Source organism: Streptomyces sp. NPDC107521 (assembly GCF_055598485.1).
In genome coordinates this window covers 113,804-171,474 of sequence record NZ_JBVKAT010000015.1, presented here as the reverse complement: position 1 = coordinate 171,474, position 57,671 = coordinate 113,804, and the positions used below count along the sequence as shown (strand labels likewise).

Below are 57,671 nucleotides of genomic sequence, written 5' to 3'. Positions count from 1 at the left end.
CCCTCGACGTCCTTGTTGTAGCCCTCGACCGAGCGCGGCACGAACTGCGAGACCGTCTCCGAGCCCTCGGGCAGCAGCGTCTCGACGATCTGCTTCTTGTTGACCGCCCAGGCGATCGCCTGGCGGACCCGCAGGTCCTTCAGCGCGGGCACGGTCTTGGCGTTCAGCCCGAGGTACATCACGTTGAACGGCGGCCGGGCGACCACCTGGAAGCCGTTGTCCCGCAGGCTCTTCCAGTCGCGGGGGGCGGGCAGGTCGTAGGCGTGGATCGCCCCGGCCTCCAGCTCCTGGCGGCGCGCGGTCTCGTCGGGGATGGTGCGGAACTCGATCCCGCCGATCTTCGGCTTGTCGCCCCAGTAGCCGTCGTTGCGGGTGAGCTTGACGGTGCCCGTCGAGTCGTCGTAGGAGACGAACTTGAACGGCCCGGTCCCCGTCGGGTGCAGCCGGCCGTACGCGGGGAAGGTGAAGCCCTCGCCGCTGGCCTTGACGTCGTTGGCGTCGTACTTCTCCATCGCCGCCGGGCTGGACATCGCGTAGGTGCCGTGCGCCAGGATCATCGGGAACTTCGAGCTGGGGGCGTTCAGGCGCAGGACCACCGTCAGGTCGCCCCCCGTCTCGCACCCGGAGTACAGCGACGGCGTGGTGTCGCCCTCGAAGCCGCCGAAGTCGTTGACCCAGGTGTGGCTGACCGCCGAGGTGCGCGCGACCTCGGGCTGGCGGTACCAGCGCTCGAAGTTCGCGCAGACCGCCGCGGCGTCGAGCTTCGTGCCGTCGTGGAAGGAGACGCCCTCGCGCAGCGTGAACGTCCAGCGCTTGCCGTCCTTGCTCTGCTCCCACTTGACGGCCAGGCCCGGACCCGGGTCCGCCGTGCCGGGCACCAGGCTCAGCAGGCCCTCGTACATCTGGTTGTTCACCCGGGCGGTCTCGCCGTCCGAGGTGTAGAACGGGTCGAAGAGGGAGGGGGCGCCCGCGGCACCGAAGACGAGGGTCTTCGAGCCCTTCGCGCCGCCCGAGCCCGCGCCGTCGTCCTTGGCCCCGCCCGAGCCCCATGAGCACGATGCGAGCAGCATCATGCCGGCCAGAGCGGCGACCCCGGTCTGTCTGAACCTCATTGTTCCTCCTGAACGTGGGTCTGTGCGAGGGAAAGCCGGTCACCGTAGAACCAGAGCCGCGAGAATCCGCCGTCCGGCAGCGCGCGCACCCGCACGCGACGGGTGGTGAGGGGGGAGGCGAACCGGACCGGTGAGGTCGCCCCCGGGATGAGGTCGAAGACCCCCGTCTCCCGCCAGGCCGCCCCGTCGGGCACCTCGACGGCGATCCGGGCCGCGCAGTTGCCCCGGAACGGCGAGGCGACCACCTCCAGCGCGTGCAGCCGCACCGCGTCGGGCCACGACAGCTCCACGAAGTGCCGGTCGGCACGGGAGCGCCGGGGGGTCTCCCACCCGTCGTGGGTGCTCGTGGGCACCGCGTGCGAGATCACCGCCCAGGGGCTGCCGAAGGAGCCCTCCGAGGCCCGCACCCGGCACCCCAGCCGCACGTCCGACAGACGGATGCCCGCCGGCGGGACACTGCGCTCCACGTCGACGACCCCGTGCGCGCGCAGCCGCGCCACCCCGCCGTCGGGATACATGCGCAGCCGCACGAACGCGGCCGAGCCCCCGGGGTCGGCCACCGGATAGGTGTTCACGCAGTTCGGCTCGACCGCGGCGCCGGACAGGATCTCCCGCCAGGGCCCGGCCGGGGCGTCGGCGACGTCGACGCCGATGTGCTGCGGCGCGTTGAAACGGAACCCCGTGGTCTCCAGCACGATCTCGTCCACCCGGCCCGGGTGCGCGGCCCGCACGACCACCCAGTCGTGGTCCGCCGGATTGTGCCGGCGGCTCTCCCAGCCGTCGACGTCCGCGCCGCGCAGCCCGTAGGTGCCCGGCCGCTGCGGATCGGCGGCCAGCAGCAGCGCGTCGGCGGCCCCGAAGAACTCGTCCGAGCAGTCCACCACCGAGGCGCCCAGTTCCCGCGCGAGCAGGTTCAGGTTCATCGCTCGTCCCTCTCCTCGTCCAGGTGCGCGGCCACGTCCGCGCCGCGCGCCCACCACAGCCCGTCCATCCCGCGCAGCGTCCGCAGCACCTCGCGCAGATGCGCGAACCGGAACGGCTGGGCGATCAGCCACGGATGGAGCCCCAGCACCAGCGTCCGGTCCCGCGGGGCGTCCTCCGCCAGCAGCACCCGCGCCGACGACACGATGTTGTCGGCCCACTTCTCGATCGGGATGCCGCGCTTGAGATGGGAGAAGACGTCGTCGAGATGGATCGACACCGGGATGTTCAGCACGTCCCCCCGCGCGGTGGCCAGGACGTTGGGCACCTCGTCGTTGGGCCAGTCCGCCGTCCACCGGATCCCCAGCTCCGCCAGGTCCTCCAGGGCCGTCGTCGACTGCGCGTAGTCCAGCCCGCTCCAGCCCGTCGGGCGGACCCCGCAGAACTCCTCCACCGCGCCGACCGACTCGGCGAGATGGGCACGCTGCTCCTCGCGGTCCATCCCGTCGTGCAGGATGCTGATCCCGTCGACCCCGTGGGCGACGAACTCCGCACCCGACTCGCCGATCCGCTCCATCAGCCGCGGGCGGTGCCGGGCGCTGTGGGCGTCGACCGCCACGCTCACCGGTATCCGCAGCTCGTCCAGCAGGTCGAGGATCCGGAAGGCCCCCACCCGCAGCCCGTACTCGTGCTGCGACGTGGTGTGCACGTCCATGATCCGCGGGTACGGGCCCCGCAGCGCCACGCTCGACGGCGGGATGCCGGCGTCCGGGCCGGGAAGGGCGGGCACGTGGTCGAGGTGCATCAGCACCACCACGCCCAGCTTCGCGCCGCCGGGCCAGCCCCGGTTGGCGGCGGGCAGGGACCCGCCGTCGGTCTCGTGCAGCGGCCTGACAAGCTGCATGGTCAGCACCATCCGATCTCATCGACGTGGGCGGCGATCCGCTCCGGCGTGGTCCACCAGATGTCGTCCTGCGCGGCCAGGTGAGCGAACATCTGCGCCAGGTGGCCGATCCGGTGCGGGATGCCCATGTAGAGGGGGTGCAGCGCGACGGTCATCACGTACGCGGTGTCGTGCCGCTGCGCCTCCTCGGACAGCACCTCGTACTGCGACCGCACGATCGCCGCGAAGTAGTCGCTGTCCAGGCCGTACATCGGCGAGCCCGGGAACAGCAGGGCGTCGTTGACCTCACGGGAGTAGGGCACGCCGACCAGGCCGCCGCCGAGCGGGCCGTCCAGCCGGAACGGCTGGTCGTCGATGAACCAGTCGGTCGTGTAGGTCATGCCGGCCTCCGCCATCAGGCGGTAGGTGGCGGGGGTGGCGCTGAACGACGGGCCCAGCATGCCGCGCATGCGGTACCCGGTGAGCTCCCGCACGGTGGAGACCGTGTAGTCGTAGAACTCCCGCTCCGCGCTCTCCGACTCGCCGAACAGGAGCCGGCTGTTGTAGGTGCCGTGGCTCATGAAGCTCCAGCCACGCTCGGTCATCGCGTCGCAGATCTCCGGATACAGGCGCAGCACCTCGCAGTTGAGCGAGCAGGTGACCTGTACGGGGGAGTCGTCCAGGACCGGGAGCATGCGCCGGAAACCGGCGCGGTTGCCGAAGTCCCGGAAGGAGTAGCCGACGTTGTCCGGCTTCGCGGGCACCCGGTAGAAGTAGTCGCGGTGCGGGTTCTCCGGCGGCAGGTACTCGTAGTGCTCGATGTTCATCACCACGTTCACCGCCACCCGCTTGCCGCCGGGCAGCCGCAGCCGCTCCCTCTGGTCCAGGGCCCGGTAACTCAGGAACTCGTCCATCGCTGATCCTCTCGCACGGTTCTCAGGACGCGGCGGTGGCGGCGGGGACGAGGCCCTCCACGACCTCGTCCAGCGAACGGACCCGGCCGAGCTGCGGGAACATGACCCGCACCGCGTGCTCGTGCTGCTCGGCGGTGTAGGCCGACATCGCCTCCGGCACGAAGACCACGTTGTAGGCGTGGTCGAACGCCGCGCGGGCGGTGCCCTCGACCCCGAAGCCGGTGGAGATGCCCGCCATCACCACGGTGTCGATCCCGCGGCGGCGCAACTGCAGGTCGAGGTCGGAGCCGTGGAAGGCGTTCCAGCTCCGCTTGATGATCACCGGCTCCGTCGGCAGCGGCTCGATGCCGGGCAGGAAGTGGTCCCACCCCGGCCGCCGCACCGGGCGCGCGGGGCGCTCGATGTCGGTGAGCAGCCGCCCGCCGAGGGAGTCGGACTCGTCGGGCAGGAAACTCGTCCGCACGTGCACGACGGTGCTCCCGGCCCGCCGCGCCGCCTCGATCAGGCGGACGCAGCGCTCCAGGACGGTGTCCGTGGTGTGCGGATGCACCGGATGGTCGGCGTTGGAGCCCTGCAGGTCGATGAGGACGAGCGCGGTGCGCCCGGCTTCCGCGACGGTCATGGGATGACGTCCTTTCACGGGAACGGAAAACGGAAACAGAAACGGGAAACGGGGGAACAGGAACGGAAAAAGGAATGAAGGAAAGAAGGAAAGAGGGACGGGGCGGGAAGAGGGGGCGGGGCGGGTGCGTCAGGTCCCGAGGATCTGGCGGGTCATGCGCAGGAGGGTCTCCTCCGACCCCGTGCCGGTGGCCTTGCTCAGCAGGCGCAGCCCGTCGAACGCGCCCCCGGCGACCCGGGCCGCCGGGCAGAGCGGTTCCAGCTCCAGCCCGGCGCTCAGACTCGTGCCCCCCAGCTCCCGCACGAGCGCCGTCGTGGTCAGGCCGCCGCTGACGACGGCCCCCAGGCACCGGTTGTCCCCCCGGGAGGCGACGTCCAGCAGCCCCCGCACCGCCCGTGCGAGCTGCTCGGCGACGACCCAGCGGTCGGGATCGTCCCGGTCCGTCTCGTGCAGGGCGAGGACCCGGTGCGAGGCGAGCACCTGCCGCGCGGCGACCGGCCCCCACCGCAGCGCCTCCGCCGCGGTGGTCATCAGCGCCCGGGTCCCGTAGGCGGCGGCGAGCCGCCGCAACTGCGCCCGGTCGGTCTCGTGGTTGGCCGGGGTGACGACCACGACGAACCCGTCCCGGCCGAGGTCGGGATAGAACCGCAGCCACCCGCCGGTACTGGCCGTGGCCACCCGGTGCCCCTCCTCGTGCAGCCGCGAGGCGACCTGCGCCGCGGCCCCGAGATGCGTCTCGACCGTGCCGTCCAGCACGAACCGGCGCGTGCCGCGCGCCAGGGACGCGCGGACGTGGTCGGTGACCGCCTCCGCACCCCGGTTCAGCACCGACAGACCCACGACCTCGGCGTCCTCGATCCGCACCGCGGTGCGCACATCGACGTCGAGACCGTTGCCCGCCGGCATCGGGGCCAGCAGCCGCCCGTCCACGCACACCCGGCCGGCCGTCGGATAGGCGGGGACCACCAGCAGGATGCCGTTCCCGCCGTGACACCCCTCGATCCCGGCGACCAGGGCGTCGGGGGAGCCGCGCAGTTCCGCGTTGAGCTTGACCTCCAGCCGCGAACACCCCCGTGACTCCAGCCAGTTCGTCCACTCCTCGATCAGCGCCGTGGCCGCGTGGCCCGCGTGGTGGAGGTCGAGGTCGACGACGACGGCGTCGGCACCGTCCACCGCCGTCGAGGGATCGCGGACGATCACCGGTTCCAGCCCCCGCTGCCGCAGCCGGCACGCCACGGTCACCGAGCACTGCAGATCCTCGGCCAGGATTCCCATGGCCAGAGCGCGCGTCTCCTGTGACGAATGTGCTGCCATGGGAACGTCCCTCGTATTCCTCGCTGATGGGGAGTCGTCATGCTATTGAGCGACGTACGGGCAGTCATTCGACAAACGTCGCAACTCGTTCCGGCCCGCGGACTCCCCGCCGGGTGCGGCACGACGGGACCGGCGGACGGGGGCGTCCCGGACGGACACGGGCCCCGTCCACCGGCCGCAGCGGCCGGTGGACGGGGCCCGTGTCCGTCCGGAGGGGCCTGCCGGGGCGGGGGAACGGCAGCGGCCGCCGTTCTCCCGGTCCGCGCCGTGCGCGGCCGGCCCCGAGGGGTTCCCCCTCCGGACGGGTCCTTCCCCGCCGCGTGCGGGTTCGCGCGAGCGGAGCGTGCTACTCGCGCGCGGCCGGCTCCGTCTCCGTCTCCGGCGGCGGAGTGTCCCGTCTCCCGGCGGGACGGAGCAGCACCAGCAGGGCCGCCAGTGCCGCCGCACCGGCCAGGGCCAGCAGGACCAGCCGGTCCGACACCGCCGCGCCGATACCGGCCAGCCGTTGCTCAAGGGCGAACCCGGCATCGGCGTCCAGTACCGACGGCAGCGCGGACGTGCCGTCGAAGGCCAGGAACACCACCCCGAGCGCGATGAAGAACAGCCCGCCGGCAAGGGCGGTGCTGTGCAGGGCCACCGGCCCCACGAAGAAGACCCGGCCCCGCAGCCAGCGCCTGCGGCCCAGATCGAACCGGTCCCACAGCGACGCCAGCACGAACATCGGAGCGGCCATGCCCAGGGCGTAGACGGCCAGCAGCACACCCCCGCGCAACGGGTCGCCGCCCACCGCGGCCACGGTGAGAACACCGCCCAGGATCGGCCCCGCGCAGAACCCCGCCAGCCCGTACACCGAACCCAGGGCGAACACCGACAGGGCCGAACCCGAGCGGTGTCCGCCCGCGGCCCGTGACATCCGGCGGGGGGCGAAGCCCAGCCCGGCGGCCTGCGCCACCCCCAGGGCGATGACGGTCCATCCCGCCACGGTCACGAGAACGTCCCGGTGACCGTAGAAGAGACGGCCGGCGAACGAGCCGGCCACACCGAGCGGGACGAGCGTCGTGCACAGTCCGGCGTAGAACAGGCAGGTACGCGCCACCAGCCGGGTGCGGCCGGTGAACGAGTAGGCGAAGAAGGCCGGCAGCAGCAGTGCGCTGCACGGACTGAGCAGGGCCAGCAGCCCGCCGAGGAAGGCCACCGCCAGGCCGGTCCCGTTCACCGCCCGGCCTCCTCCGCCGCCGCCTCGACCGCTTCCCGGAACACGGCGGTGGGCTGGGCCCCCAGGATCGGCCTGCCGTTGACCAGGAAGGCGGGAGTGCTGCTCACACCGAGGCCGTAGCCCTCCTCCCGGTCCTGGCGCACGGCGTCGCGGGCCCCGGCGGACGCCATGTCGGCGCGGAACCGCTCGATGTCGGTGACTCCCGCCCCGCGGGCCATGGCGAGGAGGTTCCCGGTGCCGAACGCGCCCGTACCGCGTTCACGCGGCTCGCCGTAGGCGATGTCGTGGAACTCCCAGAACCTGCCCTGCTGCCCGGCTGCCCAGGCGGCCAGGGCCGCCTGCTCGGACTCCTTGCCGAAGAGGGGGAAGCTGCGCCATTCGATGCGCAGGACGCCCTTGTCCACGTACGAGCGCAGAAGCTCGGGCATGGTTCTGCGGGCGAACCGGCCGCAGAACGGGCACTGGAAGTCGGAGTACTCGATCATGACCACGGGGGCGTCCGCGCGTCCGGCCGCCAGCGGGTCGAGGGCATCCCGGCGGGCGAGGGCGAGCAGGCTCTCGTCGGCGGGTGCGGGGACGGCCTCCCCGGCCGCCGCGGGCCCGCCGGCCCTTCCGTCACGGTTTCCCGGACCGTCGAGTGTGAGGGCGAGGACGGCGGTCGCCGCCGCGGCGGCGAGAACCGCTGCCGCGGTGGCGGTCCGCCGGCGGCCGCGGCGGGACGGGGGAGGGGTGGATCCGGTCATGGGGGCACCTCAGATGTCGAGGAGGGCAGGGGAAGCACAACAGGGGCAGGCCGCAGCGGCCGGGCTCAGGCGGGGGCCGGGGCCGGGCACACGGTCTGGGCGGAGAGCCGGCGCAGCGCGGCTTCCGCCAGCAGCCCCGCCGAGAGGAGGGCCGCCAGCGGCTGCACAGGAGCCCAGTAGCTCAGGGCACCGGACGTTCCGAGGAACAGGAGGACGAGTTTGTTGCAGACCGGGCAGCCGACGGCGAAGAACGACAGGACCCCGCCGACGGCTCCCAGCCGGGTGCCGTCGGCGGCCGCCGGCCGGGGAGAGGGCGAGGCCCGGCGTACATAGGTGCTCAGGACGATGCCGGCGAGGAAGGAGGTGACGGCGAGGGCCGGATAGTTCCACCACTGCACGGGGACCGACCGGCCGAAGAGCGCGCTGGGCACCACCGCGGTGGGCACGCCGATCAGGGCGGCCGTGGTCAGGGCACCGAGACCGGCCACGGTCCACTGCCGGGACCGCCACCCACGCAGCGCCGCACCCGCCCGGCGCCATGAGCGCGGGGAAGAGGACATGCTGAACAGCTCCGTTTTCGGGGATTCAGGGACACGGCCAACGGGCCGGTCCAGGGTCCTTCGTTGGATCGGGCCAGGGCCCGCGAGCCCGGCATGATCCAAACGAGAGGCCCTAGATCCGCATGACGGAGTGGAGCGTCGTCGGGGGCGGCGGAGCCGGCCCGCCCGGCAGCACCCCGGGGCCCCTGGACGGACCGGGCGCGGCACCGTCGTGAGGCAGGGCGGGACCGGGCAGCGCGACCGGCGGCGAAGACCCCTGGGCCCGCTGCGCGCTGTGGTCGGCGACCGCCTTCCCGCCGCACGGCGCGTTCGCCCCGTCCGACGGCTCAAAGACGGCGGCACTGTGAACCCGGTCCGCGGCGGAGAGCGGCGCGGGAGGCACCCCGCGGTCCGCGCGTCCGAGGACGCACAGCAGGGCCACCGCGGCCACGACCAGGGCGAGCACACCGCAGAAACGGGTCCGTGCCCGTCCGCGCGCCGCCTGCCCCATCGTCACTCCCGAACCGCATCCGTGGACACGCCACCATAGGACACCGCCCCGGGCCCGCGGCCGCCCGGGCCGGTGCCCGGGTGCTCCGGCGGTGGCGGTCCGCACGGCTGCCGGGTGCGCGCTGCCGGTGCCGGTCACGTCCGGAAGCGACCACGAACCCCCGGTCCGTTCCTGCCCTTCGTAGGACCGGAGCGCCTCAGTATCCTCCGAACCGGAGCACGACCCGGAGCGGGGCGCTGCCTACAGTGACGGGAACAGCGCGGCCGGGTCTGCTGCCCCGCCCCTCGTGTGCCCCCGTTGTGGCGGGCGTCGCCAAGTCCGGCCCCGGTGAGGACCGGCAGAGAAAGGCGCAAAATGGATAAATCCCAGGTCGTGGTGAGTCTGCGCGGAGTCGGCAAGAGCTTCGGTGCCTCCCGGGTGCTGAAGGACGTCGACCTGGATGTCGCGGCCGGAGAGAACGTGTGCGTCATCGGGCCGAGCGGTTCCGGGAAGTCCACGCTGCTCCGCTGCTGCAATCTGCTGGAGATACCCGACGCCGGAGAAGTCCGTCTCGGCGGCACGCGCTACCACCCCGTCCCCCGGGGCGTCCGGCGCTCCACGGCGCTTCGCGAACTGCGCAGCCGCACCGCGATGGTCTTCCAGAGTTTCGAGCTGTTCCCGCACCTCAGCGCCGAGCAGAACGTGGCCCTGGCCCCGATCAAGGTGAGCGGCCTCGGAAAGGAAGAGGCCCTGCACCGGGCGCGGGCCCTGCTCGAACGCGTCGGCCTGGGCGCGTTCGCCCAGGCGCGGCCCGCCACGCTCTCGGGCGGGCAGCAGCAGCGGGTGAGCATCGCCCGGGCGATGGCGGTGGAGCCGGAAGTGCTGCTCTTCGACGAGCCGACCTCCGCCCTCGACCCGGAGATGGTCGGTGAGGTGCTGGGGATCATGCGGGAGCTCGCCGCCACCGGGGTCACCATGATCGTGGTGACCCATGAGATGCGGTTCGCGCGCGACGTGGCGTCCCGGGTCGTGGTGATGGACCGGGGGGAGATCGCCGAGGCCGGGCCCGTCGACCAGGTCTTCGAGGCGCCGCGGCATCCGCGGACCAAGCGGTTCCTCCAGTCCGTCGCCCAGTCGAGCCGGGCAGTGTGACGCCGTGCCGTCCCCGGAGCAGCACCGGCCCGGGCCCGGGGGGCCCCTGCCGGTACCGGGAGATCACGAGGTCGAGGCACTGCGCCGCATCGCCGCGACGGTCAACTCCAACCTGGAGCTGAGCGCGGTCCTGGACGCGATCGTTTCGGCGGTGTCGGCGTTCACCGAGTGGCAGCTGTGCTGGGTCACCGCGCTGGACGTGCCGGCCGGGGTCGCCGAAGTGATCGCCCGCGAGGACCGGCTCACCTACTCGGGCGACAGCCAGCAGCGGATCTGGCCGATCGAGGGGATCCCGGCACGCGATCTCATCGGCGGCACCGGCCCGATCGTCGTGGACGACGCACAGCAGTCGCCCTACCGCTTCTACGCCGACGACGCCCGCAGACGCGGATACCGGTGCGGCGTCCTCCTGCCGCTCCGCGAGCCGTACCTGGACGGGCGTCCCCTGGTGCTCGCGGTCCAGCGCCGCACCGCCGGACAGGTCAGCGACAGGGCGCTGGCGTTCCTGGAGGCCGTGGCCGACCTGTCGTCGGTCGCCCTGGCCAACGCGGGCAAAGTCGCCGACGAACAGCGCAACATAGCCGAACTGGTGCGCGCCACCGCCACGCTGCGCACAGGGCTGGCCGCCACTCTGGAGGGCCGGGACGGCGAGGAGATCCTCGCCGCCGTCGCGGACACGCTGGACGTCGCCATCGTCGTGGCACACCACAGTCTCGCGCCGATGTTCGTGGCCGTCGCGCCGAGTTGGCCGCCGCCCGGGAAGGGCGCCGCGGACTACGTGTCCCTGGCCCAGGACGAGATCCGGCGGCAGCGGGGCACACGGGGGCACGGCGCGTCCGCGGACGTCCCGCCACCGGTGCGGGTGAAGGTCACCGAACTGCTGCCCGAATCCGAGCGGCGCCTGTGGGCGTGCGTGCTGCGCCGCGGCGCGGTGACCAGGGTGGAGACCGCGCTGGACTCGCTGGTCAACGTCGCTGTCGGAATAGTGGTGGGGCGGTCGCTGCTGGCCACCGCCGCGCAGGACAAGGAGACCGACACGGCGCTGGCCGAACTGGTCCGGCGTTCTCCCTCCGACCCGCTGGCACTGCGGGTGCGACTGGCCGCTCTCGGGCTGCCGCCGCCCGTACGCTGCCGAGTGGTGCGGATCTCGGCCCGGTCGCCGGTCGACACGGACCTGCGCCGTGTGCTCAGCGACGTGCACAGCGTCCTGCGGTCCCGGCGGGTGAGCGGAGTCGTCGTGGGATGGGTGGACAGCAGCGTGGTGATGGTGCTGCCGGACACCGGTGACGACCACCACGGAGCGGTCGCCGCGATCCGCGGGATGCTGCACGGGGTCGGCGGGATCGGGACGGCGCTGACGGTGGCGATGAGCGCGCCGGGGGAGGTGCCGGCGGACGGGGCGCGCATGTGGGCCGAGTGCGAGACGCTCACCCTGGCCGGCGTTGCCGGCGGCGGGGACGTCATCGCCTACGAGGGGTTCGGCGCCCTGGCGTTCCTGCTCAGCGCCTGCCGGGACGGAGAGGCGAACCGGTTCGTCGAAGCCCGGCTCGGCGAACTGCGCCGCTACGACACCGAGCACTCCGGCTCGCTCGTCGGGACCCTGGAGGTCTTCCTCCAGTGCTCGGCGCGTTTCCAGGAGACCGCCCGGGCGCTGTGTGTGCACGTGTCGACCCTGCGGTACCGGCTGGACCGCATCACCGAAGTCCTGGGCGTGGATCTCAAGGACCCTGACGAACGTTTCTCCCTGGCCCTCGCATGCCGCCTCATGCGCATGGTCGAGGCATCCGGCACCTCCGGCAAAAAGCACCTGTAGCAACAGCAGCAGGCAAACCGAAAACATCGTCGGAAACAAAGGAAGGAATGCCGCGGGGGAGAGCGGTAGCGTCAGCCGTGTCAAACGCCGACGGATTTCCCCGGAACGAACCGGAGCCGCAGGGCATCCCGTTCGGGCATGCCGGTCCGGCTCCCCGGAAATTCCAGTCGCCCCTCCGCGCCATATCGTGACGCGGACCCAGAACCGCATTCATTGGACTCATATGGAACTCGGGCTCTTCCTTTCCTACCAAGTAAATTCCGACGAGCATCTCGACGGCCTCTTCGAGCGCATGGTCGACTACGCCGTCCGGGCCGACGAGAGCGGTTTCACCCGGGTCTGGACGCCGGAACACCACCTGGTGCAGTTCCTCCCCTCCCCCTCGGCCCTGCTCACCGCCGTGCACGTCGGGCAGCACGTCCGGTGCCGGGTGGGCACCGCGGTCGTCGTGCTCCCCTTCCACCAGCCCGTGCAGCTCGCGGGCGAGATCTCCGCGGCCGACCACGCCCTGGGCGGACGGCTCGACCTCGGCGTCGCACGAGGCGCGTACCGCTACGAGTTCGAGAAGTTCCGCCTGCCCTTCCAGGACAGCCGTGATCACTTCATCGAGAACCTGGAAGCCGTGGAACGGCTGCTGCGCACCGAGGACGAGGCGTCCAGCTACTCCGGGCGCTTCGCCTCCTTCGACGACGTGTACGTATGGCCCCGCCCCGTGCAGCGGCCGATGCCTCCGGTGTGGATGGGCGTGCAGCACCCGGCGGGCGTGGAGGACGCGGCCCGCCGCGGATACGACGTCCTCAACTCCTTGTTCTTCTGGGATGACGACCACATGCGCGCCGTCGCCGCGGCATTTCACCGCGGGAAGGCCGAATCCGGCCGGGACGACACCAGGCTGGGAGTCACCCGCTATGCCTTTCTCACCCAGGACGACAGGGAGACGGAACGGCGTATCGAGAACGTGCTGGAGGGCTGGCGCATCCACGCCCAGCTCCACGACTTCACACAGAACGCCGACCCCCTCGGCCGGGTGCTCCCGGCACCCCAGGAGAACGAGCCCACGGTGGATGAACTGCGTGACCGCCTCTTCATCGGCACACGCGCGGAAATAGAGCGGAAGCTGCGCCGCTACCGCGATGCCGGAGTCGACCTGATCAACCTCAATCTGGTGGCGAACGCGTCCCGCGAGTCCACCCTGGAGACGATCACCGCGTTCGGATCCGCTCTGCGCGCGGTCAACAGCGGGACGAACGGGAGCCCGGCGGACGGGACGGCGCGTAAGGAGGCTGACGGCCATGTCGGTCATGCCCCTGTCCGGTGACAGCAGGCACGCCTCCGCCCCGGCCGCCGAGCCGCGGGCAACCGCCCACGAGTTCAAGCAACTCGCCGGATCGTTCCTGACCGGCGTCGCGGTGACCACCGCGCACGACGACGGCGACGACTACGGGTGCACCGTCAGCTCGCTGGCCGGCGTGAGTCTCGACCCACCCCTGCTGATGGTGTGCCTGGACCGGAGGTCGACGACCCTGCGGGCGATCGAGCGCACCGGACGGTTCGCCGTGAGCCTGCTTGCCCGGGGGCCGCAGGCCGCCCGCACGGCACTGGCCTTCGCCCGGCCCGGCCAGAACGCCTTCGAACAGGTGGAGATGGTGCGGCGGCCGTCCGGCCTGGCGATCAGCCCCACCGCCGTGGCACAGGCGGAACTGGTCGTCCAGGAACGGTACGAGGGCGGTGACCACGTGATCGTACTCGGCATGCCGGTATGGGTCTCGGTGTCCGACGGGGACCCCCTGGCCTACTGGAGAGCGAGGTTCCTGCCATGACCGCGGACCGCCCCGCCACGCGGGAAGCCGGCTGGAACGACGACTGGAGCGCGCTCACCCGCGAGATCGTCTTCGACCGGATCTGGTCCCGGACCGGGCTGACCACCCGCGAACGACGCCTGGTGACCATCGCGCTGCTGACCGCCTCCGGTGCCGACTCGGCCGCGGCCTTCCACCTCCGCGAAGGCCTCCAGGACGGCATCCCCGCCGACGACCTCTACGAACTGGCCGTGCACACCGCCGTGTACGCGGGCTGGGCCACCGGAGGACGAGGCATCGCCCGGCTGCGCTGTGCCGTGGAGGAAACGGCGCGGGAGGAAGGCGCCGCGCGGGAACCCGGAACGAACCAGGAGCCGGCCCGGTGACCCCCGCCGAACACCTGGACCTGGACGCGATCCGCGCCGAGCTGGCACGGGAGTGCCGCCGACTGGTTCTCGCGGGCCGCCCGCACGAGCCCGCCGGGTCCGCGCCGTTCCTGGTCAGCGCCCCCGGCCGCCCCGCAACGCAGTGGACATGCGCGCAGGCCGGCCCGCAGGAGGCACGCCTCGCACTCGACGCCGCCTGGAAGTGCTTCCCCTCCTGGTCCGCTCAACCGGTCACGACGCGAGCGGCGCTGGTGCGGCGCCTTGCCGAAAGGATCACCGCCGGCGCGGACCGCTATGCGACCGCGATCGCCGTTGAAGCGGGCAAGTCGATGACGGACGCCCGCCGCGAGGTGACGTTCGCCGTCACCACTGTGGAAGCACTGGCCGACACCGCCGAACAGATGGCGCCGGCCGCGGACGAACGGCGCACGCGATCCGTCACGGTACGGCGCCGCCCGGTCGGCCCGGTGCTGGCGATCACCCCCTGGAACTTCCCCCTGTCGCTGGCCGCCCGCAAAGTCGCCTCCGCCCTGCTCGCCGGCTGCCCGGTGATCCTCAAACCCTCCGAGCGCACCCCGGTCTCCGCCCTGCTCATGGGACGCGACCTCGACGCGGCCGGAGCACCCGAGGGAACCGTGTCGGTACTGCCCACCACACGGTCTGCCGAACTGGTCGCCACGCTGACCGCCGACCCCCGGCTGCGGAAGATATCCTTCACCGGATCAACCGCGGTCGGCCGGAACGTACTGCACGCCACCGAGGGCGGGCTCCAGCGGATCTCCCTCGAACTCGGCGGCAACGCCCCCTTCGTCGTCTGCCCGCAGCACGACGCCGGGGCCACCGCGGACGGCTTGCTCGCCGCCAAGACGGCCAACAACGGCCAGGCGTGCACCGCACCGAACCGGCTGCTGCTCCCGCCCAGCGCCGGCCACCTGCCGGACCTGCTGGCCGAGCGGTTCGAGAACATCCGCACGGGCTGGAGCCTGGACGAGGCCTCGCCCCTCGTGGGACCGCTGATCAGCGCACAGGCCGCCGCGCGCGTCGACAGCCTCGTCGCCGACGCGAAGGCCCGCGGTGCCCGCGTGGTGCGGTCCCGGGCCGAGCCGCCGGACCAGGGGCACTTCGTACGCCCCGCCCTGGTGCTGGGGGCCGAGCCGCACTGGCCGATAGCGCGGGAGGAGATCTTCGGCCCGGTGATCCCCGTCCTCACCTACCGCGATCTGCCGGAAGCGATTCGTCTCGCGAACGACACCGAATACGGTCTGGCCGGATACGTCTACGGCACGGCGCCCGGCGAGACGGCCGCGGTCGCCGCCGGACTCGACACCGGCCTGATCGCGGTCAACCACCCCTCGGTCTCGCACCCGGCCGCCCCCTTCGGCGGGACCAAGCACTCCGGCTACGGCCGTGAGAACGCGGCCGAAGGGCTCAGCGAATACCTGTCCGTCACCAGCATCATCGGGGAGCCCGCATGACCTCCACACTCACGGTGAACGGCGCGTGGCCGACGGAGTTCGGCCTGCGGTCGTCCCGCATCTTCACCATGGACCACGCACACCGTGTCGTGGACGGCTGGCTGCACGTCCGCGACGGCCGCATCCTCGGCGTCACCGGCGGCGAACCGCCGCAGTCGATGACGGCCACCGTCTTCGACCTGGGAGACAAACCCGTACTGCCTGGATTCGTGGACCCCCACGTGCACCTGGAGATGAGCGCCGCCGCGCTCTGGGGCACGGTCGACTGCCACACCCCGCCGTGCGGGTCCATCGGCGAACTGGTCGCACAGCTTCACGACCACCGCCACCTTCGTGAACAGCGCGGAGGCTGGCTGATCGGCCAGGGAGGACTGTTCGCCGACCGGCGCTTCACCGACGGCCGGCTGCCCACCCGCGACGACCTCGACAAGGTGTCCACCCGCTTTCCGATAGCGGTGCGGTTCGGAGCGCACGTCACCGTGCTCAACTCCGTGGCCCTGGACCTCGCCCGGGAACACGGCCTGCCCACCACCGGCGACGCCCACATCCACGTCGACGGAACCGGCCGGTGGACCGGCATCCTGCACGAGCTGTACTACGCCCTGCCGATCCCCGCCATGACACCGGACGAACTGCGCCGGGCCATCGTGGCGACCGCGCACAGCCAGCTCACCCGGCACGGCGTCACCACCATCGGGGAGATCACCAACACGGTCCAGGGCATGGAACTGCTCGCGGACGCGGCGGGCGGGGAGGTACCGCAACAGGTGCGGGCCTTCGTCTGGTCGCCGGGCACGATGAGCGTGCGGGCGACCTGCGACCGGCAGCGCGCCGGAGGATTCCCCCGCACGGGCTCCTTCGAGGTCGCCGGAGTCAAGATCTTCGTGGACGGCGGCTTCTCCGCCGCCGGCGCGGCCGTCCTGACGCCCTACCGCTCCGACCCGTCGTCACGGGGCCGCATGGCCTACAGCCGGTCCGAGCTGGTGGACCTGATACGTGACACCGACGAGGCCGGCCTGCAGGTGGCCGCGCACGCCAACGGGGAACGCGCACAGTGGGAACTCTGCCGGGCGTCCGTCCTCGCCCGCGCCGGGGGCACCGCGCCCGGACCGGAACTCCGGCTGGAACACGGCGGGAACGTGCTCACCCACCCGAAGACCACAGAGCACTGGGCCGAGGCCGGCGCGGTGATCGTGCCGCAGGCCGGGTTCATCTGGACGATGGGCAGCTTCCTCCCCGAGTACCTGGGCGACTACGCGGCCGACAAGCTGTTCCCCTTCCGGTCCCTGCTCGACCAGGGCATGAGCGTCGCCTCCAGCTCCGACGGAGCCGGCTCGGAACTGCTCCAGTTCAACCCCATGTTCGGGGTGCAGTGCGCCGTCGGCCGGATGTCCTGCACCGGACAGCCGGTGGCACCGGCCGAGGCCGTCTCCGTCACCGAGGCGCTGGCCATGCACACCCGGTTCGCCGCCGAGGCCCTGGGGGTCGCGGAGACCCGCGGCTCACTGGAACCCGGCAAGCGGGCCGACCTGATCGTCCTGCCACGGGACCCCACCCGGACGGACACCGGCGAACTGGCAGACCTGCTGCCCGAACAGGTGCTGTTCGCAGGCGTCCCCGCCGATCCGGCCGGCCCCCCGGAGGAGCCGTCATGATCACCGAATACAGACGCTACCGCTGCGCGCCCGACGACGTCCACGACCTGGAGCACCGCTTCCGCCACCTGGCCGCCCCCCTGTTCGCCGCCCACGGATTCCGTGTCGCCGGGGCATGGACCCCGGCCCGTACCGGTACGGCCGGCGACTTCCTGTACGCCGTGCACTGGAGCGACGCACAGGCGATGGCCGAGGGATGGCAGCGCTTCCGGGACGACCCCGCATGGCGACGCGGCCGCCGCCACCCCCGGTACGAACGACTGCGCCCCGAGATCACCTCCACCGCCTGGAGACCGGCCGGCTTCACCGAACCGGCCGGCCGGGGATGAACCCGCCACCCCCGCGCGGCACACCGTCCCCGCCGCCCGGCGGGACGGCCCACCCCTTCTCCCTCCCGTCCCATCGACACCCGAAGGACCCACCATGAACCGAAGAAGCCCAGTGACCCGCTCCACGGCCCGCCGCCGGACGGCCGTTCCCGCTCTCGCCGGCCTGGTCGCCCTCGCCCTGACGGCCACAGCCTGCGCGGGAGCCGGGTCCTCCGGCGGGACGTCGGGTGGCGACACACCCTTCAGGACCGCCCAGAAGGGCTACCTCACGGTCACCTACTCCGAGAACTACCTGCCGAAGATCGCCACGGGGAAGGAGGGCGAACTCGTCGGCTACGAGGGGTACCTGATCACCAGGCTGGCGGAGAAGGAAGGGCTGAAGCTGAAACTGATGCCCACCGAATTCGCCTCCCAGGTGCTCTTCGTCTCCCAGGGCAAGGCGGACATCGGCACCGGGACGTACTACACGGACAAGCGGGCCGAGCAGGTCTTCTACACCCGGCCGAACATCAACGACCGGCTGGGCGCCCTGATGCTCAAGAGCGCCGAATGGTCCGGACCCGACTCGCTGAAGGGCAAGCCCGTCGCCTCGGTGACCGGCTACACCTACAACGACTATCTGATCAAGAAGTACGGCGAGTCGAACGTGAAGCTCTTCCCCTCGTACGCGGAAGCAGCCAAGGCCACCTTGAACAAGCAGGTCGCGGCCTTCATGGGCTCCACCGGCACAGCGCCCGGCATCGTCAGGGAACACCCCGAACTCACCCTGCACCCCCTGCAGAAGGGTGAGCTCGGCCTGCCGGACAACATCCTGGTCTCACCGACCCACCAGTACGTCCGCTGCGACAACAAGGAACTCGCGGACGCCGTGGACGCGGTACTGGACGACCTGATCAAGTCCGGCCGGTGGAAGAAGGAACTCGACCGTTGGGGTGTCGGCGGAGCCGAGTACCTGCCCTCGGCGGACCGCCCCGCCCAGCGGTGCGGATGACCCCCGGGCCGCCGCCGGCGGACGGCGCACAGCGAACAGGGAGACATCCGTGGAACTGAGATGGATCGGCTTTCTGGCCAACGGGCTGGCGACCACCCTTGTGCTCATCGCGCTGAGCTCGGCGGCGACCATCGTTCTCGCCGTGCCGATCGCCGTGGGACGGCTCAGCGAACGAAGGACCGTGCGGGGGCTGACCAGAGCCTACGTGGAGACGTTCCGCAGTATCCCCCTGCCCGTGCTCCTCGCCGGTCTCTACTTCGGGCTCGGCCCGCACTTCGAGAAGATCGGCGTGAGCGCCTTCGGGCTGGCGGTGCTCGGGCTGGTGCTCAACGAGTCGGCCTACCTCGCCGAGGTCTACCGGAGCCTGATCCACTCCGTGCGGATCGGCCAGTGGCGGGCCGCGGCGAGCCTCGGACTGACACGACGGCAGGCCCTGCGCCATGTGATCATCCCGCAGGTGCTGGGGCCCGCGGCACCGCAGACCGCCAACGGGATCATCTACATCATCAAGGGCAGTGCGCTCGCCTCGCTGATCACCGTCCCGGAACTGACCATGTACGCGACCCGGCTGGTCGTCGAGACCTTCCAGCCGCTCCAGGTCTACCTTCTCGTCGCCGCCTTCTACCTGGCCCTGACCGTACCGGTGGCCTACCTGACCCGCGCCGCCTCCCGGCACTGGGACGGCCGCTGGAACAGGCCCCGGCGGCGCCCCGCCGGAAGGACGGCCCCCGCACCTGACAGCCAGCCCGCCGCGCCATCCAGGGAGAAGGCATGGACATCTACCTCGACCTGATCGTCGACGCCCTTCCGGTCACCCTGTCGGTGAGCGCCTGTGCGTGGCTGGTCGGCGGCGCTCTCGGCATGGCGCTCGGGCTGGCCGGCGGGTCCAGGTTCCGCGCCGTGCGTGAGACGCAGTTCCTCGTCTGCACAGTGCTGCGGGGCACCCCCGAGGTCCTGGCGATCTACCTGCTGTTCTTCGGCCTTCCCGACTACGGGGTGGACATGCCGCCGTTCTACGCCACGGTCGTCGCCCTCGGCCTGACCCAGGCAGGCTTCGCCGCCGAGGCGGTGCGCGGCACCCTCGACCTGGTGTCCGTCCGGCAGCGCGAGGCGGGGCAGTCCCTCGGACTGTCCCACCCCCAGGTCTACCGCCACGTGGTGCTCCCGCAGATCCTGCAGCCGCTGCTCGCCCCGGGGCTCAACATGTACGTGGCCCTGATGAAGCTCACCGCGATCGCCTCCGCCGTAGGGCTGCCCGAACTCCTCCACACCGGCCGCTCGGAGATGGACCGCACGTACGAGGTGCTTCCGGTGATGACCGCTCTCGCGGTGATCTACGTCGTCGTCACGGTGCCGCTGACCCACCTCGTGGGGCTGGCCGAGAAGGGACGCCGGCGCCGGACCGCACCGGAGACCATGCCGGTGTTCTCCTGAAACGGGGGCGGTCCCGTCCGGCGCCGCGGCCACCGCTGTGCCGCCGGCCCGCCGCGTGCCGGCCGCGTATCGGCCCGCCACCGGGACACACACGGGCCGGCCGCGGCCGGGAAGGAAGGGAGGCGGAGGCGGACGGACCACCGTCCGCGGCCGGGCACGCTCCCCGCACGGCGGACCCGGACGCGCGGACACCCGGGACACCCGCCACGGACCCCCGCGCCCGTCCCGGAGCGGAAGAACCCGTCGGGCGCGGCCCGCTCCTCCGCGCCGGCCCGTCGCCCTGACCGGGGCCGGGCGACGGGCCGGTCGACGGGTCGGTCGAGGAGGCCGGGGGAGGGGGCCGTACGGGGGGCCGGGGTGCGCGCCGTCGGCGCCGGGCGGCCCGCCGGTCTCAGCGCCCCGCGGACCTCAGCAGCCGTACGGCCGCCGACAGGGCGTAGGACCGGTCGGAGAGGTCGTGGTTCCGCACGCCCCGGCCGCCGATGTTCAGGTACAGCCCGCTCTGCCGGACGTCCAGGGGGGAGTCCAGATGGCCGAACCGGTCGTTGACGAGGAACGGGTACCGGCCGAACAGGTCCGCGGCCAGCCGCTGGTGGGCCGCGGAGATCATGGCGCGGGGATCGAGCAGCGAGTCCGCCTCCACCTGGAAGTACCGCACCCCGGCCGCGGCCAGGCGGTCCAGGTGCGGTGCCGAGCGCACCAGGGACATCTCGTCCTCCAGCAGGAAGAACCCGTTGGCGATGCCCGGCAGGCCCACGCGGCGCACGAGCGCGAGCCGAGCCTCGAACGCCTCCGCCTTCTCCGGGTCGGGCGGGGTGAACTCGTAGTAGTCCGGCCCCAGTGAGCGCACCAGGCCCGGCAGGTCCGCGTCGGACACGCCCGCCGACGCGTCGACGGAGAGGGCGACGGGCACGGGCACCGCCCGCCGGATCTCCCGGAACCCCTCCGCGGTCACCGTGCGCCCGCCGCCGCCCCCGCCGCCCAGGCAGACCCCGAGGATGTCGGCGCCGCGCACCCACCGCGCCTCGCGGACGCCGCACACCTGATTGACCTTGATCACGTCGCGCCGGCCGTGCCGCGGTTGCTCCGTCATGCCTGCTTCCCGGTTCTGCGGATACGCCCCTTCCTACCGCACCTCCCGGCCCGCCCGGCACGCGGGCCCCGTCCGCCCCGCCCGGTGACCGGAAAGTACGGGTACGGGCGCCCGGCTTCCCTACGATGCCCGTGTGCGACCGAGGGTTGACGGACCGTCATGGGGCCGTCGGTGGGCTGGAGGGCATGTGAACGCTCAGGAGGCGCCGGCCGGCGCCGTGGCAGCGGGGACCGGACACGGTGCCGCGGCACGCCCGGCGGGCCGGTTCAGGGCGACCGGGATCGGTGCCGGGGCGGTGCTGCTGTGGGCGTCGCTGGCCCTGTTCACCACCCTGACCGGGCGGATCCCGCCGTTCCAGCTCACCGCGATGGCCTTCGCGGTGGGCGGCCTCCTCGGACTGCCCCGGGCGCTGCGCGGCGGCGCGGCGCTCGCGCGCGCGGTGCCCCCCGGGGCCTGGGCCCTCGGTGTCGGAGGCCTGTTCGGCTACCACTTCTTCTACTTCGTGGCCCTGCGCAACGCCCCCGCGGTCGACGCCGGTCTGATCGCCTACCTCTGGCCGCTGCTGATCGTGCTCCTCTCCGCCCTGCTGCCCGGCGAACGGCTGCGCTGGTGGCACACGGCGGGCGCGGTCCTCGGGCTCGGCGGCACCTTCCTGCTGGTCACCGGGGGCCACGGCGTCCAGCTGCGCGGACAGTACCTGCCCGGGTACGCGGCGGCCGCCGTCTGCGCGGTGCTCTGGTCGGCGTACTCGGTGGCCAACCGGCGCCACCCGAAGGTCCCGACGGACGCGGTGGCGTTCTTCTGCCTGGCCACCGCCGTCCTCGCCGCCCTGTGCCACCTGCTGTTCGAGGACACGGTCCGGCCCGGCCCCGGCCAGCTGCTCGCGGTGCTCGCGCTGGGCCTGGGGCCGGTCGGCGGCGCGTTCTACCTCTGGGACCACGGCACCAAGCACGGCGACATCCGGCTCCTGGGCACCCTGTCGTACTTCGCCCCGCTGCTGTCCACCGCCCTGCTGATCGCGACGGGACGGGCCGACGCGAGCTGGCCCGTCGCCGCCGCCTGCGTGCTGGTCACCGGCGGCGCCATGCTCGCCTCGGCGGACGCGCTGCGCACGGCGCTCCGCCGGGGCTGAACCGGGCACGGCGGAGCGCCGCGCGCGCCGCTCAGGCGTCCACGGGCCAGGTCCCGCGGCGGACCATCTCGGTCACCCGGTCGGCGCCGTTGGCCCGCACCAGCAGCTCCAGCCGCATGCGCTCGATGTCCTCCGCGGACCACTTCTCCGTCGCCATCGTCGCCTTCTCGTGCGACCAGCCGTTGTCGTAGTGGCGCACGACGTAGTCCTTCTGGAAGTCCCACATCCGGGTGCCCGGCAGCGGGGTGACGATGAACGGGTTGGCGTACGCCATGCCGTGGCCCATCAGCGTGACCGCGTAGTCGATGGTCCTCTCGATCTGCTCCGGCGACTCGATGTACGGCTCGCCCCCGGGCCGCGCCGGCGGGTTGACGAAGCCGAGCATGAAACCGCCGGTGACCTGGATGCCGTACTCCGTGAACATCTCCACGATCTCGCCGGTCGCCTGCTGGAACGCGTTCAGCCGGGGCTTGCCGGACTGTTCGAGGCTGTCCTCGTTGGCGCTCTCCACGGCGAGGTAGACGCTGTAGCAGCCGCCGTCGGCCATCGCCCTGATCAGGTCGCGGCAGGTCAGCCCGGAACGCATCGCGGCCAGGATGTTGCGGAAGTTGGGGTTGCGCCGCTCGGTCTCGTCCATCCCGGCGGCGAACGACTCGCCCAGGTGCAGCAGCACGAGGTTGAACAGGCTCAGGCCGCCCTCCTCCACCCACGGCAGGTCGTGCTTGCGCAGCAGCTCGAAGACGCGCATCGCGTACAGCGGATCGTGCAGCAGGTGGTCGTCCTCGATGAGCACCTCGGTCACCCCCTGCCGGGTCAGCTCGCCCAGGTGCAGGTCGAACCAGTCGGTGCCCAGCGCCCGCCAGGGCCCGTTCACCATCGGGATGTAGCAGAAGTCGCAGCCCACGTTGCACCCGATGGTGGAGAAGATCTGCGCCCAGGAGCCGTGGTCGCGCACCCGCTTGCCCGACGAGTGGTAGCCCTGCCGGTACTGGCTCATGTCCAGCATCCCGAAGTCCGGCAGCGGCATCATGCCGAGCCGCTGGTCCAGCCCCTGCCGCTTGGGCAGGATGCGCATGTACGGAGACCTGGCGGTGGTCCGCACCACGGCCAGGTCGGCCCGCCGGTAGGCGACGCCGGGCACCGCGTCGATGTCGCCGCCCTCCTCGGTCAGCGCCCGCAGCAGCGCCGTGAAGGTCTGGTCGGCCTCGTTGATGACGACGTGGTCGAAGGGGGAGTCCGGCACCGCGTACCGCCAGTCCCCGCTGGGGTGGGCGCCGCCGGTGACCGTCACGATCCCCGGGTCGATGTCCTTGACCAGGTCGGCCAGGGCCCGCGCGTTGCCCCACTGGACCGTGTAGATGCACTGGACGCCGACGACGTCCGGGTCGAACTCCTCGACGACCGCCCGCAGCTGCGCGTCGTCGAGACCGTAGCGGACCAGGCTGGAGCCGCCGCCCAGGCCGACCAGCCGCCGCTCCTGCTCCCAGCCGGCGAAGGGCGAGTCGACGATGCGGACCTCGAACCCGGCCAGGCGCGCGTTGGCCGCGATGCGCAGCAGCCCGATCGGGGTCCCGGCCCGCTTCATGACCTCGAAGGTGTCCAGGCCCAGCGCCCGGAAGCTGCTGCCCTCGGGGGAGGGCTCCACGACCCGCGTGTACGAGGGGACGACGAGCAGGACCCGGGGCGCCTCGCCGCGGGCGCGCCGCCGGGTGCCGGAGACCGAGGTGCGCAGGGAGGGCCTGCCCAGATGCCGCAGCGGCGCGCGCTGCGGGGCGCTGGAGAACGCGATGTCCGGGTTCTCGACGACCACGGGGGACGGGGGGACGGCGTGGGACATGAGGGGCTCCTTCTGACCGGTTGACCGACGGACCGATACGAACAGGAGTGCGCCCGTCATGGTGACGCGCCTCACATCACGGTGGGGGGCATTTCCCGGGAATGGCGCGAAACGCCCCCCTCGGCGCGAGCGGCCCCGGCCCCGGCCCGCCCCGGCCTTCGGTCCGGCCACGGCTCTCGGTCCGCTTCCCGGCCGGGACAGGGGCCCGGGAACCTCCGGAACTTCCGGAAGCCGTGGGCCCTCGTGCCCGGGGCGGGGCAGGGCGGGGCAGGGCGGCGGGGTGCGGGGCGACACGGGACCGCCCCGCCCCGGAGAAGCGGGTGCGGGGCGGTCCGTGCCGACGCGACGGCGTGCCCAGGGCCTCTCGTTTGGATCAGGCCGGGCTCGCGGGGTCGGGCGCCGCGCCTCGCCGCGTTGCCGTCGGCCGCCGGGGCTCCGCCCCGACTCCCTCCTCCGCCTCGCGACGCACGGCGCCGGACTCCGCTCCCCGATCCGGCCCGGTCCGGCCCGATCCAAACGAAAGACCCTAGTTCCGGGACGAGCCCGACAGGGCCGGGGCGTCGTCGGCCCCGGCGGGGGAGTCGGGGACCTCGGGCGCCCTGACGCCGATCAGGCGGAGCAGCGGGCCCGCCATCGCCGTGGTGAGCAGCGCCATGATCACCATGATGGAGAAGAGCTGGTCGTCGATGACCCCGAGGTCGTGGCCGATGCCCAGGACGACGAGTTCGGTCAGGCCCCGGGTGTTCATCAGGATGCCCAGCGCGCCCGCCTCCCGCCAGGGCACCCCGAAGGACCGGGCGGGGATCACCGAGCCGAGGAGCTTGCCCGCCACCGCGACCACCATGATCAGGCACAGCTCCCAGGCGCCCGCCCAGCCGATCGCCTTGAGGTCGACCGACAGGCCCGTGACGATGAAGTACACCGGCAGGAGCAGGGCGCTGACCCGGGCGAGCGGCACCTCCACGGCCTCGCGCGTGCGCGGACCGACGGTGCGCGGCATCACCAGGCCGGCGGCGAACGCGCCCAGGATCGGGTGGATGCCGATCCACGCCGTGGCACAGCCGCACAGCAGCGCGAAGGAACCGGCGAGCAGGAACGCCCGGCCGCCGCCCGGCCCCTCCTTGCCCGCCGCCTCGTCCCGCTCGGTCCGGGCCGCCCAGCGCGCCAGCAGCGGCCGCACCAGGCCGAAGAGCACCGCGCCCAGGACCGCGGCCATCAGCAGCGTCTGCCACACCTGGCCCGCCCCGTCCGCCGAGGCCACGGCGACGACCACGATCAGCAGGCACCAGGCGATGCCGTCACCGATCGCCGCGCAGGTCAGGGACAGGACACCGGCCTGGGTGCGGCCCAGGCCCGTGTCGTGCAGGATGCGGGCCAGCACGGGGAAGGCGGTGATCGCCATCGTGGTGCCGAAGTAGAGGACGAACGTGGAGGTCGGGGTCTGCCCCCGGTGGTCACCGGCGAGGACGAAGGCCAGGCCGGCACCCATCACGAACGGCACGGCCATCGCCGACAGCGCCGTGGTCGCCACCGCCGACCGGCCGCTGCGCAGCAGCCGGGGGTTCATCTCCCAGCCGGCCAGGAACATGAAGAACAGCAGGCCTAGCTCGGACATCGCGGTGAGCGTGGGGCGCTGGGCCATCGGGAAGAGGTAGGTGTCCAGGTCGCCGGGGAGCAGCCCCAGCAGACTGGGGCCCAGCATGATGCCGGTGGCGATCTCCCAGACCACGGCGGGCTGGCGCAGCCGGCGGGTGGCCCGGATGAGCGCCGCGCCCGCGAGGACGGCGATCGCCACGTCGGCCAGCGCCACGCAGTCGGGCGGTAGGTCTCGGAACCACACGGACATCGGGACTCCTGCCTGGAGGGGAGCGGGGGAGGGCGGCCGCGGCGGCGAGGGCCGCGCGGACCCGCCGCCCTCGTGGGGCGGCCGGGCGGCGCGGCGTGGCGGCACACCGCGGACTCAAACTCTGCTCACTCAGGTGCCCTGCTGGTAACAGCAGTTGGGATGAAAACTCCCGCGCGCCCGCCCCGCCCGGTAAGTCCGTCGGGACGAGAACCGCACCGAAAGAACGACCCCGGCGGCCCGCCGGGTGTTCCTCCTTTCGGAGGTTGCGCCGCCCCGGAACGCGACTCCCGGCAGGTCACCGCCCTCTCCCCGCCGCCGGGCGCCGGGAAGCGGACGTGCCGCCCGGCCGGACGGCACCACGCGGCCCGGTGGGGGAGGAGAGGAACGGCCCGGCCGGACGCGGAGAGCAGCGATGCGCGGCCCGGCCGGACGTGAGGGGGCGCCGTCCGGCCGGGCGTGGGGAGAACGGCGCGGCCGGACACGGAAGGGGAGACGCGCCGCCCGGCCGGAACGGAAGGGAACGGTCACCCGCCCGGACGTGAGCGGGCCGCGCACCCGGCCGGGGACGGGGGAAGGGTCGTCACCCGGCCGGGCGTCAGGGGGCCTGCCCGGCCGGGCGGGGCAGCGGCGCCGTACCGGCCGGTGGCGCCGCCGGTCAGCGCGGTGGGCCCTGCGGCCGCAGCGCCTGTTTCAGCACGCGCCGGTCCGTCTTGCCGTTGTCGGTGCGCGGCAGTTCGCCCACCAGGCTCAGGGAGTCCGGCGTCATGTAGGACGGGAGCCGCTGCGCGCTCCACCGCTTGAGGTCCAGGAGGTCCGGCCCGGCGTCCGGCTCCGGGACGACCACGGCGTGCAGCCGCGCCTCCACGCCCTCGCCGTCCACCAGCACCGCCACCTCGCGCACCCGCGGATGGAGCCCCAGCGCCGCCTCGATCTCGCCGAGTTCCACCCGGTTCCCGCGGATCTTCACCATCTGGTCGCGCCGGCCCAGGTACTCCAGCAGCCCCTCGCCGTCCGCCTCGACCAGATCACCGGTGGCGTACGGGCCGTGCTGCGGCGGCCCGCCCCAGTAGCCCAGCATGACGGTCGGCCCCGAGACCAGCAGCTCGCGCCCGCGCCGCCCCGGCTCCGGCTCGCCCAGGTGCAGGGTGTCGCCGGAACAGGCGGTGCCGATGGGCAGCGCCCGCCCGGTCGCCAGGTCCGCGTCGCGCACCTCGTGGGAGGTGCACACATTGGTCTCGGTGGGCCCGTACCAGTTGAACAGCCGCACGTGCGGCCAGGCGTCCCGCAGCCGGCGCAGCGGCGCGGGCGGGAACGGCTCACCGGCGAAGACGCACACCCGCAGGGACGGCGGCGCGGGCCGCTCCAGCAGCCCGCCGCGCGTCATCAGCAGCGTCAGCGCGGACGGCACCGAGTACCAGACGGTCAGCTCGTGGCCGGTGACGAAGCCCAGCAGCTGCGCCGGGGCGTAGGCCAGGTGCTCGGGCACCAGATGGACGCTCGCCCCGGCCAGGAACGCCGCGTACAGGTCGAACACCGACAGGTCGAAGTTGAACGGCGCGTGGTTGGAGAGCCGGTCGTGCGGCCCGATGCCCAGCTCCCCGACGGCCCACCGCACGAACGACAGCGCGTTGCGGTGGCTCAGGCACACCCCCTTCGGGTCCCCCGTGGAGCCGGAGGTGAACAGGATGTACGCCGCGTCGTCCGGCGACCCGGTCACCGGCTCGGGCACCGGCACCCCCTCCGCGCCGGCGAGCAGCTCCCCGAAGACGGTGCACGGCAGGGCCTGGTCCCCGGCGTCGGCCGCGGCCTCGGCGCCCTCCTCGTCGGTGACCACCAGCACCGCCGTGCAGGCCGCGGCGATCCGGGCCACGCGCGGGGGCGGGTTGGCCGAGGACACCGGCACGTACAGCACGCCCGCCCGCAGACAGCCCTGCATCAGGGCCACCCCGTGCAGGCTCTTGGCCGCCCACAGCACCACGCGGTCACCGGGACGCGCCCCGCGGGCGGTGAGCGCGGCGGCGTAGCGGCCGGCCAGCCGGTCCAGGGCGGCGTAGTCCAGTTGCCCGTCGGGCGCGTCCACGGCCAGGGCGTGCGGTGTCCTGCGCGCCGCCTCGACGACCGGTTCGTACAGCCTCACAGTCCCAGCTCCCTGGCCGCGATCTCCTTCTGCATCTCCGAGGTGCCCGAGAACAGCACGGCCGGCACCGAGTCGCGCAGCATGGCCTCGATGCCGTCGTCGGCGAGGTAGCCGCGCCCGCCGAAGACCCGTACCGCGTCCAGGGCGCCGGCCACCGCGGCCTCGGAGACGGCGAGTTTGGCCAGCGCCACGGGCAGCACCGCGCGCTCTCCCCGGTCCATCTCCGCGCACGCCCGGTACAGCAGCAGCCGGGCGCCCTCCAGCCGCAGCCGCATGTCCACGATGCGGTGCGAGACCGCCTGGAACGAGCCGATCGGGCGGCCGGACTGGCGGCGCTCGCGGGCGAACCGGACGCACCGTTCGACCAGCCGGTCCAGCAGGCCGACGTACCCGGCGAACAGGCAGGCCCGTTCCCAGCCCATCGACGCCTGGAAGACCGCCGCGCCCGCCCCCGGCTGCCCCAGCACCTGCTCGTCGGGCACGAAGCAGTCCTCGAAGTCCACCGAGCCGGCCCGGCAGGACCAGAGGCCCATCTTGTCGAAGGGCCCGCTGCGGCGGACGCCGGGCGCGGACGCGTCGACCAGGAAGGCGGTCTGCCCCAGATGCCCCAGGTCCGGGTCGCTGGTGGCGTAGGTGACCAGGAGGTCGCAGACGGGGCCGTTGCTGACGAAGCTCTTGGTGCCGTCCAGGACCCATCCGCCCGGCACCTGACGGGCCGTCACCCGCAGGCGGGAGACGTCCGAGCCGGACTCCGGCTCCGTCATGGCGTTGCCCGCGACGGCCGCCCCCGAGACCAGGTCCGGCAGCCGGCCCTTCCGGACCGCGTCCGTGCCGTACGCCGCGACGGGCACCGAGCAGGCGAACTGGTGCGCGCTCGCGGCGAAGACCAGGCCGGTGTCGGTGCACGCCCGCCCGAACGCCTCGATCACCAGGGCGGTGTCCAGCGCGCCCAGCCCGCCGCCGCCGTACTCGGCGGGCAGGCAGGTGCCGAGCAGGCCCAGTTCGCCCATCGTGCGCCAGTCCTCACGGGCGAAGCCCGGCGGGCGCCCGGCGGGGAACGCCTCGGCGACCTGCCGCAGGACGCGGTCGCGGCGGGCGGACTGCTCCGCGCTCAGTTGGAAGTCCACGATGTCTCCTGGGGGTTCGGGGATGAGGCGGGGGCGCCGCGCCCGGCGGCCGGCGCGGTGCGGGCCAGCAGGCCGTCCAGACAGCGGTGCAGTTCGGGGGAGTCGAGGATCATGTGGCCGCCGCGGACCCGCGCCACCCGGCACGGCCCCGTCGTCTCCCGCTGCCAGGCGGCCAGCCCCGCCCCGTCCACGAGCGGGTCCAGATCGCCGGCCACCACCTGCACCGGACACGCCAGCGGCGCGGGCCCCGGCCACCGGTGGGTCTCGGCCATCTCCAGGTCGGCGCGCAGCGGCGGCAGGAAGACCTCCAGCAGCTCCGGGTTCTGCTCCACGGCGGGCAGGGTGCCCTGGAGGGCCCGCAGACCGCGCAGCAGCTCACCGGCGGGCGCGTCGTGCAGCGGCGCCCGGGGGTGCGGGACGCACGGGCCGTCGCGGCCGGAGACCGCCAGCGCCAGGGGCGCGTGACCGGCCCGGCCGGGAAGCCCGCGGGCCAGCGCGGCGGCCACCAGGCTGCCGAAGCTGTGCCCGAACAGCACGTACGGGCCGTCGACCACCGCGGCCAGCTCGCCGGCCAGCAGGTCCACCAGGGCGCCGAAGTCCCGGACGGGGGGTTCGGCGCGCCGCCGCCCGTGCCCGGGCAGTTCCACCGGCACCACCCGGGCGGCGCCGGCGAACCGGGCACGCCACGGATGGAACATCACCGCGCTGCCGCCCGCGTGCGGCAGGCACAGCAGCTGGGGAAGGGGCTGGGCGCGCAGCACTGCTCTCGACCTCCAGGAATCACCGGAACCAACCACCGGGGCACCACCGGAACACCGGGCGGGGGAGCGGCCACCGGGAAGTGCCCGGTCCGGCACCGCCCCGCCCTCTCCCCTCCGGCACCGGCCGGCCGTGTCCCGCCCGTGCCGCACCGGCAGGGCGCGGCCGCCGCCCCCCGGCGGTGACCGCGGGCGGGCGGACGCCCGCGTCGATCCTGACCGCTCGGGGCGCCCCGCGGCGACGGCCGCGGGTACTCATCCTTTCTGCCCTCCCCCCGCCCGCCGGCCCGCCCGGATCTCCCCCTTAGGTACGGAGAAGGGCCCCTGTGGACCCCCGGCAATTCATCACGTTGAGCGAAGCCCGGGCCCTGGGTCGCTGAGTACGGTTGGCCCCAGCCGACCGCACCCGGACCCCCGGCCGACCGCAGGGAACCCGCGGCCGGCCCGCCCGGAACGGCCTGCAGGAAACCGTCGGGACTCGGAGCCGACGGGTCCCAGTCCCCGCGCCCGCGGCGGCCGACCCCGCCCCGGCGGGACGCCCGCGGCGCGCGATCCGAGCCGTCACGCCGTATCCCCGCCCGGACCCCGGAGGCCGCAGGCATGCCCGAAGAGACCGTTGCCCAGGACGAGATCCTCGCCGAACTGAAGGCGTTCATCGAGGAGCGCTTCCTGCCCGAGGGGACAGCGGGCCTGGAGACCGACGCACCGCTGCTCCAGCTCGGCATCCTCACCTCGCTGAACACCACCGAGCTGATCGCCCGCATCCAGGAGCGGTACCGGCTGTACATCCCGCCCGAGCACATCGTCGGCCGCAACTTCAAGACGCTGGAGACCATCAGCGCCCTGGTCTTCCGGCTCCAGGGCGACCCCGCCGCGATGGCCTGACCCACCCCACACCGATCGCAGAGGAGCAGTCTTGTCCGCAGTCGACTACGACATCGGCATCATCGGCGGGGGCCCCGCGGGCTCCACGGCGGCCAGCTACCTGGCCCGGGCCGGCCTGTCCGTGGCGGTCTTCGAAGGCGAAACCTTCCCCCGCCCGCACGTCGGAGAGTCCCTGGTACCCGCCACCACCCCGGTGCTGCGCGACATCGGCGCCCTGGAACTCGTCGAACAGGCCGGCTTCCCCCGCAAGTTCGGGGCCGCCTGGACCTCCGCCGCCCCCAAGGGCATCCCCACCCTCGGATTCTCCGGCCTCTCCCACGGACTGGGCGCCGCCGAGATCGAGTTCGACGAACGCGACCAGCCCGGCGTCGAACAGGCCCACACCTACCACGTCGACCGCGGCAAGTTCGACCAGCTCCTCCTCCAGCACGCCGCGTCCTGCGGCGCCAAGGTCCTGGAGGACACCCGCATCGGCAGCGTCGACTTCTCCGGCGACAACCCGGTGCTGCGCCCCGTGCGCGGCGGCGCCGCCCACACCGTGCGCATGGTCGTCGACGCCAGCGGACGCGGCACCATGCTGGGCCGCCAGATGAAGCTGAAGGTGCCCGACCCGGTCTTCAACCAGTACGCGGTGCACACCTGGTTCGAGGGCCTGGACCGCAGCGCACTGTCGCACGACAAGAAGAAGGCCGACTACATCTTCATCCACTTCCTGCCGATCACCGACACCTGGGTGTGGCAGATCCCGATCACCGACACCATCACCAGCATCGGGGTCGTCACGCAGAAGAAGTACTTCACCGCCTCCAAGGACGACCTGGAGGGCTTCTTCTGGGACTGCGTCGGCAGCCGGCCGGAGCTGCGCAGCGCCCTGGAGGACTCCGAGCGGGTCCGCCCCTTCAAGGCCGAGGGCGACTACAGCTACGGCATGAAGGAGATCACCGGCGACAACTGGGTGCTCATCGGCGACGCCGCCCGCTTCGTCGACCCGATCTTCTCCAGCGGCGTGAGCGTCGCCCTCAACAGCGCCCGCATCGCCACCAAGGACATCATCGCCGCCGCCGAGGCCGGCGACTTCACCAAGCCCCGGTTCGCCGAGTACGAGCGCACCCTGCGCCGCGGCGTCGGCAACTGGTACGAGTTCATCAGCATCTACTACCGCCTCAACATCCTGTTCACGGCCTTCGTGCAGGACCCGAGGTACCGGCTCGACGTCCTGAAGATGCTCCAGGGCGACGTCTACGACGACGACGAGCCACGGGCGCTGGAAGCCATGCGCAGGATCGTCGCCGCGGTCGAGAGCGACCCCGACCACCTCTGGCACCAGCACCTCGGCAGCCTGACCACCCCCTCCGGGGCGGCACTGCTGAAATGACCTCCACAGCAGCCGACGCGGTGGCGATCGTCGGGGCGGGCTGCCGCTTCCCCGGCGGGGTGACGGGCCCGGACACCTTCTGGAGCCTGCTGCGGGACGGGACGGACGTCATCACCGAAGTCCCCCCCTCCCGCTGGGACCTGGCCGGCATCTACGACCCCGACCCGGACGCGCCCGGCCGCACCTACGCGCGCTGGGGCGGGTTCCTGCCGGACCCCGACCGCTTCGACGCGGGCTTCTTCGGCATCGCGCCGCGCGAGGCCCGCCAGATCGACCCCCAGCAGAGGCTGCTGATCGAGGTCGCCTGGGAGGCGCTCGAGAACGCCGGCATCGTGCCCGGCACCCTGGCCGGGACCCGCACCTCGGTGTGGTCCGGCGGACTCGGCGCCGACTACTTCCTGCGCCACGCGCAGGAGGCCGGCCGCACGGGCATCGACCCCTGGTACGCGTCGGGGAAGGAGGCGAGCTTCGGGCCCGGCCGGCTGTCCTACCTCCTGGGCCTGAACGGGCCGAGCGTCGCGCTCAGCACGGCCTGCTCCTCCTCCCTCGTCGCCGCCCACCTCGCCCGGCAGAGCCTGCTCACCGGCGAGTCGGACACCGCGCTGGTCGCCGGGGTCAACCTGCTCCTCGCCCCGGAACTGACCATCTTCATGTCCAAGGTCGGCGCGATGGCCCGCGACGGCCGCTGCAAGGTCTTCGACGCCGCCGCCGACGGCATCGTCCGCGGCGACGGATGCGCGGTCCTGGTCCTCAAGCGCCTGAGCGACGCCCGCGCCGACGGCGACCGGGTCCTCGCCGTCATCCGCGGCTCCGCCGTCAACCACGACGGACACAGCGCCGGCCTGACCGTGCCCAGCGCCGCCGCCCAGCAGAACCTGCTGCGCGACGCGCTGGCCGCCGCCGGCGCCGCCCCCGCCGACATCGGCTTCGTCGAGGCCCACGGCACCGGCACCCCGCTCGGCGACCCGCTGGAGATGAGCGCCCTGGCCCGGGTCCTGGGCGAGGGACGCGACCCGCGCACCCCGCTGCTGGTCGGCTCCCTCAAGACCAACCTCGGCCACACCGACGGCGCCGCCGGCGTCGCCGGACTGCTCAAGGCCGCGCTCACCGTCCACCACGGCCTGATCCCCCCCAACCTCCACCTGAACCGCCCCAGCCCGGCGATCCGCTGGGACCGCTGGCCGGTGCGCGTGCCCGTCGAACCGGTCCACTGGCCGCAGGACACCCCCCGCCTCGCCGGAGTGAGCGCCTTCGGCCTCAGCGGCACCAACGCCCATGTCGTCGTCGAGGCCCCCGCCCCCCGCACGCCACCCGCCGGGCCCGCCGCGCCCGGCACCGCCGGGACCCGCGTGCTCGCCCTGTCCGCCCGCTCCGGCGAGGCACTGCGCGAACTGGCCCGCGCCCACCGCGACCGCCTGCTGGCCCGCCCCGGCGACCCCGCCCCCTGGACCGCGGGCGCCGCCCGGCTGCGCACCCACCACGCCGAGCACCGGCTCGCCGTCACCGGCACCACCGCCGCCCACCTCGCCGCCGACCTCGACACCTTCCTCGCCGCCCCCGCCCCCGCCCCGCCCGACGGCACCGGCACCCCCCTGCCCGACGAGGAACCCGAACGCCTCCCGGTCTGCTTCGTCTACTCCGGACAGGGCGGGCAGTGGGCCGGAATGGGCCGCGAACTCCTCGACGCCGAACCCGTCTTCGCCGCCGCCCTGGACGAGGTCGACGCCCTCGTGCGGCAGGCCGCCGGATGGTCACCCGCCGCCGAACTGCGCGCCGGCGCCGGCCGCTCCCGGCTCGCCGACACCGAGATCGCCCAGCCCGCCGTCCTCGCCCTGCAGATCGCCGCCACCGCGCTGTGGCGCTCCTGGGGCATCGAACCCGCCGCCGTCATCGGCCACAGCATGGGCGAGATCACCGCCGCCCACGTCGCCGGCGCGCTGAGCCTGCCCGACGCGGTCCGCATCGCCGTCCACCGCGGACGCCTCCTGCAGCGCTCCGCCGGACAGGGCCGCATGGCCGCCGTCGCCCTGCCCGAGGACGAACTGCTGCCGCTGCTGGAGCCGTTCGGCGACGACCTCTGCCTGGCCGCCGTCAACAGCCCCTCCGCCGCCGTGGTGTCCGGCACCGCCGCCGCCGTGTCCGCCCTCACCGCCCGGCTGTCCGCCCGCGGCGTCACCTGCCGCGACATGCCCGGCACCTACGCCTTCCACAGCCCCCAGATGGACCCCCACCGGGCCGAACTGACCGCACTGCTGGACGGCCTGGCCCCCGACGGACCCACCCTGCCCCTGCTGCGCACCAGCGGCACCGCCCCCGACGGACCCGAACCCGCCCTCGACGCCTCCTGGTGGGGCCGCAACGTGCGCGAACCGGTCCGGTTCGCCGACGCCGCCGCCCGCGCCCTGGCCGCCGGACACCGCGTCTTCCTGGAGATCGGGCCGCACCCGGTGCTCACCCAGCCCCTCCTCCAGACCATGGCCGCCGCCGGCACCGACGGCCGGGTGGTGGCGACCCTGCGCCGCGACACCGACGCCGTGCGCACCTCCCGGGCCGCGCTCGCCGAGCTGTACACGGCGGGCGCCGACATCCGCTGGCGGCACGTCGAACCCGACCCCGACCCGGCACGCGACCTGCCCCGCTACCCCTGGCAGGGCGAACCGCTGTGGTTCGAGGTGCCCGGCGGCACCCCGGAGGAGATCCGGACACCCCCCGCCGCCCCCGCGCTGCCCGCCGAACTCCGCGGCGAACTGAGCCTGTTCGACACCGAGGGACGGCTCGTCGCCCGCACCGACGGACTGCGGCTGCTCACCGGCCACCCCGGCGGCCACCCGGCGGACGGGAACACCGCCGGCACCACCCCGGCCGGCGGCCGCCCGGCGGACGGGGCGCCCCGGCCCGCCGCGCAACCGGCCCCCGCCCGCCCGGACCGGGCCGCCCTGGCCGACCTCGTCGCCTCCTGCGCCGCCCGGGTCCTGGGCCTCGCCTCCCCGGCGGCGGTCGCCCGCGCCCGCGGCTTCGCCGACCTGGGCATGGACAGCCTCGGCGCCGTCGAGCTGTGCAAGGCCCTGGAACGCTCACTGGGCGTGCGGCTGCCGAGGACCGCGGCCTTCGACCACCCCACCGTGCGGCGCCTGACCGCCCACCTCGCCGACCTGCTCGACCGCCGGACACCCCCCGCCCCGGCCACTCCCGCCGCCCCGGCCGCCCTCGCTCCCGCCGCCCCGGACACCGCCACCACCGCCGGCGTCCCCGCGGCCGCCGTCCGGACCGGCCCGCCACCGGCGCCCGAGCCGATCGCCGTGGTCGGCGTCGGCTGCCGCTTCCCCGGCGGCGCCGACGGACCCGACGCCTACTGGCGGCTGCTCACCGACGGCGTGGACGCCGTCCGCCGGGCCCCCGAGGGCCGCTTCGACGACGCCCGGACCTGGTGGGGCGGATTCCTCGACGACCCCGCGGGCTTCGACGCCCCCTTCTTCCGCATCCCCCCGCGCGAGGCCCGGGTCATGGACCCCCAGCAGCGGATGTTCCTGGAGGTCGCCTGGGAGGCCCTGGAACACGCCGGCATCGCGCCCGCCTCCCTCGACGGCACCCGCACCGGCGTGTTCCTCGGCATGAACTCCACCGACTACGCCCAGCGCGTGGCCGCCCGCAGCGTCGACGCCTTCTACGGCACCGGCACCTCCTTCAGCGCCGCCCCCGGCCGCCTGTCCTACCTGCTCGGCCTGCGCGGCCCGAGCCTCGCCGTCGACACCGCCTGCTCCTCCTCCCTCGTCGCCATCCACCTGGCCGCGGCCAGCCTGCGCGCCGGGGAGAGCGACCTGGCCGTCGCCGCCGGCGTCAACCTCATCCTCGACACCACCATCCACCGCGCCAGCGGAGCGGCCGGAGCCCTGGCGGCCGACGGCCGCTGCAAGACCTTCGACGCCGCCGCCGACGGCTACACCCGCGGCGAGGGCTGCGGCGCCGTCGTCCTCAAACCGCTGTCCGCCGCCCGCCGCGACGGCGACCGGGTCCTGGCCCTCGTGCTCGGCTCGGCCGTCAACCAGGACGGCGCCAGCAGCGGCTTCACCGCCCCCAACGGCCCGGCCCAGGAGGAGCTGCTGCGCACCGCCCTCGCCGACGCCCGGGTGGAACCCGCCGACCTGGACTACGTCGAGGCCCACGGCACCGGCACCCCGCTCGGCGACCCCATCGAACTGAACGCCCTCGGCGCCGCCCTGCACGGACGGCCCGCCGGCCTCGGCCCGTGCCTGGTCGGCTCGGTGAAGACCAACATCGGCCACCTGGAGGCCGCCTCCGGCATCGCCGGACTGATCAAGACGGTCCTCGCACTGCACCACGGGACCCTCCCCGCCCACCTCCACTTCCACCGGCCGAGCCCCGCCGTCCCCTGGGACGAACTGCCCCTGCGGGTGCCCACCGCCACCCGCCCCTGGCCGCGCGGCGGCCGCCGCCGCGTCGCGGGCGTCAGCGCCTTCGGGTTCAGCGGCACCAACGCCCACGTCGTCCTCGCCGAAGCCCCCGCCGGCCCGCCCGCCCCCGACACGGCCCCCGCCGCGGCGGACCCGCAGGCCCCCGGCACCGCCGCCCCCCAGCTCCTCACCCTGTCCGCCGCCTCCCCCCGCGCCCTGCGCGCCCGCGCCGCCGCCCACCGCGACCTGCTGACCGCACCGGACGCGCCCGGCGCCGCCGACCTCGCCGCCACCCTCGCCCTGCGCCGCTCCCACCTGGACCACCGCCTGGCCGTCGTCGGCCGCGACCGCGCCGAACTCGCCGACCGCCTCGACGCCTTCGCCGAGGGCCGCGACGCCCCCGGAACCGTCCTCGCCCGCGCCGCCGAGCGGGACCGCGGACCGGTCTTCGTCTTCTCCGGCCACGGCTCCTACTGGCCCGGCATGGCCCGCCCGCTCGCCCTGCGCAACCCGGCCTTCCGCGCCGCGCTCGACGGGGCCGACCGCGCCCTGTCCGCCTTCCTCGACTGGTCACCCGCCGCGACCATCGCCGCCGGCGCCGAACCCGCCGACGAACTCGACCGCCAGATCCTGCTGTTCGCCGTCCAGCACGCCCTCGTCGCAGCCTGGGACGACCTCGGCGTGCGGCCCGCCGCCGTCATCGGCCACAGCATGGGCGAGGTCTCCGCCGCCCTGTGCGCGGGCGCCCTGGACCTGCCCCGCGCCGCCGAGGTGATGGTCCGCCGCACCCGCCTGCTGCGCTCCCTGGTCGGCCTGGGCGGCATGGCCGTCGTCGGCCTCGACGCCGACGCCACCGCCCGCGAGATCGCCCGCCACGGCGACCGGCTGTGCGTCGCCATCGTCAACAGCCGCGCCTCCACCGTCGTCTCCGGCGAGAGCGCCGCCCTCGCCGAACTGGCCGCCACCCTCAAGGAACGCAACGTCTTCTGCCGCATGGTGGACGCCGGGGGCCCCGCACACAGCCCCTGGGTCGAACCCCTGCGCGCCGAACTCGTCGAGGCGCTCACCGGACGGCTCGACCCCGCGCCCCCGCGCGTGCCCCTGTACTCCTCGGTGGACGGCGCCGTCACCGGCCGCCCGATGGACGCCCGCTACTGGGGCGACAACCTGCGCATGCCCGTCCGGTTCGCCGACGCCGTGCGCGCCGCCGCCCGCGACGGCCACGACACCTTCGTCGAACTGTCCGCGCACCCGGTCCAGCTCACCCCGATCGAACAGGAACTGCGCGCCGACGGCACCGAGGGACTGCTCGTCCCCTCACTGGTGCGCGGCGAGGACGGCGAGAGCGCCCTGCTGACCGCCTTCGGCGCCCTGCACACGGGCGGCGCCGCCGTCGACTGGCACCGGCTCCACCCCCGCCCCCGGGGCCCCGTCACCACCCCCGGCTACCCCTGGGAGCACCGCCGCTACTGGGTGGAGGGACGGCCGGCCACGGCCGGCACCGGCCACCCGCTGACCGCCCGCACCGTGCGCACCGGCGGGACCACCGTGGTCGAGGCCGACCTGGACGCGGAACTCGTCACCGCGCTCGGCGCCGACCCCGCCGCCGACCCGCCCCTGGTGCCCCCCGCCGCCTGGCTGGAGCTGGCGGTCGCCGCCGCCCGCACGGCCCTCGGCGGCGACCGCACCGTCCGGCTCACCGGCGTCACCCTCGGCACCGCCCTGCCCGCACCCGCCGCCGACGGCACCCGCACCGCCGCCCTGACCCTGACCCGCTCCCCGGACGCCCCCGGCGCCCACCGCTTCGAGATCACCGCCCCGGACGGCGACCGCCCGCTCAGCCTGGCCGCCGGGACCGCCCTCCCGGCCGGCCCGCGCGGCCCCGCCCCCGCGGCCACCGGCACCGAGGCCGGCGCCGGACTGCGCGCCCGCGCCGCCGCGCTCGCCGGGACCGCGGCCGAGGTCCTCTCGGTGCGCACCGACGGCGACCGGATCCGGTGCGAACTGCGCCGCGCCCCGGCCGCCATGCGCTGGCACCTGGCCCCCGACCTCGCCGGGATCGCCCTCGGGGCCCCCGCGCTGCTCACCCCCGGCGACCCCGCACCCGGCACCGCCCCGGCCGCCCCGGCCGGCTCGGTGGACTCGGTCACCGTGCACGGCGTGCCCGGCGAGCACGTCGTCCTCCACATCACCCCCGCCGCCCCGGGGAAGGACACCGGACCCGCCCCGGCGGCCGACGTGCTGATCGCCGACCCGGACGGCCGCCCCCTGGCCGAACTGACCGGCATCCGCCCGGCCGCCCCCGCCGCGCACCGCCCGGACCCGGACACCGACCGCCGCCACGCCGCGCACGTGCACGTCCCCGGCTGGCAGGAACTGCCCGCCACCGGACCCGGACCCGCCACAGCCGGGGCGGAGCCCGCGGCCGGCCCGCCCGGCGGCGCGCCGGTACCGGCGCCGCCCGCCCCCGGCACGGTCCTGCTCCTCGCGGACGCCTCCGGCGTCGCCGACGCGCTCGCCACCGCACTGACCCGGCGCGGAACACCGGTGCGCCTGCTGCCCCCCGGCCCGGCCGGCGGACTGCGCGAACGGCTCGGCACCGCCCTGCGGGACCTGGCCGCCGGACCCGGCTGCGCCGCCGTGGTGCACCTGTCCGGACTCGACCTGCCCCAGGACCCGGTGCCCGACGCGGCCGCCGTCGCCGGGGCGTGCGCGGCGGCCCCGGACGCCACCGCCGCCGTGGCGGCGGCCGGCGCCGGCGCCCGGCTGTGGTGGGTGACCCGCGGCGCCGTGGCCGTCGACGACCTGGAGGAACCGTCCCCCGCCCAGGCCGCGCTGCGCCGGGCCGCGGTGGTCGCCGGAGTCGAACAGCCCACCGCCTGGGGCGCCGTCCTCGACCTGGACCCGCTCAGCGCCGGCCCCCGCGCCGACGCCGACGCCGTCCTCGCCGAACTCGGCCGCCACCCCGCCCCCGGCGGCCCCGCCGAGGACCGGCTCGCGCTGCGCCGCGGCCGGAGACTGGCCGCACGGGTGCTGCCTGCCCCCGCCCCGGCCGCGCCCCCCGCACCGGTGCGGCTGGACCCGGCCCGCGCCTACCTCGTGGCCGGCACCGCCGGACCGCTCGCCGCACAGGTCGCCGGATGGCTCACCGCACGCGGCGCCGGACAGGTGCTGAGCGTCCCCCGGATCGAGGGAGCCGCACACGCCGTACGGCTCCTGGAGGAGCAGGCCGCCGCAGGCCGCCCGGTCGGCGGCATCGTGTGGCTGGGAGCCGACTGGAACCTGCCCTCCGGCACCGCGCCCGACGCCCGCGCCCTGGAGGAGGCGCTCACCGCCCGCGCGAACGGCGCGTGGCTGCTCCACCGGGCGTGCCGCCGGACCGGCACCGAGCCCGGCCTGTTCCAGGTGTGGAGCACCGTGGCCGGAAGCTGGGGCGCCATCGGCGCCGGGACACAGGCCCCGGTCGACGCCGTGCTGACCGCGCTCGTCGCCCACCGCAGGTCCCGCGGACTGCCCGCCACCTCCGTGGCCTGGGCACCCTGGAGCGACGTCGGCCTGCTCGACCGGGACAGCGCCCAGCGGCTGACCCGCAGCGGCATGACCCCGTTCACGGCCGCCACCGCCCGGGAACTCCTCGACCGGGTCACCGCGTCCGGCCACCCCGCCGCCGAGATCGCCGACGTCGACTGGGGACTGCTGCTGCCGCTCTACCGGCAGGCACTGCCGTTCCCCCTGTTCGACGCCCTGGCCGAACGGGAGCGGTCCGCCCCCGGCGACGCCGACGCCCTGCTGGACAAGCTGCGCACCCTGCCCGCCGACGCCCGCGCCGACCTGGTGCTCGACTGCGTGCTGGAGGAGGTCGCGGTGGTCCTCGGCCTGGACGGACAGGACGAACTGGAGCCGCGCCAGGGCTTCTTCGAGCTGGGACTGAACTCCATCACCGCCCTGGAGATGAAGGTCAGGCTGGAACGCCGGTTCGGCTGCCCGCTGCCGGCGACGCTGGCCTTCGAACACCCCAACGGGCAGGCACTCGCCGCCTTCCTGGCCACCGAGGTGACCGGAGCGGACACCCCGCCGGTGACCGGAGCGGACACCCCGCCCCCCGCCGCACCACCGCCCCCCGCCGGCCCGTCCCGGCCCACCGGGCCCCCCGCCGCCGACCCCGACGGCACCGCGGCCCCCGACCTCGCCGCCCCCGTCCCCGACGGCGCCCCGGACGGTCCGGCCGCCGGTGACCTGGACGACCTGACCGCCCGGCTCGAAGCCGAACTGGCGGCCGCCACCGAGCTGTTCGAGCAGGAGGAACGATGAACCCACCCACCGCCGCCACCGGCGACGTGCGGGCCCTGCTCGCCCAGGCCGCCCGCACCATCTCCACCCTGCGCGCCACGGTGGAGGAACAGCGGGCCGCCCGGCACGCCCCCGTCGCCGTCGTCGGCATCGGCTGCCGCTTCCCCGGCGGCGCGGACTCGCCCGAGGCCATGTGGCGGATGCTCGGCCGGGGAACCGACGCCATCGGCCCCTTCCCCCAGGACCGCTGGGACACCACCCCCTACTACGACCCCGACCCCGGGACACCCGCCACCGCCTACGTCCTGGACGGCGGCTTCCTCGACCGCGTCGACACCTTCGACTCCGCCCTGTTCGGCATCGCGCCCGCCGAGGCCGCCGGCATGGACCCGCAGCAGCGCATCGCCCTCGAAGTGGCCTGGCAGGCCCTGGAGGACGCCGCGATCCCCCCGGACGGCCTCGACGGCTCACGCACCGGCGTCTTCATGGGCGTCAGCACCAGCGACTACGTCCGCATGCGCCAGCAGTTCGGCGCCCCCGAGGGCATCGACGCCTACCAGATCCTCGGCGAGAACAGCTTCATCGCCGGCCGCATCGCCCACACCCTCGGCCTGCGCGGCCCCGCCCAGGTCGTCGACACCGCCTGCTCCTCCTCCCTCCTCGCGGTCCGCCAGGCCTGCCAGTCACTGCGCCAGGGCGAGACCGACCTCGCCCTCGCCGGCGGCGTCAACGTCATCCTCTCGCCCTACGGCTTCGTCCTGGTCAGCAAGGCCGGGGCGGTCGCCCGCGACGGACGCTGCAAGACCTTCGACGCCACCGCCGACGGCTACGGACGCGGCGAGGGCTGCGGCGTCGTGGTCCTCAAACGCCTGTCCGACGCCCTCACCGACGGCGACCGCGTCCTGGCCGTGATCCGCGGCGGCGCCGTCAACCACGACGGACACGCCAGCGGCATCTCCGTACCCAGCGCCCAGGCCCAGCAGGACGTGATCACCGCCGCGCTGGAGGACGCCGGACTGCCCGCCGGACAGGTCGGGTACGTCGAGGCCCACGGCACCGGCACCCCCCTCGGCGACCCCATCGAACTGCGCAGCCTGCACCAGGTCCTGGGCAGCCGGCGACCGGACGGACACCCCCTGCTCGTCGGCTCGGTGAAGACCAACATCGGCCACCTGGAGGCCGCCGCCGGCATCGCCGGACTGATCAAGGCCGTGCTCGCGGTCCGGCACGGACAGATCCCCGCCAGCCTCCACTTCCGCACCCCCAACCCCAACGTGGACTGGGACCGGCTGCACCTGACCGTCGCCGCCGAGCACACCCCCTGGCCCGCCGACGGACAGCCCCGCGTCGCCGGCGTGAGCTCCTTCGGAGCCAGCGGCACCAACGTCCACCTGCTGGTCGAGGAACCGCCCGCCCCCCGCCCGGCCACCGACACCCCCCGGGCGGACCCCCTCCCCGCCCGCCCGGCCGAACTCGTCGTCCTCTCCGCCCGCGGCGAGGACGCCCTGCGGGAACTCGCCGGCCACTGGGCAGCCCACCTCGACGCCCACCCCGCCACCCCCCTGCCCGCCGTCGCCCGCACCGCCGCCACCGCACGCGCCGCACAACGCCTGCGCGCCGCCTTCACCGCCACCACCCTGCCCGGCCTCACCGCCCGCCTGCGCGCCTTCGCCGACGGCGAGGGCCCCGCCCCGCGCCGCGCCCGCCGGCCCCAGCGCGCCAAGGCCGCCTTCCTCTTCCCCGGCCAGGGCACCCAGTACGCCGGAATGGGCCGGCAGCTCCACGACACCGAACCCGTCTTCCGCCGGGCGTTCGACCGCTGCGCCGACCTGCTCGCCACCGACGGCGAACCCTCCCTGCACGACGTGGTGTTCGCCCCCGACGGCGACGAACTGGCCCGCACCGCCTGGACCCAGCCGGCCCTGTTCGCCGTCGAGTACGCCCTGGCCGAACTCTGGCAGTCCTGGGGCGTACGGCCGTCCGCCCTGATCGGGCACAGCGTGGGGGAGTACGCCGCCGTCTGCGTCGCCGGCGCCGTCGACCTGCCCGACGCCCTGCGCCTGATCGCCCTGCGCGGCCGGCTGATGGAGAGCGTGCGCACCCCCGGCGCCATGCTCGCCCTGCCCCTCGGCGAGGAGGACGCCCTGCGCGCCATCGGCCCGCGCACCGACCGCGTCTCGCTCGCCGCCGTCAACGGCCCCCGCGACACCGTCCTGTCCGGCGCGGCCGACGCCATCGAGGAGATCGCCGCCGAACTCGCCGCCGACGGCGTCACCGGCCGCCGCCTCGCCGTCTCGCACGCCTTCCACTCACCCCTGCTCGACCCCGTCCTCGCCCCCCTCCGGGAGGCCGCCGCCGCCATCGGGTTCCACGAGCCGCGCATCCCCGTCTACTCCAACCTCACCGGACAGGCACTGGACCGCGCCACCCTCGCCGACCCCGCCTACTGGACCCGGCACGCCCGCCTGCCGGTCCGCTTCCACCAGGGACTGCTCGCGCTCGCCCGCTCCGGCGCGGGCGCGCTCATCGAGACCGGCCCCGGCCGCACCCTCCTCGGCCTCACCGCCCGCACCCTGCCCGACCAGGACACCGACCCCCTGCTCCGGCTCCCCTCCCTGCGCCGCGGCACACCGGAGAACACCCAGATCCTGGACAGCCTCGGCGAACTGTTCACCTGGGGCGCCCCCGTCGACCTCACCGCCCTGCACACCCCCGACACCCCCCGCCACGTCCCCCTGCCCACCTACGCCTTCCAGCGCCGCCCCCTGTCCTACCCCCTCGCCCCGGCCACCGCCCCCACCGCCCCGGCCACCCCCGACACCGCACCCGGCACCCCCGCCGGCACCGCCGGCACCCTGCGCTACACCGTCACCTGGCAGCAGGCCCCCGCCCCGGCCACCGACGAGGCCCCGGCCGGCCGCACCCTGCTCCTCGCCGACTCCGGCGGCATCGCCCAGGACCTGGCCGCCCGCCTCACCGCCCGCGGCGGCACGGTCGTCACCGCCCGGCTCACCACCGCCGCCGGCCCCGCGCCCGGCCCCCTGACCGTCCCCGCCGGCGACCCCGCCCGGCTGCGCGCCCTGCTCACCGAACACGCCCCGCTGGACCGCGTGGTCCACCTGGCCTCCCTCGACGTCCCCCCGGGCGACACGGCCACCGCCGCCGACCTCGCCCTGGCCCGCGCCACCGGCCCGGAGACCGCCGTCCACCTGCTCCAGGCACTCGCCGACGGCACCGCCGCCGGCCCCGACGGCCCGGCGCGGCTCTGGCTCGTCACCCGGGGCGCCCAGAGCGCCCGCGAGAAGGACGACACCGCCGGACTCGCCGGCACCATGCTCATCGGCCTGGGCAAGGTCGCCGCCCTCGAACAGCCCGCCCTCTGGGGCGCCAGCATCGACCTCGACCCCGACGACGACGCGGCCGCCGGCCTCACCGCGGAACTGCTGCACCCCGGCGAGGAGGACGAGATCGCCCTGCGGGCCGGCGAACGCCTCGTCCCCCGCCTCACCCCCCGGCCGCCCGCGGACACCACCCCCGACACCGCACCGCCCGCCCTGCGCCCCGACGCCTCCTACCTCGTCACCGGCGGCCTCGGCGGCCTCGGCCTGACCCTCGCCGCATGGCTCGCCGACCGCGGCGCCCGCCACATCGTCCTCACCGGACGCTCCGGACTGCCACCGCGCGACCAGTGGGACACCCTCACCGCCACCGGGCCCTCCGCCGCCCCCCACGACCCGGCCGCCGACCGCGTCCGCGCCGTACGCGCCCTGGAACACCGCGGCGTCCGCGTCACCGTCGCCCGCGCCGACGTCACCGACGAACCCGCCATGCGCGACCTCCTCACCGCCGCCGCCGCCGAGGGCCGCCCCGTACGGGGCGTCGTGCACGCCGCCGGACTCGCCGGAGCACAGAACATCGACGAGGCCGACCCCGCCGAACTCCACGCCGTCCTGCGGCCCAAGGTCGAGGGCGCCTGGACCCTCCACCGGCTGCTGGACGGGAACGAACCGGACTTCCTCGTCCTGATGTCCTCCATCGCCTCCGTCTGGGGATCGGCCCACCTGGCCGCCTACGCCGCCGCCAACCGCTTCCTGGACGGCCTGGCCGCCCACCGCCGGGCCACCGGCCGCCCCGCGCTCAGCATCAGCTGGGGACCCTGGAACATCGCCAGCGGCCTCGGCGGCGACGACCTCCTGGCCCGCCTGGAAGCCCTCGGCCTGCGCGCCCTGGACGCCCGCACCGGACTGGACCAGCTCGGCGCCCTGATGCGCGAGGACCACGCCCACGCGGTGGTCTCCGGCACCGACTGGGACACCCTCAAACCCCTCCTGGAATCCCGCCGCGCCCGCCCCCTGCTGGCCGGCATCCGCGCCGCCGGACCCGGCGGCCCCGGCACCGCCCCCTCCCCGCTGCTCACCCACGTCCTCACCGCCCCGCCCGACCGGCACGAGGACCTCCTCGACACCTACGTCCGCGACACCCTCGCCGACCAGCTCGGCGTGGCACGCGCCGAGATCACCGACGACATCGACCTGCTCGACATGGGCCTCGACTCCCTCGGCGTCAGCCAGCTCATCACCCGCTACCGCAAGGACCTCGCCCTGCGCCTGGAACCGCGGCCCTTCTTCGAGATCCCGGCCATCGGCTGGGGACGGCTCCTCGCCGGGGAAGTCGCCCGCCAGCACCCCGCACCCCCTGACCCCGCACCCCGCACCCCCTGACCCCGACCCCCGAACCCGCGCCCCGCGCCCGGCCGCCCCGACGGCACCGCCCACGACCGGCACCGCACCGGCCGGCCGGCCGCACACCGGACCGGCAGCACCAGAACGAAAGAGGCATCAGATGACCGAACGCCACGACGTCGCCATCCTGGGAGCCGGCATCGCCGGCTCGATCCTGGCGTCGGTGCTCGCGCGCAACGGTGCCAAGGTGCTGCTGCTGGACGCCGGCAGCCACCCCCGCTTCGCCATCGGCGAATCCACCATCCCCTACACCTCCGTCCTGCTGAAGGTGGTGGCCGCCCGCTACGGCGTGCCCGAGATCGGCCACCTGTCCAGCTTCGCCTCCGTGCGCAAGCACGTCACCGGCGCCTGCGGCATCAAACGCAACTTCGGCTTCGTCTACCAGCGCGAGGGCCGAGCCCAGCGGCCCCACGAGGTCAACCAGTTCGTCATCCCCCGGATGCTGCACACCGAGAACCACTTCTTCCGGCAGGACATCGACGCCTACATGACGTACACCGCCGCCCGCTACGGCGCGGAGGTCCGCCAGAACACCCGCATCGAGGAGATCGACATCGACGGCTCCGGGGTCACCCTGAGCGCCGCCGGCGGCACCCGGTTCCTCGCCCGCTACGTCGTGGACGCCAGCGGCCACCGCTCCCCGGTCGCCGAACGCTTCGGCCTGCGCGAGACCCCCACCCGCTTCCGCCACCACTCCCGGTCCCTGTTCACCCACATGGTCAACGTCACCCCCTACGACCGGGTGATGCGCAACCCCCGCGCCTACGGCAACCCCAGCCCCTGGCACGAGGGCACCCTCCACCACGTCTTCGACGGCGGCTGGCTCTGGGTCATCCCCTTCGACAACACCAAGAACGGCACCAACCCCCTCGTCAGCGTCGGCCTCACCCTCGACCCCCGCCGCCACCCCCGCCCCGACGGCCCGCCCCAGCAGGAGTTCGACGACTTCCTGCGCCGCTTCCCCGACATCGCCCCCCAGTTCCGCGACGCCCGCCCCGTGCGCGAATGGGTCTCCACCGGCCGCCTGCAGTACTCCGCGACCGGCACCGTCGGCGACCGCTACTGCGTCACCGCACACGCCGCCGGCTTCATCGACGCCCTTTACTCCCGCGGCATGACCAACACCCTGGAAGTCGTCAACGTCCTCGCCCACCGCCTGCTCGACGCCGTCCGCGACGACGACTTCTCCCGCGACCGCTTCGCCCCCGTCGAACAGCTCGAACAGCGCCTGCTGGACTCCAACGACGACCTGGTCAACAGCTCCTTCACCGCCTTCCGCGACTACGACCTCTGGAACGCGGTCTTCCGGGTCTGGGCCGTCTCCACCGTCCTGGGCACCTTCGGCCTCCAGACCGCCTACGACCGCCTGCGCCGCTTCGGCGACACACAGCCGCTGCGCGACCTGGAGAACGCCAAGTACCTCGGCTCCCCCTTCCCCACCCACGAACCCACCAACGAACTGCTGCGCGCCTCCACCGCCATCAGCGACCGGGTCGAGAACGGCACCCTGGACCCCCGCGAGGCGTCCACCCGCATCTTCGACCTCCTCGGCCGGGCCGACTTCCTCCCCCCGCCCCTGCGACTGGACCGCCCCGACAACCACTTCTTCCACGCCACACCGCCGCGCATGGCCCGCACCGCGGCCTGGGCCAGGACCAAGGCCCCCGCGCACATCGCCGGCACGATCACCGGCGCCATGAGCTCCTTCGCCCGCGAACACGTGCCCGGCCGCTGACCCGCGCCCACCCGCGCGGCCCCGGCCCGCACCCGCAGGCACCCGACCGGCACCCGAACGTGCCCGATCCGAACAGGTGATGGCGAACATGACCAGCCAGCCCGACCACCACGGCGCCCGCCCCGCCGACGACGCGGACGTGACCATCCTCGGCACCACGCCCACCGCCACCCTGCTGGCCCTCGCCCTCGCCCGCGGCGGCCTGACCGTGCAGCTCCTGGGCGAGGACCAGCTGCCCCGCGTCACCGGCGGCGAGGCGACCCTGCCGTGCACCTCGTTCCTCTACGAACTGATCGCCACCCGCTACCGGCTGCCCGAGGCCGCCCTCCTCGCCGACGCCGGCCGGGTCCGCACCGAGGTCTCCCACCACTCCGGCGTCCACCGCACCTGGGGCTTCGCCCACCACGAACCCGGCAGGGAACACCGGGCCGCCCACAGCCTCCAGTTCAACGTGCCCTCCGAACACGGCGAGAGCCACTTCCACCGGCCCGACCTGGACGCCTGGCTCCTCGCCGGCGCCGCACGGCGCGGCGTGCGCACACAGCAGCGCACCCGGGTCGACAAGGCCGTCGCCGACGACCACGGCGTCCGGCTCACCCTCGACTCCGGCCGGGAACTGCGCACCCGCATGGTCATCGACACCCAGGGCCCCGACTCCGCCGTCGCCCGCGCCCTCGGCGCCGAACGCACCACCCTCCGCGCCACCCGCGTCCACGGCTTCCACGCCGTCGGCGTACGGCCCTACGAACTGATCGCCCCGCCCCGCCCCGGCTCCCACCCCTGGTCCCAGGGCGTCCTCACCCACCTCTTCGACGGCGGCTGGCTCCAGATCGGCCACTTCCGCAACGGCGACGGCACCCCGCCGCCCACCGCCCCCGCCGTCGTCACCCTCTCCCTCGACGCGAGCCGCCACCCCGCCCCGCCCGGGCAGAGCACCGAGGACCTCTGGCAGGAGGTCCTGCGCCACGCCGGACCCCACCCCTCCCTCGCCGCCCAGCTCGCCCGAGCCCGCCCGATGGCCTCCTGGAACGACCCGGCACCCCACTGGCGCGCCACCCGCACCGCCGGTGAGCGCATGCTCCTCCTCGACCGGGCCGCTCTCGGCGGCGACCCCCTGCTCGGCCGCGACCTCTACGCCTCCGCCCAGCTCGTCCTGGTCGCCGCCGGGGACATCCTGGCCGCCGCCCGCGACGACGACTTCTCCCCGGGCCGCTTCCGCTACCTGGAACGCCTCCAGCACGGCATGGCAGACCGCCACGACGCCCTCGTCGGCGCGGCCCTCGCGGCCGGCGGCTCCTTCGAACTCTGGAGCGCCCTGGCCCGCGTATGGCTGCTGGGCACGATGTTCGACGCGCTCTCCCTCAAACGCAGCGCCAAGGAACTGGCCCGCGGCGCCTTTGAGGAGGCCCTCGCCGGACTGCGCGCCGACCCGTCCCGCGGCGTCTGCCACCGCACCGTCCCCGAGTACGACGACCTGCTCGACTCCACCCTCGACCTGTGCCGCCGGGTCGCCGCCGGCGACACCGCCCCCTGCGAGGCCGCCGACCGCATCATGCGGCGCCTGCGCCACGACCGGATCGTCCCCCCGATCTACGGCTTCGGCGACCCGGACGACCTGGAGTACGTACTGAGCCTGCGCGGCCGGCTGCGCACCCTGCGCTGGATACGCGGCGAGGCCCAGCCCTCGGTGCAGCGCCTGGTCCGCTCCTACGGACTGCGCGGCGGCGGCAGGGACCTCGGCGATGACGACTGACCCCCGCCTGCTCACCCCCGCCCCGCCCGCCGCGGACCGGACCGCCCCCGGCCCGGACGCCATGCGCCGGGTGTGCGGTCACTTCACGACCGGCGTCACCGTCGTCACCGCCGACACCGGCGACGGCTGGACGGGTGCGACGGTGAACTCCTTCACCTCCGTCTCCCTCGACCCGCCCCTCGTCCTGTTCTGCCTGCGCCACGACTCCCGCCTGCTCCACGCGGTCCGCACCCGCGGCCGCTTCGCGGTCAGCATCCTCGCCGCCGCGCAGAGCGCCACCGCCCTGCGCTTCGCGGCCCGCGGACAGCCCTCCTTCGACGGCCTGGACTGCCTCACCACGACCACCGGCGCCCCCGTCCTGCGCGACGGCGTCGCCTACCTGGAGTGCGCCCTCGCCGACGAACACCCCGGCGGCGACCACCGCATCGTCGTCGGCGCCGTGACCGCCCTGGGCCTGCTCGGCCCCGGCACCGCGGCCGGCCACGACGACCCCCTCACCTTCTACCGCGGGCGGCTCGCCCGGCTCGACAAGGAGTGCGAACGATGACCGCCGAGCTCACCGAGCACGTGACCGACGGGGCGCACACCCTCACCGGCGCCCTCGCCCTGCGCGGCCTCACCCACCCCCACGACACCGCCTACGTCTTCCTGCGCGACGGCGAACACCCCGAACCGCCCCTGACCTACGGGGACCTGGCCGACGCCACCGCCGACCGCGCGGCGGCCCTCACCGCCGCGGGACTGGCCGGACACCCCGCGCTGCTCCTGTACCCCACCGGCCCGGAGTTCGTCCGCGCCCTCCTCGGCTGCATGCGCGCGGGCGTGGTGGCCGCCCCCCTGCAAGTGCCCACCCGGACCCGCTCCCTGGAGCGGGTCCGGCGCGTCGCCCGCGACGCCGGCACCCGCACCGTGCTCACCACCGCCGCCGTCCGCACCGACCTGCTGGAACGGTTCGGCGACGGCCCCGGACTCGACGGCCTGGACCTGATCGCCACCGACACCCTGCCCGCACGGCCCGCCGGCACGGCGCTCCCGCCCCCGCCCGGACCGGACGCCCCGGCCCTGCTCCAGTACACCTCCGGCTCCACCGGCGACCCCAAGGGCGTCGTCGTCTCCCACGCCAACTTCCTGCACAACGCGGCGGAGACCCGCGAGTCCTGGCCGTGCGGCCCCGGCAGCGCCGTCGTCTCCTGGCTGCCCCTCTTCCACGACATGGGCATGCTCTTCGGCGTGATCCTGCCCCTGCTCTGCGGGACCCCCGCCTACCTGATGGCACCCGAGGCGTTCATCCGCCGCCCGGCCCGCTGGCTGGAGGCGATCTCCCGCTTCCGCGGCACCCACGCCGCCGCCCCCAGCTTCGCCTACGAACTGTGCGCCGGGGCCGCCGCGGCCGGCGCGGTGCCCCCGGGACTGGACCTGTCCTGCTGGCAGGTGGCGGCCAACGGCGCCGAACCCGTGCGCTGGCACGCCATCGAGGCGTTCACCACCGCCTTCGCCCCCCACGGCTTCGACGCCCGCGCCATGTGCCCCGGCTTCGGCCTGGCCGAGAACACCCTGAAGGCCACCGGCGACCAGGGCGGCAAGACCCCCACCGTCCTCTGGCTCGACGACGACGCCCGCCGCGCCGGCCGCGTCGTGACCCGCCCCGCCGCCGCCCCCGGCACCAGCCCCCTCGTCGGCTGCGGCCGCACGGTCGGCGGCACCCGCGTACTGATCGTGGACCCGGGCACCCTCGTACCGGCCGGCGAGGACACCATCGGCGAGATCTGGGTGAGCGGCCCCTGCGTCGCCGGCGGCTACCACGGCCGGCCCGCGCTGAGCGAACAGGTCTTCCGCGCCCGCCCCGCCCCGGGCCACGAGGACGGCCGCACCTACCTGCGCACCGGCGACCTCGGCTTCCTCCACCACGGCGAACTCTTCGTCAACGGCCGCCTCAAGGACGTCATCGTGCGCACCGGCCGCAACTACTACCCCCAGGACATCGAACTGTCCGCCGAGACCAGCGCCCCCGGCCTGCACCCCAACTGCGCCGCCGCCTTCTGCGTCGACGACGGCACCGCCGAACGCCTGGTCGTGGTCGTCGAGGTGGACGGCCGCACGGCCCGCGCCACCGCCCCCGCCCGGCTGCGCCGCCTGGTGCGCGACGCCGTCTGGGACAACCACCGCCTGGAGACCGACGACGTCCTGCTGGTACGGCGCGGCAGCCTGCCCAAGACCACCAGTGGCAAGGTCCAGCGCCGGGCCGCCCGCGGCCTGTACGAGGCCGGCACCCTCGCGGCCGCCGGCCTCGGCACCCCCTGACCGGCCCCCCTTCCTCCCGCGGCGCCCCCACCACCGCCCCCGCCGCTCCAGCACCGCCCCGCCCCCGCACCCGCCGTCCGCGTACCCAGGGAGGTACCAGCCCGTGTCGGACACCCCCGCACCGCCCCCGGCGCCCGCCCCGGACCCGCCCGGGGCCCCGGCCCCCCGCACCCGCCCCGGCACCGCGGCCCGACTGGCCGAACTGGAGGCCCGCCGCGAGGAACTGCGCGCCGCCGCCGAGGACGCGCCCGGCGTGCGCAGACAGCACGAGCGGGGCAAGCTGACCGCCCGCGAGCGCATCGAGGCCCTGGTCGACCCCGGCAGCTTCGTCGAGCTGGACGCCATGGCCCGCCACCGCAGCCACGACTTCGGCATGGAACGCCACCGCCCCCTCGGCGACGGCGTCGTCACCGGCCACGCCACCGTCGACGGCCGCCGGGTGTGCCTGTTCGCCCAGGACTTCACCGTCTTCGGCGGCGCGCTCGGCGAGGTCTACGGCGAGAAGATCAACAAGGTCATGGACCTGGCCCTGCGCATCGGCTGCCCCGTCATCGGCATCAACGACTCCGGCGGCGCCCGCATCCAGGAGGGCGTGGTCGCCCTCGCCCACTACGCCGAGATGGTCAGGCGCCAGGTCCAGGGCTCCGGGGTGATCCCGCAGATCTCCCTGATGACCGGGCCCTGCGCGGGCGGCGCCGTCTACGCCCCGGCCATCACCGACTTCGTGGTGATGGTCGACGGCATCTCGCACATGTTCGTCACCGGCCCGGAGGTGCTGCACGCCGTCACCGGCCAGCGCATCGGCCGCGAGGAACTGGGGGGCGCCGCCGTGCACAGCACCGTCTCCGGCAACGCCCACTACCTCGCCCGCGACGAGAAGGACGCCTTCGAGTACGTCCGGCTGCTCCTCGGCCACCTGCCGAGCAACAACATGTCCGAGGCACCCGTCGACGCGTACGCCCCCGCCGTGGACCCCGACACCTTCTCCCCGGCCGACCTCGCCCTGGACACCCTCGTCCCCGACGAGCCCAGCCGCCCCTACGACATGCACCAGGTGCTGCGGGCCGTCCTCGACGACGGCGAACTGCTGGAGGTGCAGCCGCTGTTCGCCCGCAACATGATCTGCGGCTTCGGCCGGGTCGAGGGCCGCAGCGTCGGCGTGGTCGCCAACCAGCCGCAGATGATGGCCGGCGCCCTCGACATCGACGCCAGCGAGAAGGCCGCCCGCTTCATCCGCACCTGCGACGCCTTCCACGTCCCCGTCCTGTCCTTCGTCGACGTCCCCGGGTTCCTGCCCGGCCTGGACCAGGAACGCGGCGGCATCATCCGCCGCGGCGCGAAACTGATCTACGCCTACGCCGAGGCCACCGTCCCCACCGTCACCGTGGTCACCCGCAAGGCCTACGGCGGCGGTTACGGCGTGATGGGCTCCAAGCACCTGGGCGTCGACGTCAACCTCGCCTGGCCCACCGCCGAGATCGCCGTCATGGGCGGCCAGAGCGCGGTCACCGTGCTCCACCGCAGGGAGGTCGAGCGGGCCGACGACCCCGAGGAGACCGCGCACCGGCTGCGCGCCGCGTACGAGGAGGCCCTGTGCAACCCCTACCGGGCCGCCGAACGGGGCTACGTGGACGCGGTGATCATGCCGCGGGAGACCCGCCGCGAGGTGGCGTCGGCGCTGCGCGCCCTGGCCGACAAGCGGGTCACCCGGCTGCCCCGCAAGCACGGGAACATCCCGCTGTGAGCGGCTCGCACGTGCGGGTGGTGCGCGGCACCCCGGACCCCGAGGAACTGGCCGCGCTGATGGTCCTCTGGGCGCGGCTGGCCGAGGAGGGCGCCCGCGCGGCGGCGGCCGCCCGGGACGGCGGGCCGGCGGAGGGCGCCCGCCCGCCGTCCCGGGCCTTCGTGATGACCGGGGTGCCCGTCCCGGGCGCGGGCGCCTGGCGGCGCAGCGGCTGGACGTCCTGACCCGGCCGGGCCGGGGGAGCGGACCCCCGGCCCGGCCGGCCCGGCGTCAGGTGGCCGCGGCCGCCCGGTCGATGACGGTCATGGTCTCCTCCAGGGTGGCGGGGACCTCGTGGACGTCGGCGGTCACGCCCGCCGCGCTCAGCGTGGCGCGGACGGTCCCGGGCGGGGTGTCGGCCAGCCGGATCCGCCGTCCGGCGAGCGTCACCGGCAGCGAGGCCCGGTCCAGCGCCTCGAAGGCGGTGGACCACTGCCCGGTGTCGACCTCGCAGGCGGTGGTGGCGCCGATGATGTCCTTCTCCGTGCCCTCGGCCACCGCCCTGCCGTGCGACATCAGCACCAGCCGGTCGCACTGCTGGGCCTCCTGCATGTAGTGGGTGGTGACCAGCACACCGGCGCCGCGGTCGGCCTCGGCGTGCACGGCGTCCCACAGCCGGGCCCGCGAGAGCGGGTCCACGCCCGAGGTCGGCTCGTCCAGCACCAGCAGCTCGGGCCGGTGCGCGAGCGCGATGGTGAAGGCGAGCTGGCGCTGGAGCCCCAGGCCGATCGCGCCGACCGGCCGGTCGCGGACGGCTTCCAGGGCGGGCGGCAGCTCCGGGTCGTCGGCGCCGAAGGCGGCGTTGGCGAAGCGCAGGTTCTGCGTGACGCTCAGCGACTCCCACAGGCCCAGGCCCTGCGGGACGTAGCCCAGCCGGCGGCGGGTGGCGCGGTCCGGGGCCTGCCCGAACAGGGCGACGGACCCGCTGGTGGGGATCGTCAGGCCCAGCACCAGCCGGATCAGGGTGGTCTTGCCCGCGCCGTTCGCGCCGAGCAGGCCGACGATCTCGCCCGCCCCCACGCGCATGCTCACGTCGTCCACGGCGGCGAAGGAGCCGTAGCGCTTGCCCGCGGAGACCGCCGAGGCCAGGGGCCGCGCGGCCGGGGAGGCGCTCACGAGGCGTCTCCGGCCCGCTGCGCGGCCAGGGTGTAGGCGATCACGCTGTCCTCCATGTCTGCGGGGATGGGGCTCTCCCCGTCGCGGGGCGGTCCCGGGTGCCAGGACCGGGTGTCGTAGCCGCGGCGCCAGGACAGCTCCGCGGGGCCGGCCGGGGCGCGGCCGGTGGTCAGCGTGCCCGGTGTCCGCTCCAGGATCGTGGCGGGGGCGCCCGAGGCCAGGGTGGTGCCGTGGTCCAGGACCAGGCAGGTGGTGGCGCGTTCGGCCTCGTCGAGATAGGTGGTGGCCATCACGACGGCCGTGGACTCGGCCGCGGCCCGGGAGATCAGCCGCCAGAGGTCCACCCGGCTGACCGGGTCGACGCCGGTGCTGGGCTCGTCGAGCACCAGCAGGTCCGGGCGGTGCAGGATGGCCAGGCAGAACGCGAGCTTCTGCCGCATGCCCCCGGACAGGTCCTGCGCGAGCCGGCCCACGGCGTCGGTCAGACCGGCCGCCGCCAGGAGTTCGGCCTTCCGCCCGGCCAGCTCCCGCCCGCCCAGCTTGTGGGCGGCGGCGACGAAGTCGAGGTTCTCCTCGACCGACATGTCGCGCCAGACCCCGGAGGCGCCGGTGGGCATGAACCCGCAGCGCGGGGGCGGCGGACCGCTCACCCTGCCGCCGCTCACCCGCACCCGGCCCACCAGCGTGCGCAGCAGTGTCGTCTTGCCCGCGCCGTCACCGCCGACCACGGCGGTCACCTCGCCGCGCGGGGTGGCCAGCGTGACGTCGTCCAGCGCGGTGGTGCGCTCCAGCACGACGGTGGCGCCGAAGATCCCCCAGTCCTCGGAGGAGCCCGCCCTCCCGGCGGACGGCCCGTCGGACCCGGGCGTGGGAACGGTACGGCTCATCGTCCCTCTCCCGCCGCGGCCGGGGCGGCCTTCATCCGCTGGGGCGCGCTGGGCGCCAGGTCGCGGCGGAAGCGCAGCACCGCGGCGGAGAACACCAGCACCGCCATCAGCGCCAGCACCCCGAGCGGCAGGGCGAGCGAGGAGACCGGGGCGTCCCGCAGCATGACCCCGTTGGAGATCATGTTGAAGTACGTCAGCGGCAGGATGTAGCCGATCCAGCGCACGCCCGCGGCCATCGCGGTCAGCGGGAAGATCATGCCGGAGAGCAGGATCTGCGGCATCACCGTCATCAGCGCCATCTGCATGGCCTGGCCCTGGTTCTGGGAGAGCGTCGAGATGAGGACGCCCAGGCCCAGCACCACGAAGAGGAACAGCGCGGCCCCCAGCGCGAAGACCGCCACGTTGCCCGTGAAGGGCACCCCGAACAGCAGGCAGCCGATGACGGTGACCAGCACCATGTCCACCGCGGCCAGCACGAAGTAGGGCGCGATCTTCCCGGCGATCACGTCCGAGGGCCGGAAGGGCATCACCGCGAGCTGCTCCAGCGTGCCGGCCTGCCGTTCGCGCACCAGGCCGATCGCGGTCACGATCGTGCCGATGAAGGCCATGATCATGCCGACCAGGGCGGGCACCATCACCCACGAGGTCTTCAGCCGCGGGTTGAACAGGACCTCGGGCGTGAACGCCCCGTTGCTCGCCGCCACCGCGGCCGACGCCGACTGCGCGGAGAAGAGCTGCGAGCCGTCGATCAGCGCCTGCGGCTTCCCGTCCCCGTCGGAGGTGACGATCACCACCGCGGCCTTCTCCGACCGCAGCGCTTGCTCGGCGTCCGCGCGCCCCTCACCCGGCCGCACCGACGTGACGTCGAACGGCCCCCTGAGCTGCTGGGCCACCTGCTCGGCCCGCGGGCCCACCACCCGTGTCTCCAACTCGTCCACATGGAAGTTCGCCGCGTAGCCGAAGATCACCAGGAGCAGGAGCGGTAGGGCGATGATCATCGCCATCGTCCGCCTGTCCCGTCGCAGCTCGAGGAATTCCTTGAGGATCATCGCCCACATGGCGTCACCCAACTGTTCGTACGGCGGGCCGTGTCTGCCCCGGTCCCGCCTCCCGGAAAGAGGGCCGGCCCACGCCAGGGGTGCCGTCGTGAGGGGCGGGCCGGACTGGCACACCGTAGGGGGTGCGGAAGCAGAAATGCAACAGGCGTTTATTAAGTAGGATGGGGGCGTGACAGCAACAGGCCCGGCCCCTCGACGCAGCCGCGGACGGCCCGCGGGAAGCCGCTCCGGCGACACCGCGACCCGCGGGCGGATCCTGGAGGCCGCAAGGGAGTTGTTCGCCACCCGCACCTACGGCGCCACGACGATCCGCGCCGTCGCCGCCGCCGCCGACGTCAACCCGGCGCTGGTGCACCACTTCTTCGGCACCAAGCGCGACCTGTTCGCCGCCACCGTGCACCTGCCGGAGCCGCTCGTCGACCAGCTCCCCGGACTCGTCGCCGGGGACATGGAGGACATAGGCCGGTACATCGTCCGGCTCTACCTGACGATGTGGCAGGAGCCGGCCACCGCCCGCCCGCTGGCCGCCATGGTCCGCACCGGCATGTCCGACCCGGAGGCCGCGGACATCCTCAAGCAGGTGCTCACCTCCACCATCCTCGGCCCGCTGGCCGCCGCCTCCGGCCGGGACCAGCCGGGCCTGCGCATCACCCTGGCCGCCACCCACCTCGTGGGCCTGGCGATGGGCCGGCACATCCTCGCCCTCCAGCCCCTCACCGAGGCCGACATCGACCACCTCGCGGCCTGCGTCGGCCCGACCATCCAGCACTACCTCACCGGCCCCCTGCCGCCCCCGCCCCCCGCCGCCGGGGACGGGGCCGGCCGGTGAGCGCCGCCGCGGACCGGCGCGTCCTGCCGCCCGGCCGGACCCTCCCGCCCCGCCGCACCCCGCCGTCCCGGCGCGCCGCCGCGGGCCGGCGCCCGGGGACACCGGTTTCCGGACCCCGGTGAATTCATACCGGGGAAGTGCGGACGCCTTCCGCTCTCCGGAAAGCCGCGCCCGCCGAATGAAACAGTAAACGGAACCGGGCCGATCGCCGTGCCCTCCGCGACGGCGCTCGGGGGAGATTGTTTCAATTCACAACTATGGTCCGGGGTGCGGCGGCCATGCTAGGGTCGTATTCTGCTTGTGGCGGCTTGGCTGAGGTATACGGGGGCTAGCGATGCAAGAGGAGGCCGCCAGAGTATTTCTGGTGGATTCGAGGGCTGTTTCGAGGGTGGGTCTGAGTGTTCTGCTGGACCGTGAAGCCGGTCTGGACGTGGTCGGCGCCGCCGCCGACCCGGCGAGCGCGCTGCCCAGTCTGGCCAGACTCTCACCGGACGTCGTGATCATCGACGGCCAGGATCTCGAACCGTGTTCATCCGCGGAGATCCGGCTGCTCATCGCCGGTGCGGCCAAGGCCAGCCCGAAGGTGCTGGCCATGGTCCCGCAGGTGGACCGGGTGGCGCACAGTTGGCAGGCGGCGGGCTCCTGGGGGGTGCTGGACAACCGGGCCAGCCCCGAGCGCATCGTCGCCGCCGTCCGCATGATCAGCGCCGGCTACCGGCTGGTCGTGCCGCACTGCGAGGGCGGGGAGGCGAAGGCCGAAGAGCCCGCCCACGTCGCGCAGACGGGT

General features: G+C 74.4%; 42 protein-coding genes (2 of these 42 running past the window's edge). 24 read left to right on the top strand and 18 right to left on the bottom strand.

Annotation, left to right across the window (positions count from 1 at the left end; translation table 11 throughout):
* The 9 genes from ACZ7LB_RS22410 to ACZ7LB_RS22370 form a co-directional block, all read right to left on the bottom strand.
* Nucleotides 1–1,112, bottom strand: partial view of an ABC transporter substrate-binding protein gene (locus ACZ7LB_RS22410; protein ID WP_471470588.1) — the 5' portion only. The gene continues 562 nt to the left of window position 1, outside the view; only the first 1,112 of its 1,674 coding nucleotides appear in the window; its start codon is at nucleotides 1,110–1,112; its stop codon lies off the left edge, out of view.
* Nucleotides 1,109–2,035 (bottom strand): hypothetical protein, encoded by a 927-nt coding sequence (locus tag ACZ7LB_RS22405; protein ID WP_471470587.1) that lies wholly within the window; start codon nucleotides 2,033–2,035, stop codon nucleotides 1,109–1,111. Before ACZ7LB_RS22405 ends, ACZ7LB_RS22410 begins: the two co-directional genes overlap by 4 nt.
* Nucleotides 2,032–2,937: a polysaccharide deacetylase family protein gene (locus ACZ7LB_RS22400; protein ID WP_471470586.1), complete on the bottom strand. Its 906-nt coding sequence runs from the start codon at nucleotides 2,935–2,937 to the stop codon at nucleotides 2,032–2,034. Before ACZ7LB_RS22400 ends, ACZ7LB_RS22405 begins: the two co-directional genes overlap by 4 nt.
* A 2-nt stretch (nucleotides 2,938–2,939) precedes the next feature.
* Nucleotides 2,940–3,830 (bottom strand): polysaccharide deacetylase family protein, encoded by an 891-nt coding sequence (locus tag ACZ7LB_RS22395; protein ID WP_471470584.1) that lies wholly within the window; start codon nucleotides 3,828–3,830, stop codon nucleotides 2,940–2,942.
* Nucleotides 3,831–3,852: 22 nt separating this feature from the next.
* Nucleotides 3,853–4,452, bottom strand: coding sequence for an isochorismatase family protein (locus tag ACZ7LB_RS22390; protein WP_161226122.1), 600 nt, complete (start codon nucleotides 4,450–4,452; stop codon nucleotides 3,853–3,855).
* A 129-nt stretch (nucleotides 4,453–4,581) separates the two neighbouring features.
* Entirely contained in the window at nucleotides 4,582–5,766 is a 1,185-nt protein-coding gene (locus ACZ7LB_RS22385) for a four-carbon acid sugar kinase family protein (protein WP_471470582.1), read from the bottom strand.
* A gap of 346 nt (nucleotides 5,767–6,112) precedes the next feature.
* Nucleotides 6,113–6,982 (bottom strand): cytochrome c biogenesis CcdA family protein, encoded by an 870-nt coding sequence (locus ACZ7LB_RS22380; protein ID WP_471470581.1) that lies wholly within the window; start codon nucleotides 6,980–6,982, stop codon nucleotides 6,113–6,115.
* Nucleotides 6,979–7,725 (bottom strand): DsbA family protein, encoded by a 747-nt coding sequence (locus ACZ7LB_RS22375; protein WP_471470580.1) that lies wholly within the window; start codon nucleotides 7,723–7,725, stop codon nucleotides 6,979–6,981. Before ACZ7LB_RS22375 ends, ACZ7LB_RS22380 begins: the two co-directional genes overlap by 4 nt.
* Before the next feature lie 65 nt (nucleotides 7,726–7,790).
* The gene (locus tag ACZ7LB_RS22370) at nucleotides 7,791–8,285 is read right to left on the bottom strand and encodes a hypothetical protein (RefSeq protein ID WP_471470579.1); all 495 of its coding nucleotides are present in this window, start codon (nucleotides 8,283–8,285) and stop codon (nucleotides 7,791–7,793) included.
* Between the two features lie 844 nt (nucleotides 8,286–9,129).
* On the opposite strand from ACZ7LB_RS22370, the gene ACZ7LB_RS22365 reads away from it, so the two are divergent.
* From ACZ7LB_RS22365 to ACZ7LB_RS22315, 11 genes are all read left to right on the top strand, one after another.
* Complete coding sequence (locus ACZ7LB_RS22365; RefSeq protein ID WP_471470577.1) at nucleotides 9,130–9,906, top strand: amino acid ABC transporter ATP-binding protein; 777 nt, start codon at nucleotides 9,130–9,132, stop codon at nucleotides 9,904–9,906.
* A gap of 4 nt (nucleotides 9,907–9,910) precedes the next feature.
* Entirely contained in the window at nucleotides 9,911–11,719 is a 1,809-nt protein-coding gene (locus tag ACZ7LB_RS22360; protein ID WP_471470576.1) for a helix-turn-helix domain-containing protein, read from the top strand.
* Nucleotides 11,720–11,942: 223 nt separating this feature from the next.
* A complete protein-coding gene (locus ACZ7LB_RS22355; protein ID WP_471470575.1) occupies nucleotides 11,943–13,037 on the top strand; it encodes an LLM class flavin-dependent oxidoreductase in 1,095 nt (364 codons plus the stop codon).
* Nucleotides 13,012–13,539, top strand: coding sequence for a flavin reductase family protein (locus tag ACZ7LB_RS22350; RefSeq protein WP_471470574.1), 528 nt, complete (start codon nucleotides 13,012–13,014; stop codon nucleotides 13,537–13,539). Before ACZ7LB_RS22355 ends, ACZ7LB_RS22350 begins: the two co-directional genes overlap by 26 nt.
* Complete coding sequence (locus tag ACZ7LB_RS22345) at nucleotides 13,536–13,904, top strand: carboxymuconolactone decarboxylase family protein (RefSeq protein ID WP_471470573.1); 369 nt, start codon at nucleotides 13,536–13,538, stop codon at nucleotides 13,902–13,904. Before ACZ7LB_RS22350 ends, ACZ7LB_RS22345 begins: the two co-directional genes overlap by 4 nt.
* Nucleotides 13,901–15,379 carry an aldehyde dehydrogenase family protein gene (locus ACZ7LB_RS22340; protein ID WP_471470572.1) on the top strand — a complete coding sequence of 493 codons (1,479 nt, stop codon included), beginning with the start codon at nucleotides 13,901–13,903 and terminating at the stop codon, nucleotides 15,377–15,379. The genes ACZ7LB_RS22345 and ACZ7LB_RS22340 overlap by 4 nt, the downstream gene beginning before the upstream one ends.
* Nucleotides 15,376–17,034: an amidohydrolase gene (locus ACZ7LB_RS22335; protein WP_471470570.1), complete on the top strand. Its 1,659-nt coding sequence runs from the start codon at nucleotides 15,376–15,378 to the stop codon at nucleotides 17,032–17,034. Before ACZ7LB_RS22340 ends, ACZ7LB_RS22335 begins: the two co-directional genes overlap by 4 nt.
* The gene (locus ACZ7LB_RS22330) at nucleotides 17,031–17,363 is read left to right on the top strand and encodes an NIPSNAP family protein (protein ID WP_471470569.1); all 333 of its coding nucleotides are present in this window, start codon (nucleotides 17,031–17,033) and stop codon (nucleotides 17,361–17,363) included. Before ACZ7LB_RS22335 ends, ACZ7LB_RS22330 begins: the two co-directional genes overlap by 4 nt.
* 94 nt (nucleotides 17,364–17,457) lie before the next feature.
* Complete coding sequence (locus tag ACZ7LB_RS22325) at nucleotides 17,458–18,354, top strand: substrate-binding periplasmic protein (RefSeq protein WP_471470568.1); 897 nt, start codon at nucleotides 17,458–17,460, stop codon at nucleotides 18,352–18,354.
* Between the two features lie 49 nt (nucleotides 18,355–18,403).
* Nucleotides 18,404–19,147: an amino acid ABC transporter permease gene (locus ACZ7LB_RS22320; RefSeq protein WP_471470567.1), complete on the top strand. Its 744-nt coding sequence runs from the start codon at nucleotides 18,404–18,406 to the stop codon at nucleotides 19,145–19,147.
* Nucleotides 19,126–19,788, top strand: a complete 663-nt coding sequence (locus tag ACZ7LB_RS22315; RefSeq protein WP_471470566.1) for an amino acid ABC transporter permease — start codon at nucleotides 19,126–19,128, stop codon at nucleotides 19,786–19,788. Before ACZ7LB_RS22320 ends, ACZ7LB_RS22315 begins: the two co-directional genes overlap by 22 nt.
* A gap of 391 nt (nucleotides 19,789–20,179) precedes the next feature.
* Here ACZ7LB_RS22315 and ACZ7LB_RS22310 read toward each other — a convergent pair whose 3' ends face one another.
* Entirely contained in the window at nucleotides 20,180–20,881 is a 702-nt protein-coding gene (locus ACZ7LB_RS22310; RefSeq protein WP_471470565.1) for a hypothetical protein, read from the bottom strand.
* A 187-nt stretch (nucleotides 20,882–21,068) separates the two neighbouring features.
* On the opposite strand from ACZ7LB_RS22310, the gene yddG reads away from it, so the two are divergent.
* Entirely contained in the window at nucleotides 21,069–22,013 is a 945-nt protein-coding gene (gene yddG / locus ACZ7LB_RS22305; RefSeq protein WP_471470564.1) for an aromatic amino acid exporter YddG, read from the top strand.
* Nucleotides 22,014–22,044: 31 nt separating this feature from the next.
* Here yddG and ACZ7LB_RS22300 read toward each other — a convergent pair whose 3' ends face one another.
* The 5 genes from ACZ7LB_RS22300 to ACZ7LB_RS22280 all read right to left on the bottom strand — a co-directional run bounded on the left by ACZ7LB_RS22300 (nucleotide 22,045) and on the right by ACZ7LB_RS22280 (nucleotide 29,721).
* Complete coding sequence (locus tag ACZ7LB_RS22300) at nucleotides 22,045–23,850, bottom strand: B12-binding domain-containing radical SAM protein (protein ID WP_471470562.1); 1,806 nt, start codon at nucleotides 23,848–23,850, stop codon at nucleotides 22,045–22,047.
* Between the two features lie 526 nt (nucleotides 23,851–24,376).
* On the bottom strand, nucleotides 24,377–25,696 hold the full coding sequence (locus tag ACZ7LB_RS22295; protein WP_471470561.1) for a cation:proton antiporter domain-containing protein: 1,320 nt from the start codon (nucleotides 25,694–25,696) through the stop codon (nucleotides 24,377–24,379).
* A 655-nt stretch (nucleotides 25,697–26,351) separates the two neighbouring features.
* Entirely contained in the window at nucleotides 26,352–27,833 is a 1,482-nt protein-coding gene (locus tag ACZ7LB_RS22290; RefSeq protein WP_471470559.1) for an AMP-binding protein, read from the bottom strand.
* Nucleotides 27,830–28,960: an acyl-CoA dehydrogenase family protein gene (locus ACZ7LB_RS22285; protein ID WP_471470558.1), complete on the bottom strand. Its 1,131-nt coding sequence runs from the start codon at nucleotides 28,958–28,960 to the stop codon at nucleotides 27,830–27,832. The genes ACZ7LB_RS22290 and ACZ7LB_RS22285 overlap by 4 nt, the downstream gene beginning before the upstream one ends.
* Nucleotides 28,945–29,721, bottom strand: a complete 777-nt coding sequence (locus ACZ7LB_RS22280) for a thioesterase II family protein (protein WP_471470556.1) — start codon at nucleotides 29,719–29,721, stop codon at nucleotides 28,945–28,947. The genes ACZ7LB_RS22285 and ACZ7LB_RS22280 overlap by 16 nt, the downstream gene beginning before the upstream one ends.
* 597 nt (nucleotides 29,722–30,318) lie before the next feature.
* On the opposite strand from ACZ7LB_RS22280, the gene ACZ7LB_RS22275 reads away from it, so the two are divergent.
* The 10 genes from ACZ7LB_RS22275 to ACZ7LB_RS22230 all read left to right on the top strand — a co-directional run bounded on the left by ACZ7LB_RS22275 (nucleotide 30,319) and on the right by ACZ7LB_RS22230 (nucleotide 53,179).
* On the top strand, nucleotides 30,319–30,603 hold the full coding sequence (locus ACZ7LB_RS22275; protein WP_161226145.1) for an acyl carrier protein: 285 nt from the start codon (nucleotides 30,319–30,321) through the stop codon (nucleotides 30,601–30,603).
* 31 nt (nucleotides 30,604–30,634) lie between these two features.
* Entirely contained in the window at nucleotides 30,635–31,978 is a 1,344-nt protein-coding gene (locus ACZ7LB_RS22270) for an NAD(P)/FAD-dependent oxidoreductase (RefSeq protein ID WP_471470554.1), read from the top strand.
* Complete coding sequence (locus ACZ7LB_RS22265; RefSeq protein WP_471470552.1) at nucleotides 31,975–40,701, top strand: type I polyketide synthase; 8,727 nt, start codon at nucleotides 31,975–31,977, stop codon at nucleotides 40,699–40,701. Before ACZ7LB_RS22270 ends, ACZ7LB_RS22265 begins: the two co-directional genes overlap by 4 nt.
* Nucleotides 40,698–45,401 carry an SDR family NAD(P)-dependent oxidoreductase gene (locus tag ACZ7LB_RS22260; RefSeq protein ID WP_471470550.1) on the top strand — a complete coding sequence of 1,568 codons (4,704 nt, stop codon included), beginning with the start codon at nucleotides 40,698–40,700 and terminating at the stop codon, nucleotides 45,399–45,401. The genes ACZ7LB_RS22265 and ACZ7LB_RS22260 overlap by 4 nt, the downstream gene beginning before the upstream one ends.
* 121 nt (nucleotides 45,402–45,522) lie before the next feature.
* Nucleotides 45,523–47,157, top strand: a complete 1,635-nt coding sequence (locus ACZ7LB_RS22255; protein ID WP_471470548.1) for an NAD(P)/FAD-dependent oxidoreductase — start codon at nucleotides 45,523–45,525, stop codon at nucleotides 47,155–47,157.
* A gap of 88 nt (nucleotides 47,158–47,245) precedes the next feature.
* A complete protein-coding gene (locus ACZ7LB_RS22250; protein WP_471470546.1) occupies nucleotides 47,246–48,910 on the top strand; it encodes an NAD(P)/FAD-dependent oxidoreductase in 1,665 nt (554 codons plus the stop codon).
* Nucleotides 48,900–49,457, top strand: coding sequence for a flavin reductase family protein (locus ACZ7LB_RS22245; protein ID WP_471470545.1), 558 nt, complete (start codon nucleotides 48,900–48,902; stop codon nucleotides 49,455–49,457). Before ACZ7LB_RS22250 ends, ACZ7LB_RS22245 begins: the two co-directional genes overlap by 11 nt.
* The gene (locus ACZ7LB_RS22240) at nucleotides 49,454–51,211 is read left to right on the top strand and encodes a fatty acyl-AMP ligase (protein ID WP_471470543.1); all 1,758 of its coding nucleotides are present in this window, start codon (nucleotides 49,454–49,456) and stop codon (nucleotides 51,209–51,211) included. Before ACZ7LB_RS22245 ends, ACZ7LB_RS22240 begins: the two co-directional genes overlap by 4 nt.
* Nucleotides 51,212–51,404: 193 nt before the next feature.
* Nucleotides 51,405–52,955: an acyl-CoA carboxylase subunit beta gene (locus tag ACZ7LB_RS22235; protein ID WP_265293425.1), complete on the top strand. Its 1,551-nt coding sequence runs from the start codon at nucleotides 51,405–51,407 to the stop codon at nucleotides 52,953–52,955.
* Nucleotides 52,952–53,179, top strand: coding sequence for an acyl-CoA carboxylase epsilon subunit (locus tag ACZ7LB_RS22230; protein WP_471470541.1), 228 nt, complete (start codon nucleotides 52,952–52,954; stop codon nucleotides 53,177–53,179). Before ACZ7LB_RS22235 ends, ACZ7LB_RS22230 begins: the two co-directional genes overlap by 4 nt.
* Nucleotides 53,180–53,225: 46 nt before the next feature.
* Here ACZ7LB_RS22230 and ACZ7LB_RS22225 read toward each other — a convergent pair whose 3' ends face one another.
* Genes ACZ7LB_RS22225 through ACZ7LB_RS22215 form a run of 3 tightly spaced genes read right to left on the bottom strand, consistent with a single transcriptional unit; the run spans nucleotide 53,226 to nucleotide 56,046 of the window.
* Entirely contained in the window at nucleotides 53,226–54,110 is an 885-nt protein-coding gene (locus tag ACZ7LB_RS22225; protein WP_471470539.1) for an ABC transporter ATP-binding protein, read from the bottom strand.
* Complete coding sequence (locus tag ACZ7LB_RS22220) at nucleotides 54,107–54,997, bottom strand: ABC transporter ATP-binding protein (protein ID WP_471470537.1); 891 nt, start codon at nucleotides 54,995–54,997, stop codon at nucleotides 54,107–54,109. Before ACZ7LB_RS22220 ends, ACZ7LB_RS22225 begins: the two co-directional genes overlap by 4 nt.
* Nucleotides 54,994–56,046: an ABC transporter permease gene (locus ACZ7LB_RS22215; RefSeq protein WP_471470536.1), complete on the bottom strand. Its 1,053-nt coding sequence runs from the start codon at nucleotides 56,044–56,046 to the stop codon at nucleotides 54,994–54,996. The genes ACZ7LB_RS22220 and ACZ7LB_RS22215 overlap by 4 nt, the downstream gene beginning before the upstream one ends.
* Nucleotides 56,047–56,224: 178 nt before the next feature.
* Here ACZ7LB_RS22215 and ACZ7LB_RS22210 point away from each other — a divergent pair, with 178 nt between their 5' ends.
* Both ACZ7LB_RS22210 and ACZ7LB_RS22205 read left to right on the top strand, forming a co-directional pair.
* Entirely contained in the window at nucleotides 56,225–56,884 is a 660-nt protein-coding gene (locus tag ACZ7LB_RS22210) for a TetR/AcrR family transcriptional regulator (RefSeq protein WP_471470535.1), read from the top strand.
* Between the two features lie 334 nt (nucleotides 56,885–57,218).
* Nucleotides 57,219–57,671: the 5' portion of a response regulator transcription factor gene (locus tag ACZ7LB_RS22205; protein ID WP_471470534.1), read on the top strand. Its footprint extends 237 nt past the window's final position; 453 of the gene's 690 nt are visible here — the first part of the coding sequence; its start codon is at nucleotides 57,219–57,221; its stop codon lies beyond the right edge, outside the window.

Coding starts and splice junctions, on each gene's coding strand:
- ACZ7LB_RS22405 (WP_471470587.1), bottom strand. CDS start 2,035: ATGAACCTGAACCTGCTCGCGCGGGAACTGGGCGCCTCGGTGGTGGAC.
- ACZ7LB_RS22400 (WP_471470586.1), bottom strand. CDS start 2,937: ATGCAGCTTGTCAGGCCGCTGCACGAGACCGACGGCGGGTCCCTGCCC.
- ACZ7LB_RS22395 (WP_471470584.1), bottom strand. CDS start 3,830: ATGGACGAGTTCCTGAGTTACCGGGCCCTGGACCAGAGGGAGCGGCTG.
- ACZ7LB_RS22390 (WP_161226122.1), bottom strand. CDS start 4,452: ATGACCGTCGCGGAAGCCGGGCGCACCGCGCTCGTCCTCATCGACCTG.
- ACZ7LB_RS22385 (WP_471470582.1), bottom strand. CDS start 5,766: ATGGCAGCACATTCGTCACAGGAGACGCGCGCTCTGGCCATGGGAATC.
- ACZ7LB_RS22375 (WP_471470580.1), bottom strand. CDS start 7,725: ATGACCGGATCCACCCCTCCCCCGTCCCGCCGCGGCCGCCGGCGGACC.
- ACZ7LB_RS22370 (WP_471470579.1), bottom strand. CDS start 8,285: ATGTCCTCTTCCCCGCGCTCATGGCGCCGGGCGGGTGCGGCGCTGCGT.
- ACZ7LB_RS22365 (WP_471470577.1), top strand. CDS start 9,130: ATGGATAAATCCCAGGTCGTGGTGAGTCTGCGCGGAGTCGGCAAGAGC.
- ACZ7LB_RS22355 (WP_471470575.1), top strand. CDS start 11,943: ATGGAACTCGGGCTCTTCCTTTCCTACCAAGTAAATTCCGACGAGCAT.
- ACZ7LB_RS22350 (WP_471470574.1), top strand. CDS start 13,012: ATGTCGGTCATGCCCCTGTCCGGTGACAGCAGGCACGCCTCCGCCCCG.
- ACZ7LB_RS22345 (WP_471470573.1), top strand. CDS start 13,536: ATGACCGCGGACCGCCCCGCCACGCGGGAAGCCGGCTGGAACGACGAC.
- ACZ7LB_RS22335 (WP_471470570.1), top strand. CDS start 15,376: ATGACCTCCACACTCACGGTGAACGGCGCGTGGCCGACGGAGTTCGGC.
- ACZ7LB_RS22330 (WP_471470569.1), top strand. CDS start 17,031: ATGATCACCGAATACAGACGCTACCGCTGCGCGCCCGACGACGTCCAC.
- ACZ7LB_RS22325 (WP_471470568.1), top strand. CDS start 17,458: ATGAACCGAAGAAGCCCAGTGACCCGCTCCACGGCCCGCCGCCGGACG.
- ACZ7LB_RS22315 (WP_471470566.1), top strand. CDS start 19,126: ATGGACATCTACCTCGACCTGATCGTCGACGCCCTTCCGGTCACCCTG.
- ACZ7LB_RS22310 (WP_471470565.1), bottom strand. CDS start 20,881: ATGACGGAGCAACCGCGGCACGGCCGGCGCGACGTGATCAAGGTCAAT.
- ACZ7LB_RS22300 (WP_471470562.1), bottom strand. CDS start 23,850: ATGTCCCACGCCGTCCCCCCGTCCCCCGTGGTCGTCGAGAACCCGGAC.
- ACZ7LB_RS22295 (WP_471470561.1), bottom strand. CDS start 25,696: ATGTCCGTGTGGTTCCGAGACCTACCGCCCGACTGCGTGGCGCTGGCC.
- ACZ7LB_RS22275 (WP_161226145.1), top strand. CDS start 30,319: ATGCCCGAAGAGACCGTTGCCCAGGACGAGATCCTCGCCGAACTGAAG.
- ACZ7LB_RS22265 (WP_471470552.1), top strand. CDS start 31,975: ATGACCTCCACAGCAGCCGACGCGGTGGCGATCGTCGGGGCGGGCTGC.
- ACZ7LB_RS22260 (WP_471470550.1), top strand. CDS start 40,698: ATGAACCCACCCACCGCCGCCACCGGCGACGTGCGGGCCCTGCTCGCC.
- ACZ7LB_RS22255 (WP_471470548.1), top strand. CDS start 45,523: ATGACCGAACGCCACGACGTCGCCATCCTGGGAGCCGGCATCGCCGGC.
- ACZ7LB_RS22250 (WP_471470546.1), top strand. CDS start 47,246: ATGACCAGCCAGCCCGACCACCACGGCGCCCGCCCCGCCGACGACGCG.
- ACZ7LB_RS22245 (WP_471470545.1), top strand. CDS start 48,900: ATGACGACTGACCCCCGCCTGCTCACCCCCGCCCCGCCCGCCGCGGAC.
- ACZ7LB_RS22240 (WP_471470543.1), top strand. CDS start 49,454: ATGACCGCCGAGCTCACCGAGCACGTGACCGACGGGGCGCACACCCTC.
- ACZ7LB_RS22220 (WP_471470537.1), bottom strand. CDS start 54,997: ATGAGCCGTACCGTTCCCACGCCCGGGTCCGACGGGCCGTCCGCCGGG.
- ACZ7LB_RS22215 (WP_471470536.1), bottom strand. CDS start 56,046: ATGATCCTCAAGGAATTCCTCGAGCTGCGACGGGACAGGCGGACGATG.